This window comes from Sulfitobacter sp. W002, assembly GCF_025142135.1.
GTDB lineage: Bacteria > Pseudomonadota > Alphaproteobacteria > Rhodobacterales > Rhodobacteraceae > Sulfitobacter > Sulfitobacter profundi.
Window position 1 is genome coordinate 1,992,598 of the sequence record NZ_CP081126.1, and the last position, 57,255, is coordinate 2,049,852.

At 60.5% G+C, this 57,255-nt stretch carries 51 protein-coding genes and 2 tRNA genes (1 of these 53 only partly in view); 23 read left to right on the forward strand and 30 right to left on the reverse strand.

The features are described 5' to 3' along the window. The 5 genes from K3758_RS09835 to K3758_RS09855 form a co-directional block, all read right to left on the reverse strand. Positions 1–8: the 5' end (the start) of a zinc-binding alcohol dehydrogenase family protein gene (locus tag K3758_RS09835; protein ID WP_259944365.1), read on the reverse strand. The gene continues 988 nt to the left of window position 1, outside the view; the window shows 8 of its 996 coding nt (coding positions 1–8); its start codon is at positions 6–8; the stop codon falls past the left edge of the window. Between the two features lie 309 nt (positions 9–317). Beyond that, a complete protein-coding gene (locus K3758_RS09840) occupies positions 318–1,100 on the reverse strand; it encodes a dimethylarginine dimethylaminohydrolase family protein (protein ID WP_259944367.1) in 783 nt (260 codons plus the stop codon). Position 1,101: 1 nt separating this feature from the next. Further along, positions 1,102–2,709: a 5-guanidino-2-oxopentanoate decarboxylase gene (locus tag K3758_RS09845; protein ID WP_259944368.1), complete on the reverse strand. Its 1,608-nt coding sequence runs from the start codon at positions 2,707–2,709 to the stop codon at positions 1,102–1,104. Then, positions 2,706–3,893 carry a pyridoxal phosphate-dependent aminotransferase gene (locus tag K3758_RS09850; protein ID WP_259944370.1) on the reverse strand — a complete coding sequence of 396 codons (1,188 nt, stop codon included), beginning with the start codon at positions 3,891–3,893 and terminating at the stop codon, positions 2,706–2,708. The genes K3758_RS09845 and K3758_RS09850 overlap by 4 nt, the downstream gene beginning before the upstream one ends. After that, positions 3,890–4,537 (reverse strand): TetR/AcrR family transcriptional regulator, encoded by a 648-nt coding sequence (locus K3758_RS09855; protein ID WP_259944372.1) that lies wholly within the window; start codon positions 4,535–4,537, stop codon positions 3,890–3,892. The genes K3758_RS09850 and K3758_RS09855 overlap by 4 nt, the downstream gene beginning before the upstream one ends. Positions 4,538–4,623: 86 nt before the next feature. Between K3758_RS09855 and K3758_RS09860 the strand changes: the two genes are divergently transcribed. Genes K3758_RS09860 through K3758_RS09875 form a run of 4 tightly spaced genes read left to right on the forward strand, consistent with a single transcriptional unit; the run spans position 4,624 to position 7,785 of the window. Continuing rightward, positions 4,624–5,457, forward strand: a complete 834-nt coding sequence (locus K3758_RS09860) for an ABC transporter ATP-binding protein (protein ID WP_259944374.1) — start codon at positions 4,624–4,626, stop codon at positions 5,455–5,457. Positions 5,458–5,482: 25 nt separating this feature from the next. Continuing rightward, on the forward strand, positions 5,483–6,256 hold the full coding sequence (locus K3758_RS09865) for a transporter substrate-binding domain-containing protein (RefSeq protein ID WP_259944376.1): 774 nt from the start codon (positions 5,483–5,485) through the stop codon (positions 6,254–6,256). A 15-nt stretch (positions 6,257–6,271) separates the two neighbouring features. Continuing rightward, the gene (locus tag K3758_RS09870) at positions 6,272–7,018 is read left to right on the forward strand and encodes an ABC transporter permease (protein ID WP_409202628.1); all 747 of its coding nucleotides are present in this window, start codon (positions 6,272–6,274) and stop codon (positions 7,016–7,018) included. Next, positions 7,015–7,785 carry an ABC transporter permease gene (locus K3758_RS09875; RefSeq protein WP_259944378.1) on the forward strand — a complete coding sequence of 257 codons (771 nt, stop codon included), beginning with the start codon at positions 7,015–7,017 and terminating at the stop codon, positions 7,783–7,785. Before K3758_RS09870 ends, K3758_RS09875 begins: the two co-directional genes overlap by 4 nt. 46 nt (positions 7,786–7,831) lie before the next feature. On the opposite strand, the gene K3758_RS09880 is transcribed toward K3758_RS09875, so the two are convergent. Beyond that, positions 7,832–8,794 (reverse strand): GlxA family transcriptional regulator, encoded by a 963-nt coding sequence (locus tag K3758_RS09880; RefSeq protein WP_259944379.1) that lies wholly within the window; start codon positions 8,792–8,794, stop codon positions 7,832–7,834. Positions 8,795–8,852: 58 nt separating this feature from the next. Between K3758_RS09880 and K3758_RS09885 the strand changes: the two genes are divergently transcribed. The 5 genes from K3758_RS09885 to K3758_RS09905 are packed head-to-tail and all read left to right on the forward strand — an operon-like array spanning position 8,853 to position 15,143. Then, a complete protein-coding gene (locus K3758_RS09885) occupies positions 8,853–9,761 on the forward strand; it encodes a 3-keto-5-aminohexanoate cleavage protein (RefSeq protein ID WP_259944380.1) in 909 nt (302 codons plus the stop codon). Beyond that, positions 9,758–11,176, forward strand: coding sequence for a carnitine 3-dehydrogenase (locus K3758_RS09890; RefSeq protein WP_259944382.1), 1,419 nt, complete (start codon positions 9,758–9,760; stop codon positions 11,174–11,176). The genes K3758_RS09885 and K3758_RS09890 overlap by 4 nt, the downstream gene beginning before the upstream one ends. Next, entirely contained in the window at positions 11,176–12,336 is a 1,161-nt protein-coding gene (locus tag K3758_RS09895) for an acyl-CoA dehydrogenase family protein (RefSeq protein ID WP_259944383.1), read from the forward strand. Before K3758_RS09890 ends, K3758_RS09895 begins: the two co-directional genes overlap by 1 nt. A 9-nt stretch (positions 12,337–12,345) precedes the next feature. Continuing rightward, entirely contained in the window at positions 12,346–14,364 is a 2,019-nt protein-coding gene (locus K3758_RS09900; RefSeq protein ID WP_259944384.1) for an acetate--CoA ligase family protein, read from the forward strand. Continuing rightward, a complete protein-coding gene (locus K3758_RS09905) occupies positions 14,361–15,143 on the forward strand; it encodes a carnitinyl-CoA dehydratase (protein ID WP_259944386.1) in 783 nt (260 codons plus the stop codon). Before K3758_RS09900 ends, K3758_RS09905 begins: the two co-directional genes overlap by 4 nt. 269 nt (positions 15,144–15,412) lie before the next feature. On the opposite strand, the gene K3758_RS09910 is transcribed toward K3758_RS09905, so the two are convergent. From K3758_RS09910 to K3758_RS09955, 10 genes are all read right to left on the reverse strand, one after another. Further along, positions 15,413–15,489 (reverse strand) — tRNA-Arg (locus K3758_RS09910). A gap of 74 nt (positions 15,490–15,563) precedes the next feature. After that, positions 15,564–16,784, reverse strand: a complete 1,221-nt coding sequence (locus tag K3758_RS09915; RefSeq protein ID WP_259944387.1) for a cysteine desulfurase — start codon at positions 16,782–16,784, stop codon at positions 15,564–15,566. 3 nt (positions 16,785–16,787) lie between these two features. After that, positions 16,788–17,366 carry a YIP1 family protein gene (locus K3758_RS09920; protein ID WP_259944390.1) on the reverse strand — a complete coding sequence of 193 codons (579 nt, stop codon included), beginning with the start codon at positions 17,364–17,366 and terminating at the stop codon, positions 16,788–16,790. A gap of 1 nt (position 17,367) precedes the next feature. After that, positions 17,368–17,850, reverse strand: a complete 483-nt coding sequence (locus tag K3758_RS09925; RefSeq protein WP_259944392.1) for a YIP1 family protein — start codon at positions 17,848–17,850, stop codon at positions 17,368–17,370. After that, on the reverse strand, positions 17,850–19,130 hold the full coding sequence (gene sufD, locus K3758_RS09930) for a Fe-S cluster assembly protein SufD (protein WP_259944395.1): 1,281 nt from the start codon (positions 19,128–19,130) through the stop codon (positions 17,850–17,852). The genes K3758_RS09925 and sufD overlap by 1 nt, the downstream gene beginning before the upstream one ends. Further along, a complete protein-coding gene (gene sufC, locus K3758_RS09935) occupies positions 19,130–19,885 on the reverse strand; it encodes a Fe-S cluster assembly ATPase SufC (RefSeq protein ID WP_067625310.1) in 756 nt (251 codons plus the stop codon). The genes sufD and sufC overlap by 1 nt, the downstream gene beginning before the upstream one ends. 83 nt (positions 19,886–19,968) lie before the next feature. Next, the gene (locus K3758_RS09940) at positions 19,969–20,775 is read right to left on the reverse strand and encodes a polysaccharide pyruvyl transferase family protein (protein WP_259944399.1); all 807 of its coding nucleotides are present in this window, start codon (positions 20,773–20,775) and stop codon (positions 19,969–19,971) included. Next, positions 20,775–22,298: a Fe-S cluster assembly protein SufB gene (sufB, locus tag K3758_RS09945; RefSeq protein ID WP_259950055.1), complete on the reverse strand. Its 1,524-nt coding sequence runs from the start codon at positions 22,296–22,298 to the stop codon at positions 20,775–20,777. Before sufB ends, K3758_RS09940 begins: the two co-directional genes overlap by 1 nt. A 36-nt stretch (positions 22,299–22,334) precedes the next feature. Then, positions 22,335–23,435: a cysteine desulfurase family protein gene (locus tag K3758_RS09950; protein ID WP_259944400.1), complete on the reverse strand. Its 1,101-nt coding sequence runs from the start codon at positions 23,433–23,435 to the stop codon at positions 22,335–22,337. 113 nt (positions 23,436–23,548) lie between these two features. Further along, on the reverse strand, positions 23,549–24,010 hold the full coding sequence (locus K3758_RS09955; protein WP_067942247.1) for an Rrf2 family transcriptional regulator: 462 nt from the start codon (positions 24,008–24,010) through the stop codon (positions 23,549–23,551). Positions 24,011–24,182: 172 nt separating this feature from the next. Here K3758_RS09955 and K3758_RS09960 point away from each other — a divergent pair, with 172 nt between their 5' ends. From K3758_RS09960 to K3758_RS09975, 4 genes are all read left to right on the forward strand, one after another. Then, a complete protein-coding gene (locus K3758_RS09960; RefSeq protein WP_067626833.1) occupies positions 24,183–24,836 on the forward strand; it encodes an alpha/beta hydrolase in 654 nt (217 codons plus the stop codon). Next, complete coding sequence (locus K3758_RS09965; protein WP_120351137.1) at positions 24,836–25,072, forward strand: hypothetical protein; 237 nt, start codon at positions 24,836–24,838, stop codon at positions 25,070–25,072. The genes K3758_RS09960 and K3758_RS09965 overlap by 1 nt, the downstream gene beginning before the upstream one ends. Then, entirely contained in the window at positions 25,069–25,653 is a 585-nt protein-coding gene (locus tag K3758_RS09970) for an HD family hydrolase (RefSeq protein ID WP_259944406.1), read from the forward strand. The genes K3758_RS09965 and K3758_RS09970 overlap by 4 nt, the downstream gene beginning before the upstream one ends. A gap of 96 nt (positions 25,654–25,749) precedes the next feature. After that, positions 25,750–26,964, forward strand: a complete 1,215-nt coding sequence (locus K3758_RS09975; protein WP_067942253.1) for an NADP-dependent isocitrate dehydrogenase — start codon at positions 25,750–25,752, stop codon at positions 26,962–26,964. A 307-nt stretch (positions 26,965–27,271) separates the two neighbouring features. Here K3758_RS09975 and K3758_RS09980 read toward each other — a convergent pair whose 3' ends face one another. Next, positions 27,272–27,478 (reverse strand): DUF6356 family protein, encoded by a 207-nt coding sequence (locus K3758_RS09980; RefSeq protein ID WP_120351138.1) that lies wholly within the window; start codon positions 27,476–27,478, stop codon positions 27,272–27,274. Positions 27,479–27,594: 116 nt separating this feature from the next. Between K3758_RS09980 and K3758_RS09985 the strand changes: the two genes are divergently transcribed. From K3758_RS09985 to typA, 3 genes are all read left to right on the forward strand, one after another. Beyond that, positions 27,595–28,053 carry an Lrp/AsnC family transcriptional regulator gene (locus K3758_RS09985; RefSeq protein WP_120351139.1) on the forward strand — a complete coding sequence of 153 codons (459 nt, stop codon included), beginning with the start codon at positions 27,595–27,597 and terminating at the stop codon, positions 28,051–28,053. Positions 28,054–28,064: 11 nt separating this feature from the next. Continuing rightward, entirely contained in the window at positions 28,065–28,394 is a 330-nt protein-coding gene (locus K3758_RS09990; protein WP_259944408.1) for a multidrug efflux SMR transporter, read from the forward strand. Between the two features lie 146 nt (positions 28,395–28,540). Then, entirely contained in the window at positions 28,541–30,358 is a 1,818-nt protein-coding gene (gene typA, locus K3758_RS09995; RefSeq protein WP_259944410.1) for a translational GTPase TypA, read from the forward strand. A gap of 85 nt (positions 30,359–30,443) precedes the next feature. On the opposite strand, the gene K3758_RS10000 is transcribed toward typA, so the two are convergent. From K3758_RS10000 to recA, 4 genes are all read right to left on the reverse strand, one after another. Next, positions 30,444–31,169, reverse strand: a complete 726-nt coding sequence (locus K3758_RS10000; protein ID WP_259944411.1) for a phosphatase PAP2 family protein — start codon at positions 31,167–31,169, stop codon at positions 30,444–30,446. Positions 31,170–31,251: 82 nt separating this feature from the next. Continuing rightward, complete coding sequence (locus K3758_RS10005; protein WP_067261798.1) at positions 31,252–31,539, reverse strand: DUF1330 domain-containing protein; 288 nt, start codon at positions 31,537–31,539, stop codon at positions 31,252–31,254. Positions 31,540–31,544: 5 nt separating this feature from the next. Further along, positions 31,545–34,202, reverse strand: a complete 2,658-nt coding sequence (gene alaS / locus K3758_RS10010; RefSeq protein ID WP_259944415.1) for an alanine--tRNA ligase — start codon at positions 34,200–34,202, stop codon at positions 31,545–31,547. Positions 34,203–34,340: 138 nt separating this feature from the next. Further along, positions 34,341–35,411 (reverse strand): recombinase RecA, encoded by a 1,071-nt coding sequence (gene recA / locus K3758_RS10015; protein ID WP_120351143.1) that lies wholly within the window; start codon positions 35,409–35,411, stop codon positions 34,341–34,343. 203 nt (positions 35,412–35,614) lie between these two features. On the opposite strand from recA, the gene K3758_RS10020 reads away from it, so the two are divergent. Continuing rightward, positions 35,615–36,208: a gamma-glutamyl kinase gene (locus K3758_RS10020; protein ID WP_259944418.1), complete on the forward strand. Its 594-nt coding sequence runs from the start codon at positions 35,615–35,617 to the stop codon at positions 36,206–36,208. Positions 36,209–36,221: 13 nt separating this feature from the next. Here K3758_RS10020 and K3758_RS10025 read toward each other — a convergent pair whose 3' ends face one another. The 3 genes from K3758_RS10025 to guaB all read right to left on the reverse strand — a co-directional run bounded on the left by K3758_RS10025 (position 36,222) and on the right by guaB (position 41,290). Next, positions 36,222–38,480 carry an ATP-binding protein gene (locus tag K3758_RS10025; protein WP_409202602.1) on the reverse strand — a complete coding sequence of 753 codons (2,259 nt, stop codon included), beginning with the start codon at positions 38,478–38,480 and terminating at the stop codon, positions 36,222–36,224. Between the two features lie 151 nt (positions 38,481–38,631). Continuing rightward, positions 38,632–39,792, reverse strand: a complete 1,161-nt coding sequence (locus tag K3758_RS10030; protein ID WP_259944420.1) for an RsmB/NOP family class I SAM-dependent RNA methyltransferase — start codon at positions 39,790–39,792, stop codon at positions 38,632–38,634. A 49-nt stretch (positions 39,793–39,841) separates the two neighbouring features. Beyond that, complete coding sequence (gene guaB / locus K3758_RS10035) at positions 39,842–41,290, reverse strand: IMP dehydrogenase (RefSeq protein ID WP_259944422.1); 1,449 nt, start codon at positions 41,288–41,290, stop codon at positions 39,842–39,844. Positions 41,291–41,481: 191 nt separating this feature from the next. Between guaB and K3758_RS10040 the strand changes: the two genes are divergently transcribed. The 4 genes from K3758_RS10040 (at position 41,482) to K3758_RS10055 (ending at position 46,750) form a co-directional block, all read left to right on the forward strand. Further along, on the forward strand, positions 41,482–43,542 hold the full coding sequence (locus tag K3758_RS10040; RefSeq protein WP_259944423.1) for an ASKHA domain-containing protein: 2,061 nt from the start codon (positions 41,482–41,484) through the stop codon (positions 43,540–43,542). Continuing rightward, complete coding sequence (locus tag K3758_RS10045; protein WP_259944424.1) at positions 43,542–44,387, forward strand: class I SAM-dependent methyltransferase; 846 nt, start codon at positions 43,542–43,544, stop codon at positions 44,385–44,387. Before K3758_RS10040 ends, K3758_RS10045 begins: the two co-directional genes overlap by 1 nt. Before the next feature lie 41 nt (positions 44,388–44,428). Next, positions 44,429–44,502, forward strand: a tRNA-Gly gene (locus K3758_RS10050). 196 nt (positions 44,503–44,698) lie between these two features. Then, positions 44,699–46,750 (forward strand): ATP-binding protein, encoded by a 2,052-nt coding sequence (locus K3758_RS10055; protein ID WP_259944425.1) that lies wholly within the window; start codon positions 44,699–44,701, stop codon positions 46,748–46,750. A gap of 53 nt (positions 46,751–46,803) precedes the next feature. Here the strand turns inward: K3758_RS10055 and K3758_RS10060 are convergent, their stop codons facing one another. The 4 genes from K3758_RS10060 to zwf form a co-directional block, all read right to left on the reverse strand. After that, entirely contained in the window at positions 46,804–48,432 is a 1,629-nt protein-coding gene (locus K3758_RS10060) for a long-chain fatty acid--CoA ligase (RefSeq protein WP_259944426.1), read from the reverse strand. Between the two features lie 161 nt (positions 48,433–48,593). Further along, the gene (gene pgi, locus K3758_RS10065; RefSeq protein ID WP_259944427.1) at positions 48,594–50,186 is read right to left on the reverse strand and encodes a glucose-6-phosphate isomerase; all 1,593 of its coding nucleotides are present in this window, start codon (positions 50,184–50,186) and stop codon (positions 48,594–48,596) included. Next, a complete protein-coding gene (gene pgl / locus K3758_RS10070) occupies positions 50,183–50,854 on the reverse strand; it encodes a 6-phosphogluconolactonase (RefSeq protein ID WP_259944430.1) in 672 nt (223 codons plus the stop codon). Before pgl ends, pgi begins: the two co-directional genes overlap by 4 nt. After that, the gene (gene zwf, locus K3758_RS10075) at positions 50,851–52,314 is read right to left on the reverse strand and encodes a glucose-6-phosphate dehydrogenase (RefSeq protein WP_259944432.1); all 1,464 of its coding nucleotides are present in this window, start codon (positions 52,312–52,314) and stop codon (positions 50,851–50,853) included. Before zwf ends, pgl begins: the two co-directional genes overlap by 4 nt. A gap of 160 nt (positions 52,315–52,474) precedes the next feature. Here zwf and K3758_RS10080 point away from each other — a divergent pair, with 160 nt between their 5' ends. After that, the gene (locus K3758_RS10080; protein ID WP_259944434.1) at positions 52,475–53,422 is read left to right on the forward strand and encodes a radical SAM protein; all 948 of its coding nucleotides are present in this window, start codon (positions 52,475–52,477) and stop codon (positions 53,420–53,422) included. A 32-nt stretch (positions 53,423–53,454) separates the two neighbouring features. Here K3758_RS10080 and K3758_RS10085 read toward each other — a convergent pair whose 3' ends face one another. Beyond that, on the reverse strand, positions 53,455–53,724 hold the full coding sequence (locus K3758_RS10085) for an usg protein (RefSeq protein ID WP_067623819.1): 270 nt from the start codon (positions 53,722–53,724) through the stop codon (positions 53,455–53,457). A 190-nt stretch (positions 53,725–53,914) separates the two neighbouring features. Between K3758_RS10085 and gyrA the strand changes: the two genes are divergently transcribed. Then, positions 53,915–56,665, forward strand: coding sequence for a DNA gyrase subunit A (gene gyrA / locus K3758_RS10090; protein WP_259944437.1), 2,751 nt, complete (start codon positions 53,915–53,917; stop codon positions 56,663–56,665). Positions 56,666–56,789: 124 nt separating this feature from the next. Here gyrA and K3758_RS10095 read toward each other — a convergent pair whose 3' ends face one another. Continuing rightward, entirely contained in the window at positions 56,790–57,122 is a 333-nt protein-coding gene (locus K3758_RS10095; RefSeq protein ID WP_259944438.1) for a hypothetical protein, read from the reverse strand. Positions 57,123–57,255: the final 133 nt, after the last annotated feature.

Consider the following 57,255-nt stretch of genomic DNA (forward strand, 5'->3'; position numbering starts at 1 on the left):
GCTTTCATTTCGATTATCCTTCTGTCCGAATTTTGTTGTTGGACAGGAAGTATCAGTTTGCCGGACTGTATAAACCGGCCTGAAACCGGATTGAGTTTATCGAAACGCAGGATAATGGGGACGCAAGGCGCCTGCGCGGTGCGCACTCCGCACAGGCTCTCAAGGTCAGAAGCAGTCGACTGCAGGGCGGTCAAACCGCATCAACTCATATCGCTGAGAGATATGGCGGAGGCGGTTTGACCTTCGCTCCCTCTACACGAAACCGCAGAACGCTGCACTCATGCCAGGGGATCAAACCTTCCAAGCGACCCTCAGTATCAGAACCTTAGCGACAGGCACGACATGCCGCCGTCCAGTTTGGCGCATTCCGCATTATTGATCTCGACCACTTCAAAGCCTGCCTTCGTCAACATTTCCGCGGTGCGGGGGAAGCCCGCAGGGCAGAGCACATATTGGTTGAACCGGATGCTATTGGCGGCGGCCTCTTCGCCCTCGAAGGTGTGCAGCACGCGGTAGCCTTCGAAACAGCCCGAAGCGTCGAGCCGTTTGGTGCTGAGGATGGTGTCCCCGTCGAGGAGTGAGCAATCTGTCTTGAAGTGCAGCACGCCGGGCGGCGTAAAGACCTCGCGGAGGCTATAGCCCCAGTCCGAGACGATCTGCGTGAGCTCGGCCACGCCTTCGGCATCGGTGCGGTCTGATCTGCCCACCACGATCTCGCGCCCGGTGACCAGAATGTCGCCTCCCTCGATATGGCCCGGGCCTTCGATCTGGCGCAGGTCACTGTAAAGGGTGCTCAAGGTCGGTGCCATTTCGGCCACCTCTCCCATGCGGCTCGGTGCGCCGGGGCGCATTAGTACGGCACCCTTTGGCAAACAAAGCGCGGTATCCTCAACAAAGACGGAATCGGGAAAGGCGTCCAGCGCGGGCAGTTCGATCACCTCAGCCCCGGTTTCATTCAATGTGGCAACGTAATGCGCATGGGCCTTTTCCATCTGCGCAAGATCGGGGGTGCCGATGTCCTCGGCGCGCAGACCGTCGACGATGCTGGCGGCGGGGCGACGGGTGACGGCGCGGGTGAATTCATAGGTGGGGTCTGTCATGTTATGCTCTCTTGTTTGCTTGCGCGGGGGTCGGCTGTGCCTGAATTTCAATGAGCGTCGGCCCGCCAGTCGCGGTGGCCGCGCGCAGCGCATCTGCAACGGCGCCGGGCCGCGTATCGCAGCGCCAGAAGGGCAAGCTGCAGGATTGGGCGACGGCGGCGAAGTCCGGCGGGGCCGGGTCACATCCGACGACGCTTACCCCCGCATCCTGCATGGAGGTGGCGATTTCCTGATAGCCGTGGTTGTTCCAGATGATGAAGCAAATCGGCAGGTTTTCTTGCACCGCGCACATCAATTCCGGAAGGCTGAATTGCGCGCCGCCATCGCCTGCGATGCAGATCACCGGCGTGTGGGGTGCCGCGAGCGCCGCCCCGATTGCCGCGGGGATGCCATAGCCAAGCGCGCCAAAGCCGGTGGCGGCGTTGAACCAGCCGCCGGGGCGGTCGTGGTCGTAGTAAAGGTTGCCCGCATAGATTGGCTGGGCGGAATCGCCGACGATGATCGCCCCCGGAACGGCGCCGCGCAGTTCAGCGAGGGTGTCGCAAGCCGCGCGCATTTCCGGGCCGATCTCTTCAAACGCCTCGCGGCGGGCCTTGGCCGCCCGCGCTGCCCCGTCTGGCGCGGCATCCCCGTCGACCGCGGCATTCAGCGCGTCAATTGCGAGAGCCGCATCGCCGTGGATCGACAGTTCGGCGGCATGGCGGGAAAGCTGTTCAGCGCAAATATCGACGCGGATGAGCCTTTGGATCTCGGGCATGGTGCCGGAGGCGTACATATCATAATCAGTCGGGCCCAATTCGGTGCCCAAGGCCAGAACCACGTCCGACTGCGCGATCAGTGCCCGCACGGCTTGCAGGCTGGGGCTGGCCGGGACGCCCAAAGGATGCTCGAACATTACGCCGCGGGCATTCACCGTTTGCACCACCGGCGAGCCTAGCTTTTCGGCGAGGGTCTGCAGGGCATTCCCGGCTCTTCGAGCCCCGCCACCGGCAAGGATCAAAGGTGCTTTGCTCTGCGCCAATATCGCGGCGGCTTCTAAGATTTGCTCGGCAGATGGGGGTGTTACAGAGGTGGCAGAAAGAGAGGGCGCTTCGGCGGTATAGGGCGCGCCGGCCACGTCCAGCGGTATCTCAAGATGTGTGGGCCCCGGTCGGCCTGACTGGAACGGCTCAAAGACCCGGTCGAGCATGGGGGCCAATTCATCGGCGGTCTCAACCCGCTCGGAGATCAGCGCGACGGTCCGTGCCATCGCCCGCTGATCCGGTAGCTCGTGCAGATGCCCCCTGCCCTTCCCAAGGCTGGGCAGCGTGTTGACGCCAGAGATCACCAGCATCGGCACAGAATCCGCACGGGCTTGGCCCATTGCGGTCAGCGTGTTGGTCAGGCCCGGCCCCGTGATGACGAAGGCAACACCCGGTTTGCCGGAGACCCGTGCATAGCCATCCGCCATGAAGCCCGCGCCCTGTTCGTGCCGAGGCGTCACATGGCGGATGCCCGAGGCCGCCAAGCCCCGATAAAGCTCGATCGTGTGCACGCCGGGGATGCCAAAGACACAGTCGACACCGCGCTGTGAAAGCTGGGCGACCAGCGCCTCGCCGAGGCTGGTCATGCCGTTTCCAGCTGCAGTTGCGCCGCGTGCCGGATGATCCGGTCACAGGCTGCATCAAAGGCCGCGTCGCCGGTGGTCAGCGCCACACGCACCCAAGCATCGAGCGTTTCCCCAAAGGACGCACCGGGCATGACCGCCACGCCAGCCTGCTCAAGCAGGTGCATGGCATAGTCGGTGCCGCTCATTCCGGTGGCCGACACGTCGATCATTGCAAACATGCCCGCATCCGGTTGGTGCACCTTCAACGGGCTCTCTTGCGACAGACGGCGGTGCAAACGCTCGGCGCGGGCGGCAAAGCGTTGCTTCATGCCATCCGCCACAGGGGAGCCTTCGCGCACCGCTTTTTCGGTCATGTCAGCGATAAAGGGCTGGTTGCCGAAAAGCATGGTCTCCGACAGCGGCAAGAGGGCCTCGGTAAAGGCTTCGGGGCCGATGCACCAACCGCTGCGAAAGCCCGGTGCGGCGTGGGATTTTGAGATTGAGCAGACGACGATGGTGCGGTCAGCCAGCTGCGGACGCCACAGAGGCGAGCAGAATTCAGAGGTGTCGAAGATAAGCTCTTCGTACACTTCATCAGAGATAATCCACAGATCATGGGCAATGGCCAGTTCACCAAGCGCGTCTATCTCCGCGCGGGTCAGGACCGCGCCGGTGGGATTATGCGGCGTGGTCAGCAAGATTGCCGTGGTCTGCGGGGTGATCCTTGCGGCGATGTCATCCGCATGAAGGCGAAAGCCGTTTTCCGGGCGCAGCGGGACGGGCACCATCTCGGCACCGCTGGAGCGGATAACCCCTTCGTAAGTGGCATACATCGGATCGCCGACCAGAACCTGCTGCCCCGCCTCGGCCACGCCCAACAGCACGGCATAAAGCGCTGTCTGCGTGCCGGGAAAACACATGGCCTGGTCCGGCGTGATGCGACGGCCCGCCCGGCGCGAATAACGCTCGGCCAATGCGGCGCGCAGACCTGTCTCACCCCGACCGTCAGAATAGCCAGTGCGGCCCCGGCGCATCGCATCGGCCGCAACATCCATGAGCGCGTCGGGCGTCGGCACGTCCGGCTCGCCGATGGTCAACTCGATAATATCACGGCCCTGTGCGGCAAGCTCGCGGGCCTTTAGATGCACTTCCCATTTTGCCCCGCCAAGACCTGCCAGCCGTCGGGTGATATCTGTTGTTTTCATGTCTGTTGCCCTGCTTTTGTGAGGTCTATCCCGAGGAGTGCTCCGACGGAGCGAATTCCGATTTCTGAAAGCTCATCCGGCGCGAAAGCGCTCGGTAGAACACCGCCTTCCATCCACAATCCATCGATCACGGCGTTGCAGGCGATGGCCAAATGGCGCAGCTCTTGTGCTGTGCGGGGCTGACCCGCGTCGTTCAATACGGCAGCGATCAGCGCCTCAAGGCGGTTGCGGAAATTGTAATAGGTCCGCTTGTGGCTTTCGCGCATCTGCGCGTCGTCATGGACCTTGGTCAGAAACCCCGCCCAAAGGCTGACCGACCCCGCGTCGACAACCGGCGGTGTCAGGCTGCCGACGACAAAGGCCGCCAACCGTGCGACTGGCGCGCTACAGTCGGCACCCGCGAAGGCCGCTGTCAGGTCGGTGAGCCGGTCCATGTGATGCTCATAGGCCGCGGTAATCAGGTCTTCTTTCGACGAAAAGTGATGCCTGATCATACCCTGTGACACGTCAGCACGGGCCGCGATTGCCCGAACCGTCGCGGCCTGAACACCCTTTTCGGCGATCAGCGACAGGGTGGCCTTTATCAGGGCCTCCCTGCGGTGCTCCGCTGGCTCACGTTTGAATTTACGCGTGCTGTCCGACACAGGCGATTTCCGAACTTCCTAATTATACACTTGCATGATTACGAAATACGGGCCTTACTACAAGACAGAAATTTGGGACACATCAAATGAGGGGCGCGGACGCTTTGCAAAGAGAGCCGATCAGAGCCACACAAGCAGCCGAAGACGCCAGTGCCGATAGCGCGGCGGAGAACGAGGCGATCAGAATTACCGACCTGCACAAATCCTTCGGCGCGTTGGAGGTTCTCAAAGGTGTCTCACTGACCGCGCAAAAGGGCGATGTCGTCGCCATCATCGGCGGCAGCGGGTCGGGCAAATCCACCTGCCTGCGCTGCATCAATTTCCTCGAAACCCCAAGTGCGGGTCAGATCATCGTCAACGGTGAAGAGATCAAGATGCGCCAAGACGGCTCCCCCGTTGACCGCCGACAGATCGAGCGCATTCGGACGCACCTTGGCATGGTGTTTCAGGCATTCAATCTCTGGACCCACCGCACCCTGCTGGAAAACGTCATTGAGGTGCCGGTCCATGTCCTCAAAGTGCCGCGGGACGAGGCCATCAAACGCGCACGGGTGCTGCTAGAGCGGGTCGGACTGGGCGATAAGGCTGATACCTTCCCGGCGTTTCTGTCGGGCGGCCAGCAGCAACGCGCGGCAATTGCCCGCGCCCTTGCGGTGGAACCCAGCGTGATGCTCTTTGACGAACCCACCAGCGCGCTTGACCCCGAGTTGGTGGGTGAGGTGCTCACGGTGATCCGCGATTTGGCCGCCGAAGGGCGCACCATGCTGCTTGTCACCCATGAGATGAAATTCGCGCGCGAGGTGGCGACACATGTCGTCTACCTTTTTGAGGGGCGCATCGAAGAACAAGGCCCGCCGGAAGAGCTTTTCGGCAACCCTAAATCCGCCCGGCTTCGGCAGTTTCTGCAGACAGTCGGCTAAACAACCAAAAACAGGGAGACTACATATGACATTCAAGAAACTCATGACGGCCGCGGTCGCGACAGCAACGGTGAGCGCAGGCGCCGTCGCCGCCGAAGAGGTCAAGATCGGCATTGCAGCCGAGCCCTATCCCCCCTTCGCCTCTCTCAATGCCTCCGGCGAATGGGAAGGCTGGGAAGTTGAGATCATCGACGCGGTCTGCAAAGCGGCCGAGTTGGACTGTGTGATCACCCCCGTGGCTTGGGACGGCATCATCCCCTCGCTGACGGGCCAGCAGGTCGATGCGATCATGGCCTCCATGTCGATCACCGAAGAGCGTCAAAAAACGATCGATTTCTCTGATCCCTACTACAACACACCCGCGGTGATCGTGGCGGATAAGTCGATGAACATCGAACCTACGCCCGAGTCGCTGTCCGGTAAGATCATCGGCATTCAAGCCTCAACCATCCACCAAGCCTATGCCAATGAATATTTCGGCGATGCGGCGGAAATCCGGGTCTATCAGACGCAGGACGAAGCCAATCAGGATCTGGTCTCGGGTCGGATCGACGCCACGCAGGCCGACAGCATCGCCATGGCGGATTTCGTTAACTCAGACATCGGCACCTGCTGCGAGATCAAAGGATCGGTGGAGAATGACGAGGCCATCTTGGGCCAAGGTGTCGGCGCTGGCGTGCGCAAGGGCGATGATGCGCTGCGTGAAAGCCTGAACAAAGGCATCGCGCAGATCCTCGAAGATGGCACCCACGAAGAGATCACCGGGCGCTATTTCGACACCAGCATCTACGCAGAGTAAGCGCCCATCGTGGAGATGATCTTCGAAACGCTCGGGCTTGCCGAGAGTGCGCAACTACTGTCCCTCAGCCCGCCGGGCTGGGGCGGCAACCTGTTGCGCGGGCTTGCGAACTCTCTGCAGATCGCATTTGGCGCCTTTGGGTTCGGTCTGCTGATCGGGCTCTTTGGGGCCTACGGCAAGCTCTATGGCGGGGTGGTCCTGCGCGACCTCCTCGCCGTTTATACGACTGTGATCCGGGCCGTGCCGGAATTGGTGCTGATCTTGATCCTCTATTACGTCGGCACCGATCTCATTAACAAAGTCTCAGGCGCCATGGGCTATGGCCGGGTTGAGATTAGCGGTGTCGTCGCCGGGATCTGGGTGCTCGGCGTGGTGCAGGGCGCCTATGCCACCGAGGTGCTGCGCGGCGCGATCCAAGCCGTACCTGCGGGCCAGATCGAGGCGGCGCGCGCTTACGGGATGCCCCCGCTGATGCTGTTGCGCCGCGTGACGATCCCCGCGATGATGTCTTTTGCCACGCCGGGTCTGGCGAACCTGTGGCTGATTGCAACCAAAGATACCGCGCTTCTGGCCATCGTCGGCTTCAGCGAATTGACGCTGGAGACCCGACAGGCCGCCGCCAGCACGCGCGCCTATTTCACCTTCTTCCTCGCCGCGGGCGCGCTCTATTTGATCGTGACGCTATGTTCTGGCGCGGTCTTTGCCCGGATCGAAAAATGGGCGCGCCGCGGTCAGCCGTCGCTGAAAGGAGCGAGCCGATGATCCCTTTTCGCGCTCTGATGCAGCCCCATCGCATTGTCATGTTGGCGCTTTTGCTGGGCGTAGTCATCTGGTGCGCCGTGGCGCTGCGGTGGGATTCGATACCGGAATATGCCCCGCTGGCGTTGGAAGGGCTCTGGCGCACGATCTGGATACTGGTCGTGACCTGTGTGCTAGGGTTTCTTTTGGCGATCCCGCTGGGCCTCGCGCAGGCCATCGGGCCTTGGTACCTGTCTGCCCCTGCCCGGATATTCTGCACCGTCATCCGTGGCACGCCGCTGCTCTTGCAGATCTGGCTGCTCTATTACGGCCTCGGCTCGCTGTTCCCGCAAATCCCTTGGATCCGCGGCAGTGAACTCTGGCCCTACCTGCGCCAAGCTTGGCCCTATGCGGTGCTGGCGCTGACGCTGTCTTATGCGGGCTACGAAGGCGAAATCATGCGCGGCGCGTTCTCTAGTGTGAACAAGGGGCAGCTTGAGGCTGCAAACGCCTTCGGCATGCCGCGTTTCACCATGTTCCGCCGCATCTGGCTGCCGCAGGCGATCCGCAACGTGCTGCCAACGCTCGGTGGCGAAACCATCCTGCAACTCAAGGCCACACCCCTGGTCGCGACGATCACGGTGGTCGAGCTGTATGCCGTGTCCTCGCGTGTGCGCTCGGACACGTTTATCGTCTATGAACCGCTGATCTTGTTGGCTGTGTTTTACATGATCATCGCCGGGGTCATCGCCTTGCTGTTTCGACGGTTCGAGAACCAAGTGCCGGGATAGTGGCGGCAGCAGTTGGATGGGAGCGAACCTCAACTAGAAGGTCCGATCAGTCCGCCCTCAAATCCATAGGCGTCGTGCCAAATTGGGCCTTGAAGGCGCGCGTCATAGCACTTGCGTTTTCGTAACCGCAGCGGGTGGCGATCTCGGAGATCGACAGGTTGGTGCCTTCGGCCAAGCTCTTGGCAACGATCAGGCGTCGATGCCGATAGACTTGGCCCGGCGTCGCATTCAAACTGCGCGCAAACCGTCTTTGCAGGCTTTTCAGCGAACACCCCAAGTGACGCGCAATCGTCGGGATTGGCACCGGTGCTTCGATAGTCTCATCCATAAGGACAAGCGCCCGAGACACCAGTTTGGACCGCCCCGATATCTTGTCGGCATCCCCGAACGGCTGATCGCTTTGATGCAGGAAAAGCGACGCGACATCGAGCCGTGTGATCTCGCCGCAGTGCGCCCCGATCAACGTGAGTACCAAGTCAAAGGACGCCATGGCACCACCGCAGGTGATCCGGTTGCCGTCTATCACAAACCGTTCTTGCCGGGCATCTACCTGCGGAAATGTCTCTGAAAAGCTTTCGAATAGATGCCCGTGAATGGTCGCAGGCCTGTCGTCCAACAGCCCTGCAGCCGCCAGCAACCAAGCCCCCATATCGAGCCCCACCAGGCATTTCGCATTCGCGCAAAGCCCCCGCAGCGCGGAGAGCACCTGACTGCTGCTCAGCGCAAGGTGGCCGTAGCTGGCGGTCACCATGAGGTAATCACAGGATGGTTTTGTCGCCGTGGCCAATTCGGTCTGCACCAACATCCCGCTTGAAGACCGCACAAGCCCCCCCTCAAGAGAAAGCAGGCGCCAGTCATACCGCGCCTGCCCGGTGATGCTGTTCGCGGCGCGAAACGGCTCCAAAGTGTTGGCCAGACAATGGTTCGAAAAACCATCGAACAGCAGAATGTCGATCTTAACCGTCTCGCCTGATGATTTTGTCTTTTCCTGCATGTTTCTGTCTAGCATTGCACATGCCCGCCAATCAATCCGGGTAGTCTGCAGATAAAGCTAAAAGGAGACCAAGATGCCCCTGCAGATGACCCGTGAGGTCTTTATCACCTGCGCCGTGACCGGATCCGGCAGCAGCCAAGATCGGTCACCCCATGTTCCCCGCAGCCCTGAACAGATCGCCAATTCAGCCATTGCCGCCGCCAAAGCGGGCGCGGCGATTGTGCATTGCCACGTGCGCGACCCCGAGACCGGCGTGCCCTCACGCGATCCGAAACTCTACCGCGAAGTGACCGAACGCATCCGCGATGCCGAGGTTGACGTGGTGCTGAACCTGACCGCAGGCATGGGCGGCGACATCGTCTTTGGCCCGCCCTCCGCGCCGCTGCCGCTGAACGATGCCACCGATATGGTCAACGCCGAAGAACGGCTGGCGCATATCGAAGACTGCCTACCCGAGATTTGCACCCTCGATTGCGGCACGATGAATTTTGCCGAAGCCGATTACGTGATGACCAACACGCCCGGCATGCTGACGACAATGGGCGCGCGTATGGAAGCGCTTGGCGTGAAGCCGGAGATCGAGGCCTTTGATACCGGCCACCTTTGGTATGCGAAACAACTGGTTAAGGATGGCGTATTGTCGTCGCCTGCGCTGGTGCAACTGTGCATGGGCATTCCGTGGGGCGCGCCTAATGACCTGAACACCTTTATGGCGATGGTCAATAATGTCCCCGAAGACTGGAACTGGTCCGCGTTTTCAATCGGCCGTGACGAGATGCCCTATGTGGCCGCATCGGTTTTGGCAGGCGGGCATGTGCGCGTCGGGCTTGAGGATAATCTTTGGCTGGGCAAGGGCGAGCTCGCCACCAACGAAGCGCTTGTGTCTCGGGCCGTCACCATCATCGAAAACATGGGGGCAACCATCATGGGCCCTGATGCCGTGCGCCAAAAGCTGGGCCTGGCCAAGCAGGCACCGCGATGACCAAGATAGCAGCAATCATCGGCGGTGGTGTCATTGGCGGCGGCTGGGCCGCGCGCTTTGCCTTGTCCGGATGGGATGTCGCTATTTTCGACCCCGATCCCGAAGCGGAACGCAAAATCAGCGAAGTCATGGCAAACGCACGCCGGTCCCTGCCTGCCTTGTCCGACGTGGCACTGCCGCCCGAAAGTCAGGTGAAAATCGTCCCCACATTGGCCGACGCCGTCACAGACGCCGACTGGATTCAGGAAAGCGCGCCGGAACGGCTTGAGATGAAGCACAAGATCTTCGCCGAGATCCAGACCCACTGCCGCAAAGACGCGCTGATCGGCTCTTCAACCTCGGGCTTCAAACCGTCCGAACTGCAGCAAGGGGCGCTTCGCCCCAACCAGATTTTCGTCGCACACCCGTTCAACCCGGTCTATCTGCTGCCGCTTATCGAACTGGTCGGTGACGATGCCACGACCACGCGCGCGCAAGCGGTGCTTACTGAAATCGGCATGAAGCCCCTGAAACTACGCAAGGAAATCGACGCGCATGTGGCCGATCGTTTTCTCGAAGCGGTCTGGCGCGAGGCGCTTTGGCTGATCAAAGACGGCATCGCCACGACCGAGGAAATCGATGACGCGATCCGGTTCGGCTTTGGCTTGCGTTGGGGTCAGATGGGCCTGTTTGAAACCTACCGCGTGGCGGGCGGCGAGGCCGGGATGGCCCATTTCATCGAACAGTTCGGGCCCTGCCTGCAATGGCCTTGGACCAAATTGATGGACGTGCCCGAGCTGACCGATGATTTGGTACAGAGGATCGCCAGCCAATCGGACGCGCAATCCGGTGCCCATACGATCCGCGAGCTCGAACGCATTCGCGACGACAATCTGGTGTCCATGATGCGGTCCCTGAAGGGACGTGACTGGGGTGCAGGGGCGTTGCTGAACGCGCATGACGCCCGTCTTGACGGCAAAGCCGACCCTGACTTCACCAAACCCATCATCAGTGTCGCCCGCGCCATTCCAATCGATTGGACGGATTACAACGGCCACATGAACGAAAGCCGCTATGGGCAGCTGTGGTCGGATGCCGCCGACGCCCTTATGCGCATGATCGGGGCCGATGACGCCTATATAAAATCGGGCTTCAGCTACTTTACCGCCGATACCCACACCAAGTTCCGCAATGAATGTCATGCTGGCGACAACGTTACCGTTGTCACGACCATTCTTGAGGGTGCGGGCAAAAAGCTGCGGCTGTTCCACGAATTGAAAAACGCCGCTGGTGATGTGGTGGCGACCTGCAATCAGTTCCTGCTGCACGTCAGTCTGGAGACCCGCAAATCCTGCGACCCTGCGGCGCATGTCAGCGACAAGCTCGCAACCATCATTGCGGCCCAGGCCGCCCTGCCCAAGCCGGAGCATAGCTGATGCATTTTGGATTGACCGAAGAACAAGAAATGATCGTTTCCACCGTGCGATCCTTCGTCGAAAACGAAATCTACCCCCATGAGGCCGAGGTAGAGCGCACTGGCGAGGTCCCCCATGACGTCGCGCAGGCGATCAAGCAAAAGACGCTGGACCTGGGGTTTTATGCCTGCAACTTCCCCGAAAGCGTTGGCGGGGCTGGCCTCTCGCATCTTGAATTTGCGCTGGTTGAACGCGAGTTGGGCCGCGGCTCTATGGCGTTGAACCACTTTTTCGGGCGGCCTCAGAATATCTTGATGGCCTGCAAAGAGGATCAGATCGAACGCTATCTCACCCCCGCCATTCGCGGCGAAAAGATGGATGCGCTGGCCATGACCGAGCCCGATGCAGGGTCCGATGTCCGCGGCATGAAATGTACAGCCAAACGCGATGGCGGTTACTGGGTTCTGAACGGAACCAAGCATTTCATCTCTGGCGCGGATCATGCGGATTTCGTGATCGTCTTTGTGGCAACCGGAGAAGACGACACGCCGCGCGGCCCCAAAAAACGCATTACGACCTTTCTGGTCGACCGCGGCACGCCCGGCTTCACCATCCGCGACGGCTACAAATCCGTCTCGCACCGCGGCTACAAGAACATGATCCTCGAATTTGACAACTGCCGCCTGCCGGATGCTCAGGTTCTGGGTGAGGTTGATGGTGGCTTTGCGGTGATGAACGAATGGCTTTACGCCACGCGGATCACGGTCGCGACAATGTCTGTAGGTCGTGCACGACGTTGCTTTGACATGGCGTTAAATTACGCGGCTGAACGCAAGCAGTTTGGCCAGCAGATCGGCAAGTATCAGGGCATCAGCTTTCAACTTGCCGACATGATCACCGAAATCGATGCGGCGGATCACCTGACATTGGCGGCGGCGTGGCGGTTGGATCAGGGCCTGCCCGCAAACCGCGAAATCGCCAGTGCTAAGCTCTACGCGTCGGAAATGCTGGCGCGGGTGACGGATGCCACCTTGCAAATCTTTGGCGGCATGGGCTTGATGGATGACTTCCCCATTGAACGCTTCTGGCGCGATGCGCGGGTCGAACGGATCTGGGATGGGACATCTGAAATCCAGCGCCACATCATCAGCCGCGATCTATTGCGCCCCCTTGGCGCCTAGGACCAAGACATGAGTGATCTTGAGCGTCTCTTGCGACCACGTTCCATTGCCGTCGTCGGCGGTGGGGTCTGGTGCGACTCCGTGATCGAGCAGAACCAAAAGATCGGTTTCAAGGGTGATATCTGGCCCGTGCATCCCAAAAAAGACAGTGTCGGCGGGGTGCCAGCCTTTAAGACGCTTGCCGATTTACCAGACGCACCGGATGCGACGTTCATCGGTGTGAACCGCAGCGCAACCATCGATCTGGTGGGCGAGCTGAACCAGATGGGAGCAGGTGGTGCCGTGTGTTTTGCCAGCGGATTCAAAGAAACCGCCGACGGCACCGTTTTGAATGACCAATTGCTGGCCGCAGCAGGGGGAATGCCCATTCTCGGGCCGAATTGCTACGGGGTTCTGAATGCCGTGGATCAGGTGGCGCTTTGGCCGGATCAACATGGGCTGGTGCCCGTTGAACGCGGCGTGGCGATCTTGGCGCAGTCGTCCAACATCGCGATCAACCTCACGATGCAGCAACGCGGGTTGCCGATTGCCTATACCATCACCGCGGGCAATCAGGCCCAGCAAGGGCTTGCCAGCATCGCTCAAACTGTCATCCGCGACGACCGCGTGACCGCACTTGGCTTTTACATCGAAAGCTTTGGCGACATCGCGGATTTTGAAGAACTGGCGCGGCTGTCGCGTGCGCTCGGCAAACCGATTGTGGCGCTGAAGGTGGGCCGCTCGGAGGAATCGCAACTGGCAACCATTTCGCACACCGCCTCGCTCGCGGGCAGCAGCGCGGGGTCGGATGCGGTACTGGCGCGACTTGGGATTGCGCGGGTCGGCTCCCCCGCTGCGCTGCTTGAAACGTTAAAGCTGTTTCACTGCCATGGCCGCCTGTCCGGGGGGCGCATTGCGTCGCTAAGTTGCTCGGGCGGGGAGGCGAGCGTCATGGCGGATACCGCCGCGCATTATGGTCTGACTTTCCCCCCCCTGACATCTGCTCAAACAGATACGCTTTCCCAGCACCTTAGTTCGCTGGTCAATCTGACGAACCCCTTGGATTATCACACACAAATCTGGCGCGATAAGGCCGCCATGACAGCCGTGTTTGCGGCCATGACGGGCGATGATATCGACCTGACGCTTGTGGTGCTCGATTTCCCGCGCCTAGACAGCTGCACCGCCGATGATTGGATGATTGCAATCGACGCGATAGAAGACGCAGCCCGTCAAACGGGCCGTCCCTTTGGGGTGGTTGGGTCCATCGTCGAAAACCTGCCCGAAGCGATTGCAAAACGTCTGCTGGGCGGGGGGATTTTGCCACTGAGCGACTTTGGCACGGCCTGCGAAGCGATCAGCGCGGCGCGCATGCCGCCCACTAAAAATCACCAACCCCTGCTACCTGCCCCCAGCTTCGCCACCACGATCACGGTCACCGAAGGCGATGCCAAACGGGCCCTTGCGGCATACGGCTTGGATATCCCCAAAAGCCGTGCAGGCATCGCCCGTGCGGATGTGATCGCTTGCGCCGAAGAGATCGGTTTTCCCGTTGTCCTGAAGGGCGAAGGGGTCGCCCATAAAACCGAAACCGGCGCGGTAAAGCTGCACCTCGCAGACGCAGCGCAGGTCAGGGCGGCTGCGCGGGAAATGCAGGCCGAAACCTTCCTTGTCGAAGAAATGATCACCGGTACGGTCGCGGAGCTGTTGCTAGGCATCGTCGCGGACCCCGCCCACGGGTTCGTCCTGACCTTGGCCGCGGGCGGCACGCTGACGGAAATTCTGGAGGACGGTCAATCCTTGCTGCTGCCCACTACGGATGCCGATATTCGCCACGCCTTGGGCCGATTAAGAGTATCCCCCCTGTTGAGCGGCTATCGCGGTGGTGAGCCTGCCAACATAGACGCCATTGTTGACGCGGCCCTAAAGCTGCAAAACTTCGTCACCGACCACGCCGACGAAATTGCCGAAATCGAAATCAATCCCCTCATCTGCACAAAAGACCGCGCGATCATCGCCGATACGCTTTTGGTGAAAGGAACAACATGACAAGCCCCGTTAAAACGCGCCGAGAGGGTGCCGTGCTCGAAATCACTCTGGATCGCCCAAAGGCCAATGCCATTGATCTTCAAACCAGCCGTATCTTGGGCGATACCTTTGCCGCCTTTCGCGATGACACTGATTTGCGCGTTGCGATTATCACAGGCGAAGGGTCGAAATTCTTCTGCCCCGGTTGGGATTTGAAATCCGCCGCTGATGGCGACGAGGTGGATGGTGATTACGGCGTAGGCGGCTTTGGCGGCCTGCAAGAATTGCGCGACATGAACAAACCGGTGATCGCTGCGGTAAACGGTATTTGTTGTGGCGGCGGGCTTGAATTGGCGCTGTCGGCAGACGTTATCCTCGCGGCGGATCATGCAAGTTTTGCGCTGCCCGAAATCACCTCAGGCACGGTGGCTGATGCCGCCTCCATCAAGTTGCCAAAGCGCATTCCCTATCACATCGCAATGGAGATGCTGTTCACGGGCCGCTGGCTGGACGCCGAAGAAGCCAACCGCTGGGGGTTTGTGAACCACGTCCACGCGGCAGATGATCTGATGGCGCAGGCCCGGGATATGGCACGCCTTTTGGCCTCGGGCCCGCCGCTGGTCTATGCCGCGATCAAAGAAATCGTGCGGAATGCTGAGGATAGCAACTTTCAGGACACCATGAACCGGGTTACCAAACGCCAGCTAAAGACTGTCGATGTGCTTTACGGCTCCGAGGATAACGCCGAAGGTGCGCGGGCCTTTGCTGAAAAGCGAGATCCGGTCTGGAAAGGGCGCTAAGAGCGTCGCATCCGGGCTTTCACCGGACCGCGGGGCTATTGGTCCCGCGCCATCTCAACGAACGATTGAGCCGCGGCTTTCCTGCTCCCGGATATGGACGACGGGGTAAAATAGCCGGTCCCAATATCTTTCTAGCGTTTTCCATGAGATTTCACGCTGCCAGCGCGGAAAACATTCTAATCCACGGAGGCGCAGTCGGAAATGTTAGCGCAGACCGTCACCCGTAACAGAAACGCAAATCAGTCGGATCGATCAAGTAATTGATTTAATGGCGGACCCTAGAGGATTCGAACCTCTGGCCTCTGCCTTCGGAGGGCAGCGCTCTATCCAGCTGAGCTAAGGGTCCACTGAGGGGCGGTATAGCCAGAGCGGGCCGCCCCTGCAATGGGAAATCCGGGCGTAAGGGCGGCGAAATTGAGCTTAGGCGAAAAGATCATGCGCCAATTCAAGTGCGTCAACCAATGTGTCGACCTCGGCGCGGGTGTTATACATGCCAAAGGACGCGCGGCAGGTGGCCGAAACCCCCAGATGCGTCATCAAAGGTGCCGCGCAATGGTGCCCGGCCCGCACCGCCACGCCCTTTTTGTCGAGCACGGTTGAAATGTCATGGGCATGGGCCGCGCCATCCAAGGTGAAGCTAAAGATCGCCGCCTTATCCGGTGTCGTGCCCTGAAGGTTAAGCCAGTTCAGACCGCTGAGACGGGACACGGCGTAGTCGCGCAGATCATCTTCATGGGCGGCGATATTCTCCATCCCTAGGTCCATCATGAAATCCAGCGCCACGCCCAAGCCGATGGTGGCCACGATGCCGGGGGTGCCCGCCTCGAACATCATCGGCGGGTCGTTGTAGCTCACTGCGTCTTTGCTGACTTCGCGGATCATGTCGCCGCCCCCGATGAAAGGGCGCATTTCGGCCATCCGCTCGGACTTGATATAGATCGCGCCTGAGCCCGAGGGGCCGTAGAGTTTGTGCCCTGTGACGGCATAGAAATCACAGCCGATGTCTTGGACATCCACCGGCATATGCACCGCCCCCTGCGAGCCGTCGACCAGCACCGGAACGCCTTTTTCGTGCGCCGCTGCAGTGATGGATTTTACATCAACTTTGGTGCCCAAAACATTGGAAAGATGAGAGATTGCAACCAGCTTGGTCTTTGGCCCGATGGCATCGATCACCTCCTGCGGGTCCAGTGCGCCGGTGGCGTCCACATCGACCCATTTCAGCACAACGCCCTGCCGCTCGCGCAGGAAATGCCATGGCACGATATTGGCGTGATGCTCCATCACCGACAGAACGATCTCATCACCGGCCTGCATCCGCGGCATGGCCCAGCCATAGGCCACGGTGTTGATCCCCATGGTGGCACCGGTGTTTAGCACGATTTCGTCTTCTGATCCGGCATTGAGAAACCGTGCAACGGTGCCGCGCACGCTTTCATATTTGTCGGTCGCTAGATTAGAAAGGTAGTGCAAGCCACGGTGAACATTAGAGTATTCATTCGCGTAGGCTTGGGTGATCGCATCGATCACCACCTGCGGCTTCTGCGCTGATGCACCATTGTCGAGATAGACCAGCGGCTTGCCGTTCACCTCGCGGCCGAGGATCGGAAACTGCGCCCGGACAGCATCAACGTTGAACATGTTTCAAACTCCTTGGGCGGTCAGCCCGATCAAAGACAGCAGGAGGCCAAGACCCAGCAAGACCCCAAGCGCGGCCCCTGCCAGCACAGCGGCGGCATGGAAGAGCCCCGGCAGATGCAGCAGTTCGGCCACGAAATTCAGCAGGATCCAAAGGCCCCAAAAAGTAACGACGAAAGAAACCAGCAGCGCCACCGGCGGCAGAGCCATGGTCAGCAGCAGGATCCCCAATTGCGCGCAGAGCCGGAGCGCCTGCAACCAGACCACGGCCGCCAGAAGCGGGGCCGCCGCGCCCTGCCCGCCCAAGGCCCGGCCAACCCAAGACAGCGCATGAACATAAAGGACCATCAAACCGGCCAGCAGCGCAAAAAGCACCAGTGGCGATTGGAAATAACTCGGCAATGCCATGGCGGGGGGCGCGATCACAAACATCGCCGAGATCACCAGCGCGTTCAGCGCCGCGACCAAGGCGAGCGATGTCCATATCACCTCCCGGCCCAAAGGTAGGGCCGCGATCATCCGCGCTGCGGCGCGGGGGCTGCGCAGTGTGGTTTGCGCGAGTTGGATCAGGGCGGCGCTGTCCATCTCAGCCCCGCTGTGTCGCAAGCAGGCCCGCGATCCAGAACCAGAAGAACACCGCCAACCAGAGCACGCCGACGATCTGCGCCTGCACGCCCGGCCCGATAAAGCCAAGCGCGAGGCCCAGCAACAACAGGATCGGCGCGGAAGCGAGCAGCGACCAAACCAAGGTCAAGCGCACCGCGTAGCCAGTGAGCCGCTGCCCCGCGATGCGGCTGATCGCCCAGACCATCGCCGCCAGACCATAGAGCAGCATCGGCATCACGAAGATCCAGAAAAACGCGCTCCAATACTGCCGCACGGCCAGCGGTCCTTCGGGGTCAAGATGGGCCGCGCGGGCTTGATAAGGGGACAAGGCCACGAAAATCAGCAGCCCTGCCATCAGCGCGAACATCAGCACGCGCACCTCGTTGCGGCCCTGCGCCAACAGCCCCGACATCACTTTGCCGGGGCCGCGATAGGTCGCAACGATATCGCTGGTGACAGCCATCAGGCGCTACGACGCTCCAACCACGCGCTGAGACGCCCGTTGATCTCCTCGCGCAGGTCCTCGGCTTCGATCTCTTCCACCGCTTCGGCAAGGAAGGCCAGTGTCAGAAGGTCGGTCGCCTCGGCATGAGACACGCCGCGGGCACGGAGGTAGAACAGCGCCTCTTCGTCGATCGCACCAGAGGTCGAGCCATGCGAACAGGCCACGTCATCGGCGTAGATCTCAAGCTCAGGCTTGGCGAGGAACTGGCTGTCGCCGTCCAGCAAAAGCGACTGGCTGATCTGATAGCCATCGGTCTTCTGCGCGCCTTCCTTAACGAGGATCTTGCCTTGGAACACGCCAGTCGCACCGTTGCGCAGCACCTTCTTATAGACCTGACGGCTTTCGCAATTCACCGCGTCATGGGTGATGAAAACCGTGTCGTCATGATGGAAGTCACCATCGCCGACGCAGGCACCGGCCACATGGGCCGAGGCATCATCGCCGGTGAGCTCGATCACGCATTCGTTGCGCGTCAGCGCGCCGTTCACGGTGACGGTGAAACTCTTGAACAGCGACTCGCTGCCGAGACGGGTGAAGATATGTGTCGCGGCCCGGCGCTCATGATCGCGGCCCTGTGCACGGACATGGTGGAAGCGCGCAGTGTCGGCCACTTCAACCTCCATCACGGTGTTGAAGCGCGCGGCAGCGGGGCCGTTCTCCAAAAGCGTCACTTCGGCGCCTTTTTCGAGCTTCACAACGTGGTGCAACATCGCATCCGAAGTCTCTGATTTATGGGTATAAACCAGATTGATCGGCTTGCTCACTTGACCCGTGACATGGATCAGCACACCGTCACTCGCGAAGGCTGTATTCAACGCGGCCAGCGGGCGTTGGACCGGTTTTTGGCCGTTCTTTTCCAGCGTACCATAGAGGTCACGCGCCCAATGCAGGTCGCTGTCCGCCGCCGCGAGCCGTTCGATGCTGACGCCTTCCAGCGCCAGATCGTCGGAGGCTTCGGCGTCGAATTCACCGTCGACGAAGACGATCCGCAGGCGGTCGGTATCGTCGAAAAGCGGTGCCTCGCCGTGATCGAAAATCGCAGCGGGCTGCGCGTCGGGTTGTGTCAGCGTGTCGGGGCGGGTGAACTTCCAATATTCATCCCGGCGTTGCGGCAGGCCCATGGCACGGAGCCGCGCCAGCGCGTCCTCGCGCGCCGCCTGGGCCCAGCCACCCTGCGGCATGCTGAGCCGTGCGATCATCGCCTCGGTCGGGGTTTCTTGCAGTTTCGCTTCGGCCATTATGCCACCTCAGCGAGAATGTCTGCGTAGCCGTTGTTCTCGACCTCAAGGGCAAGCTCAGGGCCACCGGTCTTGATGATGCGACCGTCGTGCATGATGTGCACAACGTCAGGTTTGATGTGGTCCAAAAGACGCTGGTAGTGGGTGATGACAAGGAAACCACGGCCTTCGGTACGCAGGGCGTTCACGCCTTCGGCGACCAGTTTCATGGCGTCGACGTCAAGGCCCGAGTCGGTCTCGTCGAGGATGCACATCTTTGGCTCAAGCATGGCCATCTGCAGGATTTCGTTGCGCTTTTTCTCACCACCCGAGAAGCCCATGTTCACGGGGCGCTTCAGCATGTCGGCGTCGATCTTCAGATCCTTCGCCTTGGCGCGGATTTCCTTAAGGAAGTCTGCCGCCGACATTTCCTCTTCGCCGCGCGCTTTGCGCTGTGCGTTCACCGCGGTGCGCAGGAAGGTCATGTTGCCAACGCCGGGAATTTCAACGGGGTATTGGAAGGCAAGGAAAAGGCCCGCCGCGGCGCGCTCTTCGGGCTCCAAGTCCAGCAGGTCTTCGCCTTCGAGCGTGGCGGAGCCTTCGGTGACCTCGTAGCCATCCTTGCCCGAGAGCACGTAGCTCAACGTCGACTTGCCCGAGCCGTTCGGCCCCATGATGGCGTGTACTTTGCCAGCTTCGACTTCCAGATCGACGCCTTTGAGGATCTGCTTGTCCTCTTCTTCCAGTTTCACCTGCAGGTTCTTGATGCTCAGCATTTCGGTCTCCTTCTGGCGCGCTTTGCGCCGCAATTCATGCTATTTCAGTGTTATATCAGGGGCTTGCCCCTGTGTGTTAAAGTTCATGCCGCCCCCTCATGGGCACAGAGCGCGGCGGGAAAGTGTTCGATCAGCGCCGCGCGGCAGGCAGCAATGCCGTCGTGATAGGCCAACGGCGCATCGGGTTTGCGGGCCGCCGGAATATCGGCCAAGGCGATCGGCACGCGCATGTCACGGCCCACCGAGGCGGCGTAGTCGTGGAACTTGAGCCGTCCCTGCCCTTCGGGTGCGACCCAAGTGTTCGCCACGCCGTAGGCATCCGCCGTGATCAGCCCGTGGAGGGATGAGGCAAAGACATGGGCGCAGGATGCGATGGCGGCGCAGACATGCTCTACCGGGTCGCGCGGATCAATCAGCACATAGGCGCTGTCGGAGGCCACGAGGTCCAGCAGTTCGGGAGCATCGGCGAGCGTATGATGCGGCACGATGCCGATCTTGTCGCCGCGCGGTGCATCGCTTGGCAAAACCTCGTTCACCAGAAGCCCGGGGTCGCCGAAAGCGTCAGTCTCTACCCCCAAAAGCGCCGCAGTCACCGGACCGCGCAGCAGTGCGATCTCGATGTTTTTCAGGAACGCACGGCCCCCTGCGGGACGCAGCAGACCGCTGCCCCAGATCACCGGCTTGGCCCCGTCGCGCGGCGTGTCGAAATTGCGCCGCACGATTTGCAAGAGCGAGCCAAGACCAAAGACATCCGCCTCGTCCACCGACGCATGGACCACCCGCCGCCCTGAGACATGGCTCAGGATCAGCGGACTCAGCGCATCGCCGAAATTCGGCTGCGCCTTCCACCAATGCAGGCGGAGGGGGGTATGCGCCGCAGCAAGGCTCATCAGCCGACTGAGCCTTCCAGCGAGATTGCCACCAGCGCTTGCGCTTCCATGGCGAACTCCATCGGCAGGGCTTGCAGCACGTCCTTGCAGAAACCGTTCACAACCAGCGCCACGGCCTCTTCCTCGTCCATCCCGCGCGAGCGGCAGTAGAACATCTGGTCGTCGTCCACCTTGGAGGTGGTCGCCTCATGCTCGACCCGGCTGCTGTTATTTTTGACCTCAATGTAAGGCACAGTATGCGCCCCACATTCCGAGCCGATCAGCAGGCTGTCACACTGGGTATAGTTGCGCGATTCTTTGGCCTTAGGGTGCATCGACACGAGGCCACGGTAGGTGTTCTGCGCCTTCCCCGCCGAGATGCCCTTGGACACGATGCGCGACTTGGTGCGCTTGCCGAGATGGATCATCTTGGTGCCGGTGTCGGCCTGCTGCATGTTGTTGGCGATGGCGATGGAGTAGAACTCGCCTTGGCTGTCGTCGCCACGCAGGATGCAGGAGGGGTATTTCCACGTCACGGCAGAGCCGGTCTCGACCTGTGTCCACATCACCTTGGCGCGGTCGCCGCGGCAATCGGCACGTTTGGTCACGAAGTTGTAGATGCCGCCCTTGCCGTCCTCGTCACCGGGGTACCAGTTTTGAACGGTGGAGTATTTCACCTCGGCATCTTCTTCGATGATGATCTCAACGACGGCGGCGTGAAGCTGCGACTCGTCACGCTGGGGCGCGGTACAGCCTTCGAGGTAGGACACGTAAGACCCCTTGTCGGCGATGATCAGCGTCCGCTCGAACTGGCCGGTGTTTTCCGCGTTGATGCGGAAGTAGGTCGACAGTTCCATCGGGCAGCGCACGCCCGGCGGCACGTAGACAAAGGAACCATCAGAGAAGACAGCGGAGTTCAGCGTCGCGTAGAAGTTGTCCGATATGGGCACAACCGAGCCGAGGTACTTCTTCACCAGTTCGGGATGCTCGCGGATCGCTTCAGAGATCGAACAGAAGATCACGCCAGCCTTTTTCAGTTCCTCTTGGAAGGTCGTCCCGACCGAAACGGAGTCAAAGACCGCGTCGACAGCCACTTTGCGGCCCTCGGCAGGGGCATCTTCGGCCCCTTCGACACCGGCAAGGATCATCTGCTCTTTCAGCGGGATACCCAGTTTTTTGTAGGTCTCCAGCAGCTTGGGGTCCACGTCATCAAGCGACTTGGGCTTTTCGGCCATGCTTTTCGGACGGGCGTAGTAATACTGGTCCTGAAAGTCGATCTCGGGGTAATCGACCATCGCCCAGTCGGGCTCTTTCTTGGTCAACCAACGATCATAAGCCGCGAGGCGCCATTCAAGCATCCACTCGGGCTCTTCGTTCTTTTCCGAGATCAGCCGCACGATGTCCGGCGTCAGCCCCTTGGGGGCGTATTCCATCTCAATGTCGGTGGACCAGCCGTATTTGTATTTGCCGCCGACTTCGCGCACGGCATCCACGGTTTCCTGGTCGACGCCTTCCTTGACGCCATCATTCTCTTTCAGGGTCATATTTTCCAAGGTTTCAGTTCCTTTCCGTGGCGGCGCTCAGGCGGCCCGCGTTTCGTGCTTTTTCAGTTTGGCGGTCCAGCTTGTGGCGAACCGCAGGATATCTTCCCGGGTGGTTTTCAGGCCCAGCGACACCCGGATCGCGCTGGCGGCCTGTGTTTCATCAAAGCCCATGGCGCGCAACACGGCACTGGCGCGGACCTTGCCGCTGGAACAGGCCGATCCCGCCGAAATGGCAAAACCGGCGAGGTCCATCTGCATCACTTGGGTCTCGCCCTTCCAGCCGGGCGTAATGATGCACGAAGTGTTGGGCAGGCGCGCAGCGCCTTTCCCTACAAAAATAGTCAGACTTGTGGCATCCGCAAGGGTCGCTTCCAACAAATCACGCTGTTCGGCCACCTCTTCCCACCGCCCCGCAGAGACATCCGCCGCCGCCGCTTCTGCCGCTGCGCCAAAACCTGCGATGGCGGGGATATTTTCGGTCCCTGAGCGGCGCCCCATCTCTTGCCCGCCGCCGCGCAAAAGCGCGTGTTCGGCCAGATCGATGCCGCGCTTGACGATCAGCGCACCGATACCCTTGGGCCCGCGCAGCTTATGCGCCGATACGAGAATGAAATCCGCCCCCGACGTGGCCATTTTGAACCGCGTTTTTCCAAGGGACTGCACTGCATCGACCAACACATAGGGGCTGCTCTCCATTGCCCAGCACTGCTGCGCCAAGGGCATGGTTTGTTGCAGCACGCCGGTTTCGCTGTTGGCAGCCTGAAGGGCGACCAGATCAGCGCCCGCCGCAGCGGTCAGATCACCGTCCCAAACGCCATGCGCATCGACGCCCAAACGATCCGCCTGCCCCCATGAAAGCACCGCTTCATGCTCCACGGCGGATGTCACCACCCGCGCGCTCATCGCAGCCGCCAGCGCTGCCGCCTCTGTTGCACCAGAGGTGAAAATCACATCGACCGGGTCACAACCAACAAGCCCCGCCACCTGCACCCGCGCGCGTTCGACCACAGCCTTGGCCGCACGGCCTTCGGCATGGACCGAGGACGGGTTGCCGGGCAAATCCATCGCCGCGATCATCGCCGCGCGCGCCTCCGCCCGCAGCGGCGTGGTCGCGTTATGGTCGAGGTAGACCCGCATCCTTCATCCTTTTCCAAATACCGCGGGGGTCCGGGGGCAGCGCCCCCGAAATCCCACATCGCCACCCGCGCAGGCCACAGCGGCCAAAGCGCGTTTGCTGCCCAAAACCACCCTCACGTCTCATCCACCACGGCAAAGAGTGTCGGCACCGCCGGACAGGGGGCCAGTTCGTTATCCACCACATCCGACAGGCGGGTCTGGTGCAAGAAGACATAGACATGCGCGCTCAGCCCCTGCCAAAGCCGGTTGGTCAGCGATTGCGCCCGGCTGCCCGAAAGCCCGCCCGAGGCACCTGCCCCCTTGTGCATCGCATCCACCGTCTCATCCACTGCGGCAAGCACATCGACCACGCGAATATCCGTAGCCGGACGCGCCAGACGGTAGCCCCCGCCCGGCCCCCGGACAGAGGTTACCAACTCGGCCCGCCGCAGTTTGACAAACAACTGTTCGAGATAGGGCAAAGACACCGACTGTCGCTCGGCAATGTCACCCAGTGACACCAGCGTCCCCGCAGGCTGGAGGGCAATATCGGCCAAAGCGACCATCGCGTAGCGCCCTTTGGTGGATAGCTTCATCGTCTTACCCTCACTCGCCGTGCCATTTGATTGACGTGGGCGGCTTAAATGCCTAAGTCCAAAGACTGATCCACGCGACACTGCGCGGAACCAGATTAGAACCGTTCTAAGGTGGCCTAGCGAATTCGTCAACTATTCGCGGCGATCTTTGAACCCCCAGACAGGGACACCCATGCCCGAGGTTATTTTTCCCGGACCCGAAGGCCGCCTTGAAGGCCGCTACCACCCCCAAAAAGAACGTGACGCCCCGATTGCCATCGTGCTGCATCCGCATCCACAGTTCGGCGGCACGATGAATCACAAGGTCGTCTATAACCTGCACTATGCGTTCTACAACATGGGTTTCACCGTGTTGCGCTTTAACTTCCGCGGCGTGGGCCGTAGCCAGGGTGAATACGACCAAGGCATCGGCGAACTGTCCGACGCGGCCTCGGCGCTTGATTACCTTCAATCGATGAACAACAACTCCAAACATTGCTGGGTTGCGGGTTTCTCGTTTGGTGCGTGGATCGGCATGCAACTGCTGATGCGCCGGCCAGAGATCACCGGCTTCATCTCGGTCTCGCCGCCCGCGAATATGTATGACTTTTCGTTCCTCGCGCCCTGCCCGGCCTCTGGCCTGGTCATCAACGGCACCGCCGACCGCGTGGCGCCGCCTGCTGACACGACCAATCTGGTCAACAAGCTGCATGAACAAAAAGGCATCACGATCACCCATCAGGAGATCGAAGGCGCCGGGCACTTCTTTGAAGAGCCGCATATGGACACGTTAATCACCTCGACCAGCGACTATGTGAAACGCCGTCTGACGGAATCCACCCGCTAATGGCGGACGCGGTCGTCCTCCAACTGGCCAACAAGCTTGCCGAGGAATGTCTCGCCGTGCAGGCCGAGACCGGTGAGGAGCGGCTGTTTATCGAAGTTGGCGAGGTGCTTGGCGCCTCGTCACAAACCCTTGAAGAAGCCTTTTTGACGGCGATCCGAACGCGGATGGCCAATGACAAGGCCCGCGGTTTTCTTGCCCGCAAACTGCGCGATCATCGCGGCAAGGCAGGCGCATGACCGAGCGGCTCGACCAGCAGATCGCCTTTCTCAATGAGGCCGACAAGCTTAAGACGGTTCTGCGCGGCACCACCCTGTGCGATGCAAGCCGGGCGGAAAACTCGGCCGAACATTCATGGCATTTGACGCTCTACGCGCTGGTTCTGGCCGATCAGGCCGGTCCAGAGGTGGACATCAACCGCGTCATCAAGATGCTGATCCTGCACGATCTTGTTGAGATCGACGCGGGCGACAATCCGATCTTCGGCGACTATGACGCCGCTGAAATGGAAGCGCAGGAACAAATCGCCGCCGACCGCATCTTTGGCCTGCTGCCCGCCGATCTGCGGGACGCATTGCGCAGCATCTGGGAAGAGTTCGAAGCCGCCGAGAGCCCTTCGGCCCGCTTTGCCAAATCGCTCGACCGGTTCCAGCCCCCGATGCAAAACCTCGCCTCGGGCGGGGGCAGCTGGACCGATTACAACGTCTCGGAAGCGCAGATCGAAGAGAAGGTTGGCCGCAAGATCGCCATCGGCGCCCCTGCGCTTTGGTCCTACGCCCGGGCCCGTATCAGCAGCTTTTTCGCCGGGGTCGGCGCCTGACCGCGAGCTTCGGCATACCATGGTATACGATCTTTCTCTTTGGCCCCCGATAGGCTAAAGCACGGATAAATACATCCTCAACCAAAGGAATTCGTCATGTCGAAGATTAAGGTAGAAAACCCCATCGTCGAACTCGACGGCGATGAGATGACCCGGATCATCTGGGATTTCATTAAGAAAAAGCTGATTACCCCCTATCTTGACGTTGACCTGAAGTATTACGACCTTGGCATGGAAGTGCGGGACGAGACCGACGACCAGATCACCGTCGATGCGGCCCATGCGATCCGCGAGCATGGCGTCGGCGTGAAATGCGCCACCATCACCCCCGATGAGGCGCGGGTCGAAGAGTTTGGCCTCAAGCGCATGTACCGCAGCCCCAACGGCACCATCCGCAACATTCTGGGCGGCGTCATCTTTCGCGAGCCGATCATCTGCCGCAACGTGCCGCGCCTTGTGCCGGGTTGGACCCAGCCGATCGTCGTGGGCCGTCATGCCTTTGGCGACCAGTACCGCGCCACCGATTTCCGTTTTCCCGGCAAGGGCAAGCTAACGATCAAGTTCGTCGGTGACGATGGGGAAACCATCGAGAAGGAAGTCTTCGACGCGCCCTCCGCCGGTGTCACCATGGCGATGTACAACCTCGACGATTCGATTCGTGACTTTGCGCGCGCTTCTTTCAACTACGGTCTGAACCGCGGCTGGCCGGTGTATCTGTCGACCAAAAACACAATCCTCAAAGCCTATGACGGACGCTTCAAGGACCTGTTCCAAGAGATTTTCGACGAAGAGTTCGCCGAGGACTTCAAGAAAAAGAACATCTGGTACGAACACCGCCTGATCGACGACATGGTCGCCTCGGCGATGAAATGGTCGGGCGGCTATGTCTGGGCCTGCAAAAACTACGACGGCGACGTGCAGTCCGACACCGTGGCGCAGGGCTTTGGCTCGCTCGGGCTGATGACCTCGCAGTTGATGACCCCGGATGGCAAAATCGTTGAAGCCGAAGCCGCGCATGGCACCGTGACGCGCCACTACCGTCAGCACCAGAAGGGCGAAGAGACTTCGACCAACTCCATCGCCTCGATCTACGCTTGGACGGGCGGATTGAAGCACCGCGGCAAGCTGGACGATAACACGGCGCTGATCAATTTCGCCGAGACACTTGAGAAGGTTGTCGTGGACACGGTGGAATCGGGTTTCATGACCAAGGACCTCGCCCTGTTGGTGGGGCCGGATCAGGGCTGGCTGACGACCATGGGCTTCTTGGAGAAGGTAGACGAGAACCTGAACAAGGCGTTGGCTGGCTGAACCGGCCGGATACTGAGACGACAAAAGGGGCCGCAGCGATGCGGCCCTTTTTTTCGTTTGCTCCTGCCACCCAGCCCGGAATCAAGCCGTTGGCGCCGGGCCATCGCCTGCCCGCCGTCACGCCGGAGGCGTGCCGCTATATATGGGCGCACCTTTGGTGCGACCGGGTAGGCGATTTGGTGAGGCTGGGCGCGACTTTGCGAGCGCACATCACGGTAGAGCCATCAAGTGGCTTAAAGCACCGGCTGGATCGCCAACCCGCGGGCAGGCGCCGGCCCTCACCGCGAAATTGGAGCCGCGCTGGCGCTCACTGCCCCCGGTTGTGCGTCCGGGCATAAAGCTTCGCGATGATCCCACTCGCCGTCTTCTCAAACAAACACGGGATCAGCGCATGTACCAGCGCCGCCCCCGCTGCCGCGAACAGCAGGCCAGAGAACTTCAGCGCGAAGGCCATATGTTCAAAAAACGTCTCCTCCACCTTTGCGGGGTGGTCGAGAAAGATGCGTGCGATCATGGGGAGCTCCTGTCTTTGCCTTTGCAGCACCTTAACCCAATCCCTCTGTGACGTTTTCTCAAATCCCGCCCCGCAACCCCTTGCCCATAAGAAAATTTCCCACCAAACTCCCAAAAATGACGACACTTGATGACATTGACCGCCGCATATTGGTCGAACTGCAACGCGACGCCAGCCAATCACTCGAAGCGCTCGGGGCCGCTGTCCATCTTTCGCGCAATGCCTGCTGGCGCCGTATCCGCACGCTTGAGAAGGCAGGCGTGATCAAGAACCGTGTCACACTCTTGGATGCCGCGAAACTTGACCTCGGCCTCAGCGTCTTCATTCAGGTGCGCACCAACGCCCATGCGCCCGATTGGTTGGACAAGTTCTCAAAGGCCACGCAGGCCATGCCCGAAATTCTCGGCGTCTACCGTATGACCGGTGATCTGGACTATTTGATCCGCGCGCGGGTTCGGGATATGGCGGGGTATGATCGCCTTTATCAGGACCTGATCCGCCGGGTGCCGCTGTCGGATGTTTCGGCCAGTTTCGTGATGGAGGAAATCAAAGAAACCACCGAACTCCCGCTCTGAGGAAGACCGAGATGCATTACCTATGGCTCATCATCGCCGTGGTGGCGGAAACCCTTGGCACGACCGCGGTGCAGGCCTCGCATCAATTCACCCGGCTCTGGCCTTCGGTCGCGGTAGTGGTCTTTTACATGATCTCTTTCTACTGCATGTCGCTGGCGCTGAAGGTCATGCCAGTTGGGATCGTCTATGCCTTTTGGGCCGGTCTGGGCATCGTGCTGATCGCGATTATCGGCTTCGTCCTCTTCGGTCAGCGGCTCGATATGCCCGCTGTCCTCGGCCTTTTGCTGATCATCAGCGGCATTCTGGTCATCCATCTCTTCTCGAACAGCGCCACCCATTAATGCCGCAGCGGCGGCACAGGTTCGCGCAGTAACAAGCACAGCGCGCCATTAGGGCTAGCAATTGTAGCCGGAGCGCGGTATGCGCGGCGCAATTATACGCGCAGCTTCAGGTTGGCGCGTCCCTCCCCTATCCAAAGGCTGACTTAATGGACCTGCGCAACATCGCAATCATCGCTCACGTCGACCACGGCAAAACGACGCTGGTGGACGAGCTTCTGAAACAATCCGGCACCTACCGCGAAAACCAGGCGACCACCGAACGCGCCATGGACAGCAACGATCTGGAGCGCGAGCGCGGCATCACCATTTTCGCCAAGCCGACCTCAGTCGTGTGGAACAACACCCGCATCAACATCGTCGACACCCCCGGCCACGCCGACTTTGGTGGCGAAGTTGAGCGTATCTTGTCGATGGTCGACGGTGTGGTCCTGCTTGTCGACGCCGCCGAAGGCCCGATGCCACAGACCAAATTCGTGACCTCCAAAGCGCTGAAACTGGGCCTGCGCCCGATCGTTGTGCTGAACAAAGTCGACAAGCCCGATGCCGAGCCTGACCGCGCGCTTGACGAATGCTTTGACCTTTTCGCCAGCTTGGATGCCACCGACGAGCAGCTTGAATTCCCGCATATGTATGCATCGGGCCGTTCCGGCTGGGCGGATGCCGAACTCGACGGGCCGCGCAAAGACCTGACCGCGCTGTTTGATCTGATCCTTGAGCACGTCCCTGCCCCCAAGCAGATCGAAAACGCCGACAAACCCTTCACCATGCTGGCCACCACGCTTGGCGGTGACCCTTTCCTGGGCCGTTTGCTGACCGGCCGTGTGGAAACCGGCACCCTGAAGGCAGGTCAGACACTCAAAGCGATGTCGCGTGATGGCACCTTGATCGAGAACTTCCGCTGCACCAAAATCCTTGCCTTCCGCGGCCTGGAGCAGACCGCCATCGACGTGGCCGAAGCCGGCGACATCGTCTCTATCGCGGGCATGACCAAGGCGACCGTGGCCGACACGCTGGCCGATGCCTCGGTGAACGAGGCGATCCCCGCCCAGCCAATTGACCCGCCGACCATCACAGTGACCTTTGGCATCAACGACAGCCCTCTGGCAGGCCGTGACGGCAAGAAGGTGCAGTCGCGCGTGATCCGTGAGCGCCTGATGAAGGAAGCCGAATCCAACGTCGCAATCAAAATCTCCGACACACCGGGCGGCGACGCTTTCGAAGTGGCTGGTCGTGGCGAATTGCAGATGGGCGTTCTGATCGAAAACATGCGCCGTGAGGGTTTTGAGCTTTCGATCTCTCGCCCGCAGGTTCTCTTTCAAGAGATCGACGGCGTCCGCCATGAGCCCATCGAAGAAGCCACCATCGACGTGGATGACGAATACTCCGGCGCGGTCATCGAAAAGATCACCGGCACCCGCAAGGGTGAACTGGTCGAGATGAAACCAGCCGGTGCAGGCAAGACCCGCATCATCGCCCATGTCCCCTCGCGCGGGCTGATCGGCTACCACGGCGAATTCCTGACCGACACGCGCGGCACAGGCGTCATCAACCGCGTCTTCCACTCTTGGGCACCGCACAAAGGCACGATTCCGGGCCGTCGCGCGGGCGTTCTGATCTCCATGGAAAACGGCTCCTCGGTGGCTTTCGCCCTGTGGAACCTCGAAGAGCGTGGCAAGATGATGATCGGCGCACAAGCTGACGTTTACACCGGCATGATCATCGGTGAGCACAGCCGCGAGAACGATCTTGAAGTGAACCCGCTGAAGGGCAAAAAGCTGACCAACGTGCGCGCCTCGGGCACCGACGAAGCGGTACGTTTGACCACGCCGATGACGCTGAGCCTTGAAGAAGCCATCGCCTATATCGACGACGATGAGCTTGTTGAAGTGACACCGAACGCGGTCCGCCTGCGCAAGCGTTACCTCGACCCGCATGAGCGCAAGCGCATGGCGAAAGCTGGCTAAGCCACGAATTTCGGTAAACAAAAACGGCAGCGCATCCCAAGATGCGCTGCCGTTTTCAGATCTGACGCCGAAAAAATCGGAGAAATTATCTATCGCTTTCCTCTTTGTCGATATGCCCGCGTTTGGCCAGACTGAGCGCGGCCAACAGGCAAAGGATGGCCCAAGCACCACCCCCAAGCCAGCCGGCCGCCACATCCGTCGGCCAATGCACCCCCATATAGACACGGCTGATCCCAACGAGCAGCGTGAGCAAGACGGCAACCGCCAGCGTATAGACCTTGAGCGCCCGGCGCTTCTGCGCCCGTGCCACCATCGCTCCTAGCGTAAGGTAAGCGACAGCCGCCATCATCGAATGCCCCGAAGGAAAGCTCGCCGTGTGGACCAATGACCCATGCGGCACAAGGTCGGGGCGTGGCCGGTCAAAGAACTCTTTGGCGATACTGCTCAAGACGATCCCCCCGCCAACAGTAGCAAGGATGTAAAGCGCGGTAGACCACCGCCGTTGCAACAAGAAAAAGAGCGAGACCACAACAGTCGTCAGCACCAACACTGCAACACCGCCCAAGGCTGTCAGGTCACGACCGATCTCTTCCACCCACCACGGGCCGATAGGGTCCGACAGATCGCCCGGCGTGCGCAGGAACAATAGGATGTCACGGTCAAGATTGCTGGTGCTGCCTGCCACGACCTCTTCGGTGAGTTCGGCCAAGGTCCAGACGGCGATGACCGAAAGCCCCATCAGGGCCAAAGTGGTCACCTCCACGTGGCGGCGGCACCATTGGGCAAAAGCGGATAGTCGGTTGAGGTTCATATGGCTCAACCGCCGTTCGGGGCGAAGGTTCCCCCATCAACGCAAGACGCCCCACCTACTATTCAGGCGGGGCGCTTTACAATCATTCCTCGGTTTCGACGATCATCAATTCGCGTTCGGACGCGCCGCGCGCATGGCTCAACGCAGCTTGATAAGCATCGGAATGGTAACATTTTTCCGCTGTTTCAACATCGGGGAAACGCGCCACGACATTGCGCGGCCGTTCCTTGCCCTCAAGCTGAACGAAACGCCCGCCCCGCGCGATGAACTTGCCGCCATGGGCCGCAATGGCCTCAGTGGCGCCGGCGGCGTATTTCTTATATGCCTCTTCGTCGGTGACGGTGACATGTGCAATCCAGAGTGCGCCCATGGGCCTTATCCTTTCAAGATGTTTTCAGCCGCGGCAATCGCCGCTTCTGCATTCTCAGCCGAAGCACCACCGCCCTGAGCCATGTCGGGCCGACCACCGCCGCCCTTACCGCCCAATTCGGCCACCGCCGCTTTGACCATGTCGACTGCCGAAACACGATCTGTCAAATCCTGTGTCACGCCGCCTGCGACCGCGGCCTTGCCTCCGGTATCGGCAATCAGCAGTACCGCGCCGGAGCCCAGCTTGGCCTTATGCTCATCCACCAGACCGGGCAGGTCTTTGCCCGTGATACCGCTGAGCACTTGGCCCACGAATTTAACGCCATTTACCTCACGCGCTTCGGGTGCGGCCGCACCGCCGCCCGACATCGCCAATTCGCGCCGCAACTGCGCCACTTCGTTGGACAGGCTCCGGCGTTCGTCAAGCAGGCCGCGCACCCGTTCGGGCACGTCGCTGGTCGCTGTTTTCAACTCTGCCGCAACCCGGCTCAGCGCCGCTTCTTGCTCCCGCAGCCAAGCCAGAGCTTCGGTCCCGGTCAGCGCCTCGATCCGGCGCACCCCCGCGCTGCTGGCACTGTCCCCCAGCAGAACAAAAGCGCCAATATCCCCAGTCTGACGCACATGGGTACCGCCGCAAAGCTCAAGCGAATAGGTCGATTTGTCGCTTCCCTTGCCGGAACCTTCCAATTGACCCATCGAGACGACACGCACCTCATCACCATATTTCTCACCAAAAAGCGCCTGCGCCCCCATGGCCCGCGCGTCATCCGGCGTCATGATCCGCGTCTCCACCGGCGTGTTCTGGCGGATATAGTCATTCACCTCGCGCTCGACTTGGGTCAATTCCTCCTGCGACAGCCCCTTGGCATGCGAGAAATCAAACCGCAGACGGTCAGGCGCGTTAAGCGAACCACGCTGCGACACATGATCCCCAAGCGCGTTGCGCAGCGCCTCATGCAGCAAGTGCGTGGCCGAATGGTTGGCCCGGATGGCACTGCGCCGCAAACGATCGACCTCAAGAACAGCCGTTTGACCCGGTTTCACCTCGCCTTCGACCACATGGCCGAAATGCACAAAGACACCTGCAGATTTGCGTGTGTCGGTCACATTCACGATACCGGTTTGCGTGCGGATCACCCCGGTGTCGCCGACCTGCCCGCCGCTTTCCGCATAAAACGGCGTCTGGTTCAACGCGACCTGCACATCACTGCCCACAGCGGCAGCATCCACCTGATCACTGCCTTGCACCAAGGCCACGATCTGCCCTTCGGCGCTTTCGGTGTCATAGCCCAAAAACTCGGTCACGCCGCTTTTGTCGGCCACGTCGAACCAGACGGTGGCATCCGCAGCCTCACCCGACCCAGCCCAAGCCGCGCGGGCTTTCGCTTTCTGCGCCGCCATCGCGGTGTCGAACCCGTCGGTATCCACCGCGCGCCCTTTTTCGCGCAGCGCATCCTGTGTCAGGTCAAGCGGGAACCCGTAGGTGTCATATAGCTTAAACGCCGCCTCCCCCGGCAGTGTGGCCCCCTCAGGCAGTCCACTCAATTCATCATCCAGCAGCTTCAAACCGCGATCCAGCGTTTGGCGGAAACGGGTTTCCTCCAGCAACAACGTCTCACGGATGAGCGATTGTGCCTGACCCAATTCAGGGTAAGCCGCGCCCATCTGCTGCACCAATGATGGTACCAGTTGATGCATTAAAGGGTCCTTAACGCCGAGCAAATGCGCGTGGCGCATCGCGCGTCGCATAATCCGACGCAGAACATAGCCCCGGCCCTCGTTCGAAGGCATCACCCCATCCGCAATCAGGAAAGAGGTCGACCGCAAGTGGTCGGCAATCACCCGGTGATGGGTCTTTCCCGGTCCATCGGGATCGGTCGAAGATGCATGTGCGCTGGCCTCAATCAGATTGCGCATCAAGTCCGTGGCATAGTTGTCATTCGTGCCCTGCAACAGCGCCGCCACCCGTTCGATCCCCATGCCGGTATCGATCGACTGGTTGGGCAGCGGCTGGCGCGTCCCATCTTCGAACTGCTCGTATTGCATGAAAACGAGGTTCCAGATCTCAACGAAACGGTCCCCGTCTTCCTCCGGCGATCCCGGAGGGCCACCCCAGATGTGGTCCCCGTGATCGTAGAAAATCTCGGTACAGGGTCCGCAGGGGCCAGTTGGGCCAGCGGACCAGAAGTTATCATCCGTCGCGATGCGAATGATGCGTTCATCCGGCAGGCCAGTGTGCGCCTTCCAAATTTTAACCGCTTCTTCATCCGTATGGTACACCGTGACCAAAAGCCGGTTCGGGTCGATGCCGAACTCTTTGGTCAATAGGTCCCAAGCAAAGGGGATCGCCTCGGCCTTAAAGTAGTCGCCAAAGCTGAAGTTGCCCAGCATCTCGAAAAACGTGTGGTGCCGCGCGGTATAGCCCACGTTGTCGAGGTCATTGTGCTTGCCGCCCGCCCGCACACATTTCTGCGCCGACGTAGCGCGGCTGTATTCGCGTGTTTCCACCCCGGTAAAAAGGTTCTTAAACTGCACCATACCGGCGGCGGTGAACATCAGTGTCGGGTCGTTACGCGGCACCAGCGGGCTGGAGGGCACGATCTGATGCCCCTGCGCATCGAAATAATTCAGAAAAGTTGAGCGAATTTCATTCAGCGTCTTCATGGGCGAGGCCTTCCGGGGCAGATTTGATCGATCCCAAATACCCCTCAGCCTCGGTGCTGTCCACCGTTCCTGCCCATGAAAAAGGGGCGCAGCCCATGGCCACGCCCCCGTTGCAGTGTCTTAATACCCAAAGCGTGTTTACGCTTCGAGAATATCCGCGTCATCGCCGCCGGACCCTTCGAAGTCCAATCCATGGGCTGCGCGGATCTTATCCTCAATCTCCGACGCCATAGCGGTGTTTTGCTTCAGGAAGTTTTTCGCGTTCTCGCGCCCCTGCCCGATCCGCTCATCCCCATAGCTGAACCATGAGCCAGATTTATCGACCACGCCAGCTTTGACCCCAAGATCAAGCAACTCCCCCATCTTGGAGATGCCTTCGCCATACATGATGTCGAACTCGACCTGCTTGAACGGCGGCGCAACTTTGTTTTTGACGATCTTCACCTTTGTCGCGTTGCCGACAACCTCATCACGGTCTTTCAACGCGCCGATGCGGCGAATGTCGAGCCGAACAGAAGAGTAGAATTTCAGCGCGTTACCGCCCGTTGTCGTCTCAGGTGACCCGAACATGACGCCGATTTTCATCCGAATCTGGTTAATGAAAATGACCATACAGTTCGACCGGCTGATTGAGCCCGTCAGCTTGCGCATAGCTTGGGACATCAAACGGGCCTGAACGCCGACGCTGCTGTCGCCCATCTCACCTTCAAGCTCGGACTTCGGCGTCAGAGCCGCGACTGAGTCGACGATAACCATGTTGACCGCGCCAGATCGCACAAGAGTGTCGGTGATCTCTAGGGCTTGCTCGCCCGTGTCAGGCTGCGAAATAAGCAGTTCGTCAATGTCCACGCCAAGCTTTTTCGCATACTGCGGATCAAGCGCGTGTTCCGCATCGACAAAAGCGCAGACGCCGCCAGCTTTTTGTTGTTCAGCGACGCAGTGCAGGGTCAAAGTTGTCTTACCCGAGGATTCCGGGCCATAAATTTCAATGATACGCCCCATCGGCAAACCGCCAATGCCGAGCGCGATATCAAGACCCAGCGAGCCTGTGGAGCTGGCTTTGATGTCCTGGATCGCCCCTTCGGCGCCCAGCTTCATGATCGACCCTTTGCCGAACTGACGTTCGATCTGGGCCAGCGCGCTGTCGAGCGCCTTTTGCTTTTCTGCGGTTTTCTTGCTGTCCATTGTCAAAAGATCTGCCGTTGCCATTAGGTTCATCCCTTAGTGTCACAGTGGCGCACCGGCGGCAATCGCCTGCACGCTGTTTCGCTTATGTTCTTCTAATGTTCCATATGAGGGTAAATGAAGAACATTTCAATGATTTTGTTTGCACTTTAAGTTTTCTCGGGAATGGTAAAGAAATGGTTTACCCGACATAGATGGGACCATGTGCAGCTTGGGATAAGACGCGAGTGATTGTTTTTTTCAAAGAACGGCTGGCCTTTCTGTCAGTGCCCAAAACCGGAACCACCGCCTATGAAAAGGCGCTCGCGCCCCGCGCGGACATGGTGATCTCCGATCCCCCCATGCTGAAACACGCGCCAGTCTATCGGTATAATCGGTTTGTTCGGCCGATGTTCCTTAAAGTCTGCGATGCCGAGCTTGAACTTATGGCCGTCATGCGCGAGCCGATTTCTTGGCTTGGCAGTTGGTACCGCTATCGGCAGCGCCCTTTCATGGAGGGTAAGCCCAACAACACCTTTGGGGTTACCTTTGACGAATTTGTGCTCGCCTATATGAAAGGCGACAAGCCCGGTTTTGCCAATGTTGGAAGCCAGTTGAAGTTTATGGAGACCCAACCGAACGGCACCGGCATCACCCACCACTTCCGCTATGAAGATCAGGCCCGGCTGCGTAGTTTTTTGGAAGAGCGGCTCGACGTGACTCTGTCCTTGGGGCAAGAAAATGTATCGCCCAAGATGGAATTGGCGCTTTCCCCAAACGTCGAAAAACGCTTTCGCCGGAAATTCGCGGCGGAATTCGAGCTCTACGAGTCGATCCCTTAGCCCTGCCCTCAGCTTAGTGTAACTGGTTATGTACCGTATTGGTCAGATCGGTCAGGGAGAAGGGTTTGGGCAAAAAAACCGAGTTGGGAATTTTCGACTGTTCCTGCCCGAAATTGTCCTCTGCATAGCCAGAAACGAAAACGACCCGCACGTCCGGTCGTTGTTTCAAAGCTTGGCGCACCCAGCTTGGCCCGTCCATGCCGGGCATGACGACATCCGTTACAAAGACGTCGATATCCAGTTCTTGATCTTCGAGCATCTTCAGTGCGGCTTCGGCGGATTCCGCTTCAAGCACCGTGTAGCCGCGCAGGCGTAGGGCACGGCTGGCAAATGCCCGAACCGGCGCTTCGTCTTCGACCAGCAGGATTACCCCATCGGATCGCTGCAGCGGGCCCTGATCGGGCTGCGAGGCGGTCTTTCGAGAAACCGTATGCGGCTGCCCCTCAAGCACGGGAAAGTACAGAGTAAAACAGGTTCCACGCCCCAACTCACTGTCGATAAAGATAAATCCGCCTGTCTGTTTGACGATCCCATAAGCGGTCGAGAGGCCAAGGCCGGTCCCCTCGCCGGTGCGTTTGGTAGTGAAAAACGGCTCGAACACTTTTTGCAGCTTATCTTTCGGGATGCCGGTGCCATCGTCGTGGACCTGCACTGTGACATAGCGCCCGGCAGGAACGCTGACCCGGTCCCGCTCGAGTGGTTGGTCGAGTGTTGTCACCTCCGTCAGGATGCGAATTTCACCCCCGGCGGGCATCGCATCACGGGCATTGACGACGAGGTTCATTAACACCTGTTCCAACTGGCGTTTATCCGCACGGATCGGCGCAAGGACCGGGTCATGGCTTAAGGTTAGCGTTACCTTCTCGCCCACCAGACGGTTCAGCAAATGGGTAAGGTCGGCCAAAGTATCGCGCATGTCCAGCGTTTCGGGCCGGAGGGTTTGTTTGCGGGAGAAGGCGAGGAGCTGCCCCACCAGCGCCGCTGCCCGATTGGCGTTCTGATTAATCTGGACCAGATCGCTGAAATCCGGATCGCCTTGATCATGGCGCAGCAAGAGGAGATCGCAATGGCCGGAAATTGCGGTCAGAAGGTTGTTGAAATCATGCGCCACACCGCCAGCCAGCTGGCCAATGGCTTGCATTTTTTGGCTCTGCACGAATTGCGCCTCTAGCGATTTCAGTTCGGTCGCGTCTTGTAGCACCGCGATCAGGGCGGCCTCTCCGCCTTCGGATATCCGGTTCAGCGAGACCTGTACGAAAATCTCCTGATCCGTGCGGGTCAGCCTGAGAAATTCGGACTTCTGCACCAATCGCCCTGCGAGACTGTCATTTAACCAGTCTGAGATAGAACGGCCCAGCCCCTCCATTAGTTGCGAAAGATGCGCGCCGCGTCGCAGGGATACGCCGAGCAGTTTGGCCGCCATTCGGTTGAACGCCAATACGGTCCCATCCGGCCCCAGCTTGATCATCGGCACGGGGAGGTCTTGGAAAGTTTCCCATCCCAATTCACTGGCTGAGACACCCCCATCGGGCGGGGGCAAAAGGTAGAGTGCACGGCGGTTGGCACCGGCGTCGACTTCGGCCACCAATACCTGACGGTTGCCCTGCGCGGTGGATATTTCCGCCACGGTTCCCGATGTCAGCGGTAGGGAATTAAACAATCGGTCCAAGGACTTCACCCGGTCCCCGACGAATATACGCGCCGCCTCATTCATAAAGAGGATCGTCCCACCCCGACCCACCATGACCATCGGCAAGGCCATGCTATCTTGGGTGGCACGGGGTCCCGCGCGGGCTGGTGCCGGTTCGATCCGCCAAAGCAAACGGTCAGCCGACACATGGTGTACGGATATGCGCACCGGGCCGACGCGGGTGATCACTTCTTCCCGTGCGTTGCCGCTCGCCGTGGCACGGGACTGCAGACGGTAGAGAAGGCCCACTGGATTGGAGAAATGCGTTCGCAGGGCCTGCGCCAAGGTCTCTCCGCCGCCGTCGCCAAACTGCTTTTGAGCCGCTTCATTGCGGTAGATGACTTGACGGTCGGTCGACGCGATAAAGCTGGGCGTGCCGTCTTTTGCGATGAAATCGGCGACCCCGTCGGTGCTGGCTTGGTTCAACGTCCGCGCCCGCAGGCGGAGGGCCATGAAACCGATCAAAATCAAGCCGAGCGTCACCGCTGCAGCGGTAAGGCCAAGCTTCAACGAAGCCTCGGCGCTGCGCTGCGCGAGCGCACCGGTGGCCACAGCCATCGCCCCAAGCAGCCATAGCCGCATGAGCCCGGCCTGCCCGCCAACCCCTGAATCCCCGACGCCCTGCTGCACGCAATTCCCCTCACAACCGAATCATAGGACTATTACGTGCGAGAGAAGTTAAGCAGGCTTTAACCCTAGAGCACTTGCACGCATTGGTTGATTATGGGGAAAACTACTCGCGCGTCAACTGTGCTGAGAAAAAGCCGTCGCCCTCGGCAGTCACGTCATAACGGTCCATCCAGGCGATATTCCAGCCCGGGTGACGGGCCAAAAATGCCTCAACCCGCGCCTCGTTTTCCTCTCGGAAAAGCGAGCATGTGGCATAGGCTAAAACGCCGTTGGGTTGCGTAAGTGCCGCTGCGGTATCGAGAATTTGGTCTTGAATGTCAGTCAGTTCAGCCAGCCGGTCGGGGGTCAGGGTCCACTTCCCCTCTGCCGCGCGGCGCCATGCGCCAGACCCCGAACAGGGCGCGTCGCAGAGAACCAGGTCATAGGGCGCGCCAGCTTCGGCTTTTTCGGTATCGGCCAAGGAAATCTCAACGCCCGCGCGCGCGGCGCGGGGGGAAAGGTCGCTCATCCGACGCGGGTCGATGTCATGGGCCGTGATTTCGCGCGCGGGGTCCATGGCCAGAGCCAGGGCCTTGCCACCGCCCCCGGCGCAGTAGTCCAGCACCCGCCCCCCCAGCGGCAGGGCGGCGACAACTGCTTGGCTCGCCGCGTCCTGCAATTCAACGTAGCCATCTGCAAAAGCAGAGGAATTCCGGATCCGGCGTTGACCTTCGATTACGGTTAGCGCGGCATCGGCAAGCGGGTTGGTTCGGGTTTGAACGCCCTCCTCCGCCAGCAGTTCTTGCGCGGCAGGCACCGCGATCCGCGCCGTGTTGACCCGCAGGCAGATCGGCCCGCGTTCCTGAAGCGCCATGGCTGCGGCATCCGCCTTTTCCCCAAGCGCTGCGTCAAACAACGGCAGCAGCCAATCGGGCAGGTTCAACCTTGTGGCGCGGTCTTCGGGCGCCTGTGGGAAAGCACCTTCCGCGTCGCTCAACGGCGTGGGCGCATGGCCCTCACCCGTGAACAACGCCTCAAGGTCAGCCCCTTGCCCGTGCAGCACACCGATCATCAGGGCACGGCCCGTATCCCCCCTGCCGTAATGGGCCGCCGTCCGTTTCTGGCGCAGCACGTCAAAGACATGGTCCCGCACGGCGGCCCGGTCTTTGGAGCCTGCAAAACGGCTTTGCCGCGCCCAACGGGTCAGCGCCTGTTCGACGGCCACCCCCCCGGCGATCGCATCTAAAACTTCTATCGCAGCCGATACGCGCGCGCCCGGGGTCATGGCATCTTCCTTAGGTAAAGAACGGCGCTCAAGCCGTTGCTTTTATGGGTTAACCGATACGGTAGTTCGGGCTTTCGCGGGTGATCTGCACGTCATGCACATGGCTTTCCTTCAGCCCTGCGCCGGTGATCTTCACGAAGCTACAGTTGCGGCGCATCTCATCGACCGTGGCGCATCCGGTATAGCCCATCGCCGCGCGCAAACCGCCCACAAGCTGGTGGAGCACATTGCCCGCGCTGCCTTTGTAGGGCACCTGACCTTCGATGCCCTCGGGCACCAGTTTGTCAGAGGCGGCATCTTTTTGGAAATACCGGTCCGCTGAGCCGCGCGCCATGGCGCCCATGCTGCCCATGCCGCGGTAGCTTTTAAAGCTACGACCTTGATAAAGAACGACTTCGCCGGGGCTTTCGTCGGTGCCTGCGATCATGCTGCCGACCATGGCACAAGATGCACCAGCGGCAATCGCCTTGGCGAAATCGCCCGAGAATTTGATGCCACCGTCGGCGATGATCGGCACGTCGCCGGCGGCGGCCACGCAATCCATAATGGCGGTCAATTGCGGCACGCCCACGCCCGCGACCATCCGCGTGGTGCAGATGGAGCCGGGGCCGATGCCTACTTTCACAGCATCCGCGCCCGCGTCGATCAATGCGCGGGTGGCGGCACCGGTGGCGACGTTGCCCGCGACGACCTGCACATCGCCGAAGTGCTTTTTGGCACGGGTCACCGCATGGGCCACGCCTTCGGAATGGCCGTGTGCCGTGTCGATCACGATTATATCGACGCCCGCATCGACCAGCGCCTCAGAACGCTCGAAACCCGCGTCGCCCACGGTGGTCGCCGCAGCCACGCGCAGCCGGCCCAGATCGTCTTTGCAGGCGGTCGGGTTCAGCACGGCCTGTTCGGTGTCGCGCAGGGTCAAAAGCCCGGTGAGCACGCCGCTGGCATCGGTAACCAACAGTTTCTCGATCCGGCGGGATTTCATCAGGCTGATCGCCTCGTCCCGGTCGGCAGGCTCTTGCAAGATCGCCAGCCGCTCGGAGGTCATCATCACCGACACCGGCGTGCGGTCGTCAGAGGCGAAACGCATGTCACGGTTGGTCACGATGCCCAGCACGCGGCCATTTTCATCCACCACCGGGAAACCCGTCACGCGGTAGCGTTCTTGCAGCGCCTTGGCATCCGCCAGCGTCTGGTCGGGGCGCAGGGTGATCGGGTTGTAGACGATGCCGGATTCAAAGCGTTTGACCCGGCGCACTTCGCGGGCCTGCTCTTCGATCGTGAGGTTGCGGTGCACCACCCCCATGCCCCCGGCCTGTGCCAGCGCAATCGCCATGCGGCTTTCGGTCACCGTATCCATGGCCGAGCTGAGCAGCGGGATATTGAGCGCGATGCTCTGCGTGACGCGGGTTCTTGTATCTGCGGTAGATGGCAACACGGAGGACGCCGCGGGAACCAGCAGTACGTCATCAAAGGTCAGGGCCTCACGAATCTCCATTTAACACCTCGGGTCTGGATGGGTTCATTTGGCGGTTTCCTATTTCACGGATGGCAGGGATTGGAAAGACCTATTCCCCCGCGTAAGGCGTGAACATGGAATGACGTAGGCGCGACACGAATTGCCGCCCCGCATCTTTCCCCCGCCGCGCGGAACGCTATGGTGGCGCAAAGAAACAAAGGACGGCCCCGATGAGCAGTGATCCCCTCGTGATTTTCACGCCCTCCGGCAAGAGAGGGCGCTTTCCCAAAGGCACACCGGTGCTGACCGCCGCACGGCAGTTGGGCGTTGACTTGGACTCGGTCTGTGGTGGGCGCGGCATCTGTTCGAAATGTCAGGTCTCGCCGGGCTATGGTCAGTTCTCCAAACACGGCGTAACCGTCGCGCCTGACGCGCTGAGCGAATGGAACACGGTGGAAGAGCGCTATGACGAGAAGCGCGGCCTGAAAGAGGGCCGCCGTCTGGGCTGTCAGGCCACGGTGCAGGGCGACGTGGTGATTGACGTGCCGCCAGAGAGCCAAGTGCACAAACAGGTCGTGCGCAAACGCGCCGAGGCGCGGGAGATCGTGCTGAACCCATCGGTCAAACTGTTCTACGTTGAGGTGACAGAGCCTGACATGCACGAACCCTCGGGCGATCTCGAGCGCCTCAGGACCGCGCTGGCCGAACAATGGGAGCTGGAGAAAGTCACTGCCGATTTGCATATACTGCAAATGATGCAGCCGGTCCTGCGCAAGGGCGCGTGGAAGGTAACCGTCGCCGTGCATCTGGGCGATCAGGAGAACGCGGCCCGGATCATGAACATTTGGCCGGGATATTACGAAGGCACGGTCTACGGGCTGGCGGTCGATCTTGGCTCCACCACCATCGCGGCGCATCTGTGTGATCTGCAAACCGGAGAGGTCATGGCCTCCTCCGGGGTGATGAACCCGCAGATCCGTTTCGGCGAAGACCTGATGAGCCGCGTCAGCTATTCGATGATGAACCCCGACGGCGCGCAGGAGATGACCCGCGCGGTGCGCGAAGGGATGGCGACGCTTTTCACCCAGATCGCCGCCGAAGGGAATGTCGCGCCCGATCTGATCGTCGACGCGGTCTTTGTCTGCAACCCGGTGATGCACCACCTGCTGCTGGGCATCGACCCCTTCGAGTTGGGCCAAGCGCCCTTCGCGCTTGCAACCTCCGGCGCGCTGCGTCTGCGGGCCGAGGATTTGGACCTAAACATCCACCCCTCCGCCCGCGTCTACCTGCTGCCTTGCATCGCGGGCCATGTCGGCGCGGATGCCGCCGCCGTTGCCCTGTCAGAGGCGCCGGAAAAATCGGATGATTTGATGCTGGTGGTCGATGTGGGCACCAATGCGGAAATCCTGCTGGGCAACAAGGAAAAGGTGCTGGCCTGTTCCTCTCCCACCGGGCCCGCTTTCGAGGGTGCGCAGATCAGTTCGGGCCAACGCGCGGCACCGGGGGCGATCGAGCGGGTCGAGATCGACCCCGAGAGCAAAGTGGCGCGGTTCAAGGTGATCGGCTGCGACCTTTGGTCCGATGAGGAAGGTTTTGAAGAGGCCGTCGCGAGCACTGGGATCACCGGCATCTGCGGCTCGGGCATCATTGAGATGGTCGCAGAGATGCGGATTCACGGCATCGTCGACGCGCCGGGGCTGATCGGCAGCGCAGAGCAGACAGGCTCGGCGTCGGTTTTCGCCGATGGGCGCACCAACAGCTATCTGGTCTACGACGGCACCGAAAAGGGCGGCCCAAAGATCACGGTGACTAACCGCGACATTCGCGAAATCCAAATGGCCAAGGCGGCGCTCTACTCCGGGGCACGTCTGTTGATGGACAAATTCGGCGTCGACAAGGTCGACCGGGTGGTGCTGGCCGGGGCCTTTGGCGCCCATATCAGCCCCAAACACGCGATGGTGCTGGGCATGATCCCCGACGCCCCGCTGGAAAAAGTCACCAGCGCGGGCAATGCCGCAGGCACCGGTGCGCGGATTGCCCTGCTCAACACCGATGCGCGGGCCGAGATTGAGGCGACCGTGCGCGCCATCCACAAGATCGAGACCGCCGTCGAACCGCGCTTTCAAGAGCATTTCGTTAATGCTTCTGCCATTCCCAACGCAGTGGAACCCTTCCCCATTCTCAACAGCCTCGTCGCCCTGCCGGACGTGACCTTTAATACCGGTGGCGGCGGCACAGGCGGCGCCGGGGGCGAGCGCGGCGGACGCCGTCGCAGAAGAAAGGCCACGTGATGAGCACACCCGACAACAACGATCAGGTCGAATTCTGGAGCGCGGCGGCGGGCCGAAAATGGGCCGCGCGGCAGGCGGAGCTGGATATCCTCATGCAGCCGGTGCTTGACGGCGTGCTGGCCCGCGCCGAACTGACGCCGAAGCTGCGCGTGCTGGATATCGGCTGTGGAGCGGGTGCTGGCTGTCTTGCGGCGGCCAATGCGGTGGGCGACGAAGGTGCGGTGCTGGGCGTCGATGTCTCTGCCCCGCTTCTGGACCTCGCGCGGCTGCGTGCCGCCGCCCTGCCCCAAGTGGCCTTTCACCATGGCGACGCGACCGAGCTTGAACTTGAGCCCGCCTACGACCGGCTGATCTCGCGCTTTGGGGTGATGTTCTTTGCGGATCCGGTGCTGAGTTTTACGCGGATGGCCGCGCAACTCAGCCCCGGCGCAAGGCTTAGCTTTGCCGCTTGGGGGCAGATCCCCGAAAATCCTTTCTTTACCCTGCCCGCCCGCGCGGCCCGGGCCACCATCGGTGCCATGCCCAAAAGCGACCCCGACGCGCCCGGCCCTTTTGCCTTTCGTGACCCCGAATGTGTTGTCTCGATCCTCGCGGCAGCGGGCTTTGCCGATATCGCATGCAAAGTGACCCAGCTTGACCTCACCCCCGCAGGCACGGTCGATGACCTTGCCCAGCAGATGTGCGACATTGGCCCGGCGAGCGGCGCGATCACCCATTTTGACGCCAACCCCGACCAAGTCGCCGAGTTGCGGCAGACCATTGCCGATGCCCTGCGACCCTACGCGCAAAACGGCCCCCTGCGCCTGCCCGCCGAAATCAATTTCGTCACCGCGACGAAACCCTGACTTGACCTTCCCCGGCGCGCCGATTATCCCAACCTCAGCGCGCGGGTATGGTGAAAAGGTATCACGGCAGCTTCCCAAGCTTTAGTTACGAGTTCGATTCTCGTTACCCGCTCCACGCTAGTCTCCCCTCCCAAGCCGACCATGGATGATCGCGGCCAAGGCGCGCGAACTTACCTAGGGTCACCCACGAAAAGCCCATTCTGGTCCGAATTTCGCCATGATTGCCCGCAAAAGTAGCAATCAGCAGGGAAGTAACTTACGCGCAAATGGCCCAACGAAGTCAGATGCGCTGGCAGGCAAAGGAAAAAAGCGTGGCAAACGCGTTTAGGGACTACGCAACATCCAAGGCGTATATCATCGTCAATTTCATCGTGCTGTGCTGCGTCGCTGGCATCAGCTATTCGATTGTAAAACTGGATTACGAACAACATATCGCCAGCATCCGTCAGGATGCGCGGCAGACGCTGCATGAAGTCAGCAATCAGGTGCAACACCAGTTCCAAGAAACCATTCTGGTGACAAAGAACATCGAGAATATTCTGCTGTCCGGCGAAGCCTTCAAAGACAAAAAGATCGAACTTCTGGTCAAGGAACTGCGAGACCGGAACCCCGGCATTCAGGCCTTCGCCCTCGCCCCTGACCTCAAGATCACCCATAGCTATCCCAAAACCCCGAACGCCGGGGTTATCGGGCTGGAATATAAGAACATTCCGACCCAGCTTTCAGGTGTAGCAAACGCCTACCGCCGCCAAAGCCCAACCATCGAAGGGCCGCTGAACCTCGTTCAAGGCGGCAAGGGCTATATCATGCACTACCCGGTGTTCGAGCGCCCCATCGGTCTTGGCGCGCCGCGCTTTTGGGGGGTGATGTCCATCGTGTTCCAGCCCGACCGGCTGTTTGAACCGCATCAAAACCCGCATCAAGCCGCTGACTATATCTATAGCCTGCGCGCCTTCCCAACGGGTGTCATGCCGGACGAGATTGAGCCCGCGACCATTGACCCCGCAGCGCCCGTCCGCACCCGGTTCGAGCTTTTGGGCAAGACATGGGAGGCCACGGCAAGCCTTGCCAACGGCCTGCCTCCTTATGCCCCGCAAAGCCCCTACCTCGTGGCTTTCGCTCTGATCGCGACCATCGCACTGATGGCGGGGCTCTGGGCCTTCCGCCGGGTTACGCTAAAAAAGCAAGAGGCCCATGCGCTTTTGGCCGAGGGCATCGGTTCGATCCAAGAGGGTTTCATCGCCTTCGATGAGAAAGAACGCCTGGTCACCGTCAACAGCAAGTTTCTTGAGTATCACCCTGAAATCGCTGACCTTCTGATCCCCGGCAAAACCATCGAAGAGCTGCTGCGCCATTGGGTCGCGCGGCATCGGCACCCCGAAAATGTCGAAGACCGTGAGGCTTGGATTGCCAAGCGCCTTGGGCGGTTCCGCAATCCCACCGGCGCCTTTATTCTTGAGGTGTCCGACAACTTCTGGCTCAAAGTCACGGAATCGCGCACGCCGCATGGCTATACCGTGGGCATCTGGACTGATGTGACGGCTGAGAAACGCGCGTTGGACGCGGCGAAGGCGGCAGATCGCGAGAAAACCGAATTCCTCAACAACGTCAGCCATGAGCTGCGCACCCCGCTTACCGTGATCTCGGGCCGGGCGACCTTCTTGCAACATGCCGAGAAACTGCCTCAGGCCCGGCGTTTGCAGACCGCTTTGAACAACAGCGCGAACGCCACGCCCGATATCCGCCACAGCGTGGACGAATTCCAGAGCTTCGTCTCGGACCAAGCGGGCGGTATCGCGGGGTCGTCCAAACATATGCTGCGGCTCGTCGAAGACCTGCTGGATTGGACCAAAGTCGCGCGCGGCAAGATGGAGCTTGATCTGCAAGAGATCGAAACCAGCGAGATCGCCCGCTCGGTCGCCGATGACCTGCGCCCGGATGCCGAGGCCAAGGGGCTGACGCTTACCTATGAGGACAACGGCACAGCCAGTGCTAACGCCGATCCGGTCCGCCTGCGGCAGATCCTCTACAACCTCATCTCAAACGCGATCAAATTCACCCGCAGTGGCAATATCCACCTCAAGATGCACCAGACCGCAGAGGAGATCACCTTTGCCGTGACGGACACGGGCTGCGGCATTTCCGAGGACAATCTCGCACGGGTTTTCCTGCGGTTTCAGCAGGTTGACGGCTCCATGTCACGCGAGAACGGCGGCTTGGGTCTGGGGCTGGCGATTGCCGAGCAACTGGCCACCCTGCATGGCGGCAGCCTGTCACTGGAAAGCAAGATCGACGTAGGCAGTACATTCCGGCTGACCCTGCCCCGGCCCATGGCCGACAGCGAGATGCGCCGTTCAGCCTGACGCCAAACGCGGTTAAAAACGCCCCGGTCCAGATCGGACCGGGGCGGCCTACCTCAGCTTTCGCCCTGCATCAGCACATCACCGAAACGGTCCCGCAGATCGCGTTTCAGCACTTTGCCCGTCGCATTGCGCGGCAGGGCCTCAGCAAAGACCACGCGATCCGGCACCTGCCATTTGGCGATCTGGTCTTCAAAGACCTTTAGGATATCCGCTTCTGACGGATCGGCTCCTTCGGCCTTTACCGCGACCAGAACCGGGCGCTCATCCCATTTGGGATGGGTCGCACCAATCACGGCGGCATCGGCCAGATCGGGATGGGCGATGGCGATATTCTCTAGCTCGACCGAACTGATCCATTCACCGCCTGACTTAATGATGTCCTTGGCCCGGTCTCGGATAGTGATATATCCGTCCTTGTCCATCGTCGCGATATCGCCGGTGTCGAACCAGCCATTGCGCAGGGTGCTGTCGCGGTCGGATTGATAATAGGCGTCCAAAATCCAATGCCCGCGCGTGACCAGCGCACCTTGGGTTTCCCCATCATGGGGCAGCGGCTTGCCTTCGTCGTCCCAAATCTCAAGCTCGACACCAAAGACCGGGCGGCCTTGGTTCTCGCGCAGTTTATGCTGTGCGTCTTCGGGCAATTCGCCGTGTTTCGCCAAGGGTTTGTTGACACTGCCCACCGGCGACATCTCGGTCATGCCCCACGCGTGGATCGTCTCCACTCCATAGTCCTCGCGGAAGGTCTTGATCATTGAGGGCGGACAGGCCGAACCGCCGACCACGGTACGCTCGAGGCTGGAGAGTTCGCTGCCGGACTTCTTCGCCGCCGCCAACAGCCCCTGCCAGATCGTCGGCACACCAAGCGCGAGAGAGACGCGGTAGCTGTCGATCAGCCCCACCAAAGACGCCCCATCAAGGTTCGGCCCCGGCAGCACCATCCGCGCGCCGGTCATGGCGCTGGCATAGGGGCTGCCCCAAGCGTTGACGTGGAACATGGGCACCACCGCCATAACGATATCCCGCGCAGAGATCGCAATGCTGTCGGCCATGTTGATGCCGAAAGAATGCAGCACTGTCGAGCGGTGAGAATAGAGCACGCCCTTGGGGTTGCCCGTGGTGCCGGAGGTGTAGCACAGGCTCGACGCGGTGTTCTCATCCAGATCGGGCCAATCGAAACCGGCATTTCCTGAGGCCACCAACGCGTCGTAGAAGATCAGCCCAGGCAGCGCCTCGGCGGCCTCGGCATCAGGGCCGGACATCAACACGAGATACTTGAGATGCTCCAGCTTGTCGCGGATCGCGGCGACCAGCGGCACAAAGGTCTTGTCGATGAACAGCACCTCATCCGCCGCGTGATTGAGGATATAGACCAGTTGATCGGCAAAGAGACGGGGGTTGATCGTATGGCAGACAAAGCCCGCGCCGGAGGTGCCAAAGTAGATCTCCAAATGCCGGCGGTTGTTCCACGCGATGGTCCCGCAGCGCGCCTGCGGTGACAGCCCCAAATCGGTCAGGGCCGAGCCCAAGCGCCGCGCGTTCTCGGCCACCTTGCCCCAGTTGGTTTCCTCAACCCCGCCCGTGGTCGAGACCGAGATGATCTCCCCCTCGGGGTGGTAGCGTTCGGCATGGGCAATCAAGCTTGAGATCAGCAGCGGCTGCGTCATCATCTGGCCAAGCATAATGGGGATCCTCCAATCATTTGCGTCGAGACTGTCCAAAGGTCAGGGCAGTTGCAAGCCTTCCCCTCCGGCAAGTCGAAATCGGCAACGATAGGCAGCAGAATGGCCCGCGCAGGCGGGGTTCGCCTGCGCGGTTTTTCAATCAATTTTGGATGTAGTCCCTAGCCGCGATGCTGGTGGATATAGCCGATTAACCCGGCGGTAGAGCCATCCTTGCCCTCGGGAGAAACCTCTCCTTCGACCAGCGGCTGGAGTGATTTGGCCAGTTCCTTGCCAAGTTCCACGCCCCATTGATCGAACGAGTTGATGCCGAGGATCACCCCTTCGACAAAGACGCGGTGTTCATAAAGCGCGATGATCTGGCCGAGCGTGAAAGGATCAAGTGTTTCATAAGCCAGCGTGGTTGAGGGCCGGTTGCCGGGGAAAACGCGGTGACGCGCTTGGCGCTCAAGCTCATCGCCCGACAGCCCGGCATCGCGCATGATCGCCCGCGCTTCGTCCAAGGACCGCCCGCGCATCAGCGCTTCGGACTGTGCGAGGCAATTGGCGATCAGCAAATCGTGGTGATGCTGCAAGTCAGGTTCATGCCCCTTGGCCGCGACCAGAAACTCGCACGGGATCACACGGGTGCCTTGGTGGATCAACTGATAGAAAGCGTGCTGGCCATTGGTGCCCGCCGCCCCCCAGACCACCGGACCGGTGTGGCGCGGGCTGTCAGACCCGTCCATCTGCACGCCCTTGCCGTTCGATTCCATTTCAAGCTGTTGCAGGTAGTCGGGCAGCATCTCAAGCCGTTGGTCATAGGGCAGCACCGCACGTGTGGCATGGCCGCAGATTTGGTTGTGCCAGATGCCCACCAGCGCCAGAAGGATCGGCATATTCTCAGCCGGTTCGGCACCGAAGAAATGGCGGTCCATCTCCTGCGCGCCGCGCAGGAAGCTGTCGAAAGCCTTGGGGCCAATGGCAATCATCAGCGAAAGGCCGATGGGCCCCCAGACGGAATAACGCCCCCCGACCCAATCCTCAAAGCCGAAGACCTGCGCGGGGTCGATCCCGAACTCGGCGGTCTTGTCATCCGCGGTGCTGAGGGCTGCGAATTGCGCAGCCGGGTCACCGCCATGGTCCTGCATCCACGCCCGCGCGGTGCGCGCGTTGGTCATGGTCTCAATGGTGGTAAAGGTCTTGGAGGCGACAATCACCAAGGTCGTCTTGGCCTCTAGCCCGCGCAGCGTATCGGCGATATGCGCGCCATCGACGTTGGAGACGAAATGGCAGCGCGGCCCATCGTGATAGGGCGTCAGTGCGCGGGTCGCCATGGCGGGGCCAAGGTCCGAGCCGCCGATGCCGATATTGACCACATCCGTGATGTCGCCGCCGCGCACCTGATCGGCAAAGCTGCGCATCCGCGCCAGCGTGTCGCGGACCTGCGGCATGACATCTTCGCCCGCCACCTCGACCGGCCCGCCATCAAGGTTGCGCAGAGCCGTGTGCAAGACTGCGCGGCCTTCGGTTTCATTGATCGGCGCGCCCGCGAACATCGCATCGCGACGCCCGGTGACCTTGGCGTTTTCTACCAGCTGCAACAGCGCCGCGCGGGCACCAGCGTCGATATTGGTCTTTGCGTAGTCAAACAGCATGTGCTGCGTGCGGAGCGAGAAATCCTCGGCGCGGTTCGGGTCATCGAACAGCGCGGTTATCTTGCGGTCCGCCACGGCGTTTTGCCGCTCTTGAAGGTCTTGCCAAATGCTCATCATGCCGCCCAGTAAACTTCAGTATCATCCAGCACCGCTGCGATCGGCGCCTCTTCGGGGGAAAGCCCCTGCGCGCGCTCAAGGGCGGCGCGTTTCTCTTCCCCGAAAATCACGAGATGTTTGTTCAGCGCCCCATCCAAGACATGCGCTGGAAGCGTGACCCGCGCGGTGGGCTGCCCCTCGGGATAGACCGGGCACAGCAGTGGCGCATCAGCGGCCAAGGCGTCAGGCAGGCCGGGGTCGCCGGGGAAAAGCGATGCAGTATGCATGTCATCGCCCATGCCAAGCAGCAGGACAGAGATCGGCATATGGCTAGCCAGACTGGGGGCCACGGCCTCTGCCCCTTCGCCCGGCGACAGACCAGCACGGAAAAAGGGGATGAACCGTGCCGCGGCGGCGCGGTCGTTCAACAGATGCTCGCGCACCAAACGCGCGTTCGACAGCGAATCATGCTCATCGACCCAGCGTTCATCGGTCAGCATCACATCCACGCGCTCCCAATCCAGATCGGTGGCACTGAGCATTTCAAAGATCGGCCCGGGGGTAGAGCCGCCCGGCACCGCGAAGGACACGCGGTCATTGCCCGAAAGCGCCGATTTCAGCTTGCCCGCCAGTTTGTTGGCGACATTCATCACCAGCATTTCGCGGTCCGCATATTCGATGATGTTCATGGGGATACCTTTCGCCATTCACGGCCATCGCGCCGCATCATTTCTGTCGCATCCGTCGGCCCGGCAGAGCCGCTGTCGTAGGGTTTGGGCACGTCGTGACGCGCCTCCCAGCCTTGGATGATCGGATCGGTCCAGGCCCAGGCGGCCTCGACCTCGTCGTCGCGCATGAACAATGTCTGGTTGCCCCGGATCACGTCCATGACAAGCCGCTCATAGGCATCGACCTGATCGCCCCCATCGGGGCCAAGCGCCTCGGCAAAGGTCATGTCGAGCGGCACATCGACAAGACGCATGCCCCCCGGCCCCGGTTCCTTGATCGTCACGCCAAGGGTGATGCCTTCGTTCGGTTGCAGGCGGATCGACAGCACATTGCGGTGGCGGCCTGCATCTTCGGCAAAGATCGAGTGGGGCGTGTCTTTGAAAACCACGGTGATTTCGCTCGATCGCGCCACCATCCGTTTGCCAGTGCGCAGATAAAACGGCGTGCCATGCCAGCGCCAATTGCTGATATGGGCCTTGAGCGCCACAAAACTCTCGGTCCGTGAGCGCGGGTTATCGACGGCGTCGCGGTAGCTTGGCGCCTCTTCTTCATTGCCCTCTTCGGCCTCGTACTGACCGCGAACCAGATGATGCGGCAACACCGGGTCGATCGCGCGGATCACTTTCAGCTTTTCGTCGCGCACCGCATCCGGATCAAACCGCGCGGGCGGCTCCATCGCGATCAGGCACAAAAGCTGCATCAGGTGGTTCTGCACCATGTCCCGCATCGCGCCAGATTTGTCGTAATACTCGCCACGCCCGCCCACGCCCACCGTCTCGGCCACGGTGATTTGGATGTGGTCGACATATTGGCGGTTCCACAGCGGCTCGAACAGCATATTGCCGAAACGCACGGCCATGAGGTTTTGCACCGTCTCTTTGCCGAGATAGTGATCGATCCGATAGATCTGCTGCTCTTTAAAATAGGTGGCCAATGTCGCGTTGAGCGCGCGCGCACTCTCCAGATCGCGGCCAAAGGGTTTTTCGACGACGATCCGGCATTCCGCGCCCGCCATGCCCCATTGCTGCAAGCGTTCAGCCAAATCGCCAAAGAGCCCCGGCGCGACGGAGAAATAGTAGACCTCGGTCCGGTCTTTCCCGGACATCAACGCCTGTAGCTCGCGCCAGCCGGTCTCTCCTCGTGCGTCGATGGCGACGTAGTCGAGCTTGGCCAGAAAGGCATCGAGGTTATCGCAGGCGTCTTTGCCCCCAAATTCGCTGATCGCCTCTGACACCATCTCGCGGTAGCCTTCGGCGTCCATTTCGGTGCGCGCGGCACCGATGATCCGCGCCTCTTCGGGCATTTGGCCCGCGCAATAGCGGCGGTAGAGGCCGGGCAAAATCTTGCGCCGGGCCAGATCGCCGGTGCCGCCAAAGATGACCAGATCGAAAGGGTCGACAGGGATAACACGCGAAACCATTGATCAATCCTTGTCTGTGCGAGATAGCAGAGTTAGCGCAAACATACTTATTTTTACCCAGTTCACAAGACTGTGCGCCCCGCAGCTTGGACTTTTAGGCAGGGTCGCAATAGCTTACCACAACTGGATAGAAACACACGGGATCACGCAAGGACCAATCATGAAAGATACTGCGCAAGCAAACGAGGGCAAGTTCCTGAACCCGGCGGTGACCGCCAAGGGGGAACCGCGCGCCACCGTCGCTCTGCGCGGGGCGGAAACGCTTTGGTTCAACACGGGCACCCTGTGCAATATCGAATGTGTGAACTGCTACATCGCCTCCAGCCCCAAGAATGACGCGCTGGTCTATATCACCGCCGAAGAGGTGCGCGACTACCTCGACCAGATCGTCGAGCGCGACTGGCCGGTGCGCGAAATCGCCTTTACCGGGGGCGAGCCCTTCATGAACCCGCAGATGATCGAGATCACCGAAACCTCACTGGCGCGCGGCTATGAGGTGTTGATCCTTACCAATGCCATGCGCCCGATGATGCGCAAGTCAGTGCAAAACGGTCTGTTGCGGCTGCGCGATGCCTATCCCGGCAAGATGACCTTTCGTATCTCCGTCGATCACTACCGCCGCGATCTGCATGACGCGGAGCGCGGTGAAGGGGCTTTTGACAAGACGCTGCTGGGCATGGAATGGCTGCGCGACAATGGGTTTCGCATGGCCGTGGCCGGGCGCTCGATCTTTGCCGATAGTGATGCCGATAGCCGCGCGGGCTATGCCGCCTTTTACGCCGAGCACGGCTTTGACATCGACGCCCAAGACCCCGGCATGACTGTGCTTTTCCCAGAGATGGACGAAGCCGTTGAGGTCCCCGAGATCACAACCGCCTGCTGGGGCATCTTGGATATTTCGCCAAATGCGGTGATGTGCTCTTCATCTCGTATGGTGGTCAAACGCAAAGGCGCTGAGAAGCCTGCCGTGCTGGCCTGCACCCTGCTGCCCTACGACCCGGAGTTCGAGCTTGGCACGACCTTGGCCGAGGCGGAGCGTGATGTGGCATTGAACCACCCGCACTGTGCAAAGTTCTGTGTCTTGGGCGGGGCGAGCTGTTCGGCCTGACGCCCCTGCCCTTTGGATGGCTGCCTTTTGGCTTAATGTAGCGTGAACTCGCCCACTTGGTTCTGCCACTCACCGGGACCGATTAGTTTCCGATGCGTGAAACGGACCGAATGCAGCGGCCCGTCCAGTTCCGCGCGCCAGAATTCGACGAATTCGAACAGGCGCGGATGGTCTGGCGCGATGTCGTAATCCTGCCAGATATAGCTATTCAGCACATGACTATAGTCGGGCATATGATAAAAGAACTCTGCCGTGGTTAGCCCGTAACCTTTCAGCATCATTTCGGTTTCACTGCGGGGCATGTTGCGCCTCCTTTGCTGCCTCTGTATGACAAGTTTGCGCGTTAAGAATTACTTTTCAATGAAAACAGCATGTTGGCACTTGATCTAGAGTGCTGCCAGTGCGTTTCGGCCACAGCCATTGCACCTGATATGCCCCGTCTGCTATAGAAAGCCCCAAGATATAGAACCATAAAAATGGTGGGCAAGATACGTGACCGATACGCCGGATACCCCTGAAAACGCAGACAAAAAGCCCATCTTTCACGGGCCGTCGGTAACCATCGAACACGAGATGCGCACGTCCTATCTGGACTACGCGATGAGCGTGATCGTCAGCCGCGCGATTCCCGATCTGCGCGATGGCCTGAAACCGGTGCACCGCCGCATCCTTTACGCGATGCATGAGACCGGCAACACGCATGAAAAAGCCTACCGCAAATCTGCCCGCCCGGTGGGCGATGTCATGGGCCAGTACCACCCGCATGGCGATAGTGCGATTTATGACGCGTTGGTGCGGATGGCGCAGGATTTCTCCATGTCACTGCCGCTCTTGGACGGTCAGGGCAACTTCGGCTCGATGGACGGGGATAACCCGGCGGCAATGCGCTACACCGAGGTGCGCATGGACAAGCCTGCCGCCTATCTTTTGGCGGACATCGACAAGGAAACCGTTGATTTCCAAGACAACTACGACGGCAAGCAGCAGGAACCGACTGTCCTGCCCGCGCGCTTTCCCAACATGCTGGTCAATGGCGCGGGCGGTATCGCCGTCGGCATGGCGACCAACATCCCGCCGCACAACCTTGGTGAGGTGATCGACGCTTGCCTTGCGTTGATTGACGATCCGGACCTTACCTCTGAACAGTTGATCGACTATGTCCCCGGCCCCGATTTCCCGACAGGCGGCATCATGCTGGGGCGTTCCGGCGCACGCAAAGCCTACCTTGAGGGGCGTGGCAGCGTCGTGATCCGCGCCAAGACGCGGGTCGAAGAAATCCGCAAAGACCGCTGGGCCATTGTGATCGACGAGATCCCCTATCAGGTTAACAAGGCCACGATGATCGAAAAGATCGCCGAACAGGTCCGCGACAAGAAGATTGACGGCATCGCCCACGTTCAGGACGAAAGCGACCGCAACGGCGTGCGCGTGGTGGTCGAGCTGAAACGCGACGCGACTGCCGAAGTCGTGATGAACCAGCTTTACCGATTCACGCCGATGCAAACCTATTTCGGCTGCAACATGCTGGCCCTGAACGGGGGCCGCCCCGAACAGCTGACGCTGCGCAAGTTCCTCAGCTACTTCATCGACTTCCGCGAGGAAGTTGTCGCCCGCCGCACCGCCTATCTGCTGCGCAAGGCACGTGAACGCAGCCACATCCTTTGTGGTTTGGCCGTGGCCGTCACCAACATCGACGAGGTTGTCGCCACCATCCGCGCCTCTGCCGACGCGGCCGAGGCACGCGAAAAGCTGATGACCCGCCGCTGGCCCGCCGAAGACATCTTGCCCTATATCGCGTTGATCGACGATCCCACCCATACCGCGAATGACGATGGCACCTATAACCTTTCCGAGGCCCAGGCCCGCGCGATTCTTGAACTGCGTCTGCAGCGCCTGACCCAGATCGGCGTCAAGGAAGTCACCGACGAGCTGGAAGAACTGGCCGGTAAGATCAAGGAATACCTCGAAATTCTCGGCTCCCGAGAGCGCATCCTCGGCATCATCTCGGACGAGCTGCGCGAGGTGCGTGACCAATTCGCCGTGCCGCGCCGAACAGAGATCGTCGACTGGTCGGGCGACATGGACGACGAAGACCTCATTGCCCGCGAGGACATGGTCGTGACCGTGACTTCCGGTGGCTACATCAAACGCACGCCGCTGGCCGACTTCCGCGCGCAGCGCCGGGGCGGCAAAGGGGTTTCGGGCATGCAGACCAAGGAAGAGGATGTCGTCACCAACCTCTTCGTCGCCAATACCCATACGCAGCTTTTGTTCTTCACCACCGATGGCATGGTCTACAAGCTGAAGACATGGCGCCTGCCGCAGGGGGCCCGCACCGCCAAGGGCAAGGCCATCGTCAACATTCTGCCGATCCCCACTGGCGTCTCCATCGCGGCAATCATGCCCGTCGACCGGGATGAGAAGGATTGGGACGACCTACAGGTGATCTTTGCCACCTCCGCAGGGACCGTGCGGCGCAACAAGCTGTCGGATTTCACCAATGTGAAGTCCAACGGCAAGATCGCGATGAAGTTCGAAGGCGAACACGAAGGCACCACGCTGATCAACGCACGCATCGCCTCGAACGACGATGACGTAATGCTGGTCACTGACGCGGGCCGCGCGATCCGCTTTCCGGCGACCGATGTGCGGGTCTTCAACTCGCGCAACTCCGTCGGCGTGCGCGGCATCCGCTTGGGCGAAGGGGATAACCTCGTCTCCATGTCCGTGATCCGGCACTTCGAGGCAAGCTCGGAAGAACGTGTCGCCTATCTTAAACAGCGCCGCTTGATGGCCGGGCTGACCGATGACGACAGCAGCGACGACGAGGAAGAACAGGTTCAGGCAGGGCAGCTCAGCACCGAACGCTATGCGGAAATGTCGGCAGCCGAAGATCTGATCCTGACGATTACCGCCAAGGGCGCGGGCAAGGTTTCCTCGGCCCATGATTATCCGGTCCGCGGCCGCGGCGGCATGGGTGTGACCGCTTGGACAAAAGCCATGGCCCATGGCCCTATCGTCGCTTGTTTCCCAGTGGAAATGTCCGATCAGGTGATGCTTGCGACCTCCAAAGGCCAGTCGATCCGCGTGCCGGTTGAGGGGATTTCTTTCCGCTCGCGCAGCGCAGGCGGCGTGAAGGTGTTCAGCACCGGTAAGAACGAGGAAGTCGTCAGCGTCGCTTGGATCGCCGATCAGGGCAACGAAGAAGACGAAGCCGAAGAAGGAAGCAGCGCCGCCGAATAATCGGCGGCCGCTCCGCCCCCTGCGCAAAACGTAGGGGGCGTTTTTTTCGACAGACTATCCAGCAATAAAAAAACCCCCGCGCTATCAGCGCGGGGGTTTTTCCATCTTAAGCTTTCGTTAAGACTTAGTTGGTAGTCGTTGTTGTAGTCGAAGAGGATGAGCCCGACGCAATCGCAATCAGGACCAGAGCCGCACCGGCTGCAGCAGCGCCGCCACCCAGGCCAGCGCCCGCTTCGAAGAGACCAGCGCCATCAGCACGAACGCAAACGCGTGCGGTGTTGCCGTCAACTGTTACTGGGTTCGGCTTACAGTTGTAGATGATGCCGTTAGCGCCCTGAACCTGAAGCGAATAGACGCTATCGTCCGATGCGCCAAGAACAGCTGCCTGTGTTGTCGTCTGGGCGAAAGCAGCACCCGTAAGAGCGATAGTCGCCGCCACCGTTGCAAGAATTTTCACGTCTAGGTACTCCTGTATCTCGTCAAATTTTAAACTCACTGCACCATCGCATATAAACGTGGGCAGCGCAAAGGCGAAATGTTAAGGCATAGTTAAGAACCAAAGCAGTGCCCGCTGTTTAAGCAACACCGTC

Excerpts from the sequence above, each read along its gene's own strand:
- K3758_RS09840 (WP_259944367.1), bottom strand. The coding sequence starts at position 1,100 with ATGACAGACCCCACCTATGAATTCACCCGCGCCGTCACCCGTCGCCCC.
- K3758_RS09845 (WP_259944368.1), bottom strand. The coding sequence starts at position 2,709 with ATGACCAGCCTCGGCGAGGCGCTGGTCGCCCAGCTTTCACAGCGCGGT.
- K3758_RS09850 (WP_259944370.1), bottom strand. The coding sequence starts at position 3,893 with ATGAAAACAACAGATATCACCCGACGGCTGGCAGGTCTTGGCGGGGCA.
- K3758_RS09860 (WP_259944374.1), top strand. The coding sequence starts at position 4,624 with ATGAGGGGCGCGGACGCTTTGCAAAGAGAGCCGATCAGAGCCACACAA.
- K3758_RS09865 (WP_259944376.1), top strand. The coding sequence starts at position 5,483 with ATGACATTCAAGAAACTCATGACGGCCGCGGTCGCGACAGCAACGGTG.
- K3758_RS09870 (WP_409202628.1), top strand. The coding sequence starts at position 6,272 with ATGATCTTCGAAACGCTCGGGCTTGCCGAGAGTGCGCAACTACTGTCC.
- K3758_RS09875 (WP_259944378.1), top strand. The coding sequence starts at position 7,015 with ATGATCCCTTTTCGCGCTCTGATGCAGCCCCATCGCATTGTCATGTTG.
- K3758_RS09880 (WP_259944379.1), bottom strand. The coding sequence starts at position 8,794 with ATGCTAGACAGAAACATGCAGGAAAAGACAAAATCATCAGGCGAGACG.
- K3758_RS09885 (WP_259944380.1), top strand. The coding sequence starts at position 8,853 with ATGCCCCTGCAGATGACCCGTGAGGTCTTTATCACCTGCGCCGTGACC.
- K3758_RS09890 (WP_259944382.1), top strand. The coding sequence starts at position 9,758 with ATGACCAAGATAGCAGCAATCATCGGCGGTGGTGTCATTGGCGGCGGC.
- K3758_RS09895 (WP_259944383.1), top strand. The coding sequence starts at position 11,176 with ATGCATTTTGGATTGACCGAAGAACAAGAAATGATCGTTTCCACCGTG.
- K3758_RS09900 (WP_259944384.1), top strand. The coding sequence starts at position 12,346 with ATGAGTGATCTTGAGCGTCTCTTGCGACCACGTTCCATTGCCGTCGTC.
- K3758_RS09905 (WP_259944386.1), top strand. The coding sequence starts at position 14,361 with ATGACAAGCCCCGTTAAAACGCGCCGAGAGGGTGCCGTGCTCGAAATC.
- K3758_RS09915 (WP_259944387.1), bottom strand. The coding sequence starts at position 16,784 with ATGTTCAACGTTGATGCTGTCCGGGCGCAGTTTCCGATCCTCGGCCGC.
- K3758_RS09920 (WP_259944390.1), bottom strand. The coding sequence starts at position 17,366 with ATGGACAGCGCCGCCCTGATCCAACTCGCGCAAACCACACTGCGCAGC.
- K3758_RS09925 (WP_259944392.1), bottom strand. The coding sequence starts at position 17,850 with ATGGCTGTCACCAGCGATATCGTTGCGACCTATCGCGGCCCCGGCAAA.
- sufD (WP_259944395.1), bottom strand. The coding sequence starts at position 19,130 with ATGGCCGAAGCGAAACTGCAAGAAACCCCGACCGAGGCGATGATCGCA.
- sufC (WP_067625310.1), bottom strand. The coding sequence starts at position 19,885 with ATGCTGAGCATCAAGAACCTGCAGGTGAAACTGGAAGAAGAGGACAAG.
- K3758_RS09940 (WP_259944399.1), bottom strand. The coding sequence starts at position 20,775 with ATGAGCCTTGCTGCGGCGCATACCCCCCTCCGCCTGCATTGGTGGAAG.
- sufB (WP_259950055.1), bottom strand. The coding sequence starts at position 22,298 with ATGACCCTGAAAGAGAATGATGGCGTCAAGGAAGGCGTCGACCAGGAA.
- K3758_RS09950 (WP_259944400.1), bottom strand. The coding sequence starts at position 23,435 with ATGCGGGTCTACCTCGACCATAACGCGACCACGCCGCTGCGGGCGGAG.
- K3758_RS09955 (WP_067942247.1), bottom strand. The coding sequence starts at position 24,010 with ATGAAGCTATCCACCAAAGGGCGCTACGCGATGGTCGCTTTGGCCGAT.
- K3758_RS09960 (WP_067626833.1), top strand. The coding sequence starts at position 24,183 with ATGCCCGAGGTTATTTTTCCCGGACCCGAAGGCCGCCTTGAAGGCCGC.
- K3758_RS09965 (WP_120351137.1), top strand. The coding sequence starts at position 24,836 with ATGGCGGACGCGGTCGTCCTCCAACTGGCCAACAAGCTTGCCGAGGAA.
- K3758_RS09970 (WP_259944406.1), top strand. The coding sequence starts at position 25,069 with ATGACCGAGCGGCTCGACCAGCAGATCGCCTTTCTCAATGAGGCCGAC.
- K3758_RS09975 (WP_067942253.1), top strand. The coding sequence starts at position 25,750 with ATGTCGAAGATTAAGGTAGAAAACCCCATCGTCGAACTCGACGGCGAT.
- K3758_RS09980 (WP_120351138.1), bottom strand. The coding sequence starts at position 27,478 with ATGATCGCACGCATCTTTCTCGACCACCCCGCAAAGGTGGAGGAGACG.
- K3758_RS09985 (WP_120351139.1), top strand. The coding sequence starts at position 27,595 with ATGACGACACTTGATGACATTGACCGCCGCATATTGGTCGAACTGCAA.
- K3758_RS09990 (WP_259944408.1), top strand. The coding sequence starts at position 28,065 with ATGCATTACCTATGGCTCATCATCGCCGTGGTGGCGGAAACCCTTGGC.
- typA (WP_259944410.1), top strand. The coding sequence starts at position 28,541 with ATGGACCTGCGCAACATCGCAATCATCGCTCACGTCGACCACGGCAAA.
- K3758_RS10000 (WP_259944411.1), bottom strand. The coding sequence starts at position 31,169 with ATGAACCTCAACCGACTATCCGCTTTTGCCCAATGGTGCCGCCGCCAC.
- K3758_RS10005 (WP_067261798.1), bottom strand. The coding sequence starts at position 31,539 with ATGGGCGCACTCTGGATTGCACATGTCACCGTCACCGACGAAGAGGCA.
- alaS (WP_259944415.1), bottom strand. The coding sequence starts at position 34,202 with ATGAAGACGCTGAATGAAATTCGCTCAACTTTTCTGAATTATTTCGAT.
- recA (WP_120351143.1), bottom strand. The coding sequence starts at position 35,411 with ATGGCAACGGCAGATCTTTTGACAATGGACAGCAAGAAAACCGCAGAA.
- K3758_RS10025 (WP_409202602.1), bottom strand. The coding sequence starts at position 38,480 with ATGCGGCTATGGCTGCTTGGGGCGATGGCTGTGGCCACCGGTGCGCTC.
- K3758_RS10030 (WP_259944420.1), bottom strand. The coding sequence starts at position 39,792 with ATGACCCCGGGCGCGCGCGTATCGGCTGCGATAGAAGTTTTAGATGCG.
- guaB (WP_259944422.1), bottom strand. The coding sequence starts at position 41,290 with ATGGAGATTCGTGAGGCCCTGACCTTTGATGACGTACTGCTGGTTCCC.
- K3758_RS10040 (WP_259944423.1), top strand. The coding sequence starts at position 41,482 with ATGAGCAGTGATCCCCTCGTGATTTTCACGCCCTCCGGCAAGAGAGGG.
- K3758_RS10045 (WP_259944424.1), top strand. The coding sequence starts at position 43,542 with ATGAGCACACCCGACAACAACGATCAGGTCGAATTCTGGAGCGCGGCG.
- K3758_RS10060 (WP_259944426.1), bottom strand. The coding sequence starts at position 48,432 with ATGCTTGGCCAGATGATGACGCAGCCGCTGCTGATCTCAAGCTTGATT.
- pgi (WP_259944427.1), bottom strand. The coding sequence starts at position 50,186 with ATGATGAGCATTTGGCAAGACCTTCAAGAGCGGCAAAACGCCGTGGCG.
- pgl (WP_259944430.1), bottom strand. The coding sequence starts at position 50,854 with ATGAACATCATCGAATATGCGGACCGCGAAATGCTGGTGATGAATGTC.
- zwf (WP_259944432.1), bottom strand. The coding sequence starts at position 52,314 with ATGGTTTCGCGTGTTATCCCTGTCGACCCTTTCGATCTGGTCATCTTT.
- K3758_RS10080 (WP_259944434.1), top strand. The coding sequence starts at position 52,475 with ATGAAAGATACTGCGCAAGCAAACGAGGGCAAGTTCCTGAACCCGGCG.
- K3758_RS10085 (WP_067623819.1), bottom strand. The coding sequence starts at position 53,724 with ATGCCCCGCAGTGAAACCGAAATGATGCTGAAAGGTTACGGGCTAACC.